Consider the following 57,671-nt stretch of genomic DNA (forward strand, 5'->3'; position numbering starts at 1 on the left):
GATCTACACTCGAAAATGTAGCACTTGCCGGACCTTTTATTACTTCTATCCGTTCCAGGTTATTGGTTAAAGGCTGATTAAAATAATATTGGCGGGTACGCATGCCATTAATAATAGCACCTTCTTCGTTCTGGTTAATTCCCCTGATCGAAAATTGGTTGTAATAGCTGCTTTGCGATACACTGGTTACATTTTTAACTGCATCAGCCAGTACAGCCGCCTGTCTGTCGGCAATTAATTCTTTCGAAACCGAAGAAATAGCCTGTGGTATGTCCTTGTTCAAAGTAGCCGTTTTGGTGGCCGAAAACGAGTAGTTGCCATAGTACTTTTTGCCATTGGTGCCTACCACTTCAACGGTCTGCAATTCTTCGTTGGTGCTTTGCAGCACAATTGCATCCAGTTTTATATCACCAATGCCATTAACGGAGTAGATGCGATTAAAAGTGCTGTAGCCTATGGCACTAATGGTAATGGTGTAATTGGCTGTTTTAGGTAAAACAACCGAAAAATTACCGAGCGAATCGCTGCTTGTATTCAGTTGATCTTTCCCATTCTTAAATTTAATATTGGCTTTTTGGATAGCTTGGTTTTGAGCATCGATCACTTTTCCACTCACTTTGATCTGAGCAAAAGTGACCAGGCTGAATGTGCAGAAGAGCAATAGTAAACAGAGCACACGGAAAATAGAATGGCCTTTATATGTTGGGTACATGAAATGGATTTGTTTTTAAATAGTTTGTAAGTATAATTCCTGAAGATCGGCCGCAGTAATATCGCTGGCTTTAAGTGTATGGATCAATTCGCCTTGTTTCATAATGCCAATGTGCGAACCTACATTTACCGCATTAAAAATATCGTGCGTAGCCATCAGAATTGATTTGCCCTCGGCAGCCAATTGTTTAACCAGTTGGGTAAATTCTGCGGTGGCTTTTGGGTCTAATCCACTGGTAGGTTCGTCCATTAAAATGATTTTTGCATTTTTGGCTAAGGCAATTGCAATTCCTACTTTTTGACGCATGCCTTTACTAAAGCCCGATAAATGTTTATGGTGGGCAGCTTCCTGTAAACCACATTGCTTTAAAAAACCGATCAAGCTTGAAGTACCATAGTTAAACCCTGCCAGTTTAGAAAAGTAATCGAGGTTTTCGATGGCCGAAAGATTGCTGTAGAGCATAACCACCTCGGGAATGTAGGCCAGGTGTTTCCGCCGTTCGTCATCATGCGCGGAGATTTCTTCGTTGTCGATTAAGATTTTTCCGCTACTTGGCTCAATAAAACCTAAAAATAAATTAATGGTAGTGGTTTTTCCGGCACCGTTTTGGCCCAGCAGGCAAAATACTTCACCAGGGTTAACGGTTAAATTAAGCTGATTTAAGGCCCGGTAAGATTGATAATTTTTGGATAATGAAATGGCTTGAAGCATAATAAAATATTGGCGCATACCAAACAGGCATGTGCGTTAAACAGAGTGAATTTGAAGGTTATGAAAAGAAACTTCTTGTATGAAGATTAAGCCATTAGGCTTGGCGGGCCTTTATTGGCGCAGCATAAGATGTAAGCAACAGGATGCCTCATGAGGTAAACGCAAGGTTTAATCGTTGGTTTAACTATGGATAAAGCAAATGCAATAGGAGCAGGAAAATCGAAAAAGTGCGATCGGTGTTTCAGTACTTCGCACAATTTGCATTTTAGCTTCGCGGAACTTAATTGTTTAAGTGGATGCGCCTCACTACAGCTTTGCTTGCTGTAACCGGTTTTTTCGGCACCATGGTGATGCAGGCTTTCTATCAGTGTTGCATTAAGAAATACCGCCAATAGCAATACCGCCCATATACGGGCAAAAATTTCTTTGCGATATGTGTACACTGAATATTTCAATGCAACAAAGTTACATTTAAAAAATTATAAATCAAGTACTGTGTTGTTCTGTTATTGCTGAGTCGCTTAACTTTATGTCGTTTAATCGACTGTGGAATAAATATTATTTGTCCTTTGACTGCGCTGCCATTGTCAAAAATTGGCGTCATCTCGACTGGACCCGATAGCTATCGGGTGCAACGGAATGGAGAGATCTTTGAAGCAAATTATAGAAATGAAATTTAAAAGATTTCTCCTTCGAAGGAGTTCCTTTGGAACACTACGGTCGAAATGACGATCCTTCGAGACCGTTTATCTCCTTAAAATCCGCTGTCAATTATCTTGATTTATGCAATAAATTATCACTCAGGGTGACATTTCGATTGGGGAATCAGCGTATATATGTCAATCGTTTAATTGACTTTGGACTCCCGACTCCAGACTTCGGACTCCCAACTAACCCCAATAATTCTTACCTTTATTTCAAGCTATGGATCCTAAAGAAACACTAAAAGCGCATATTTTAAAAACGGCTAATTTAACCGACAAAGAGTTCGATTATTTATTTTCCCATTTCAAGTTACAGTCTTTTAAAAAGGGGCAGGCCATCATTAGCGAGGGAGATAAGGTAGATCACGAATATTTTGTGATCTCGGGCTGTTTAAAAGCTTTTTTTATCAACGATGAAATCAAGATGTATATCCTGCAGTTTGCGATGCCTACCTGGTGGACATCGGATTATGGTGCCCTGTACAACCACACCCGTGCAACCATAAGCGTAGATTGTCTTAGCGATGCAGAAGTATTATGTCTTTCTAACGATGACCGCGAAAAAATCTGCAGCGAAATCCATCAGGCTGAACATTTTTTCCGGTGGAGGACAAACAGGGGCTATCTGGCTTCGCAAAAAAGGCTGTTATCTTTTATGAATAACGATACCAAAGCCCGATACGAGGAACTTTTGGCCATGTACCCTCAATTGTATAATCTCGTGCCCAAACATTTAATTGCAGCCTATTTGGGTGTTTCCAGAGAAACCCTGAGCAGACTTTACAACGCACAAAAATAACGCTTGCAGAATGTGATGTACATCACCTAAGTCCTGTAAATTTCCTCCTTTACTTTGTGTTGTCAAATCACTAACGATTGATAAAACAAAGAAATGGAAACTACAAAATTTGAAATTGTAAGCGCTCAAAGCAACATCAACTGGACTGGTAAAAAAGTTACCGGCGCACATAACGGAAACATCACGATTAAATCGGGTTCACTAAGTTTAAACGATGATAAACTCATCAACGGAAACTTTATTATCGATACCACCTCTATCGTAATATTGGATGTTACTGACCCTGCAACCAATGCACAATTCGCCGGACATTTATTCTCTGAAGATTTTTTCGCAACCGATCAATTCCCTGAAGCCACATTTGTCATCACAGCTGTTGATCAAACCAATGAAGATAATACTGTAATTACTGGCGATTTAACCATTAAAGGCATTACACATGCGGTAATTTTTGCGGCAGATGTTGTGGTTAATGGCAATACCTTAACAGCTTCCGGTAAAATCTTTATCGACCGTACCAAGTACAACATGAAATTCAGATCGGGTAACTTTTTCACCAACCTTGGCGATAACCTGATCTACAATGAATTTGAGCTCGATGTAAAATTAACCGCATCATTAACTATTTAATCGAACAGCCATGCCATACGTAAAAATAGAAGTAACCCGCGAAGGTGTTACACGTGAACAGAAACAGACCTTAATTAGTGGAATAACCAGGCTGATTACCGAAGTATTGGATAAAGATCCAAAGCTTACCCATGTAGTAATTCAAGAAATCGAATTGGATGATTGGGGCTATGCAGGCGAACAGGTATCGGTATTGCGCGAAAAAGGGATAACAGCAAATAATAAATAATCATCAAAAACATGAAAACACTAACTGTCATTATAACAGGCGCATCAACAGGTATTGGTCGTGCAATTGCAGCTTTATTTTTAAAACAGGGTCACAATGTGGTGATCAACGCTGCAAATGAAAACAATTTAATCACTGCTTTCAATGAATTAGGATCGCACCACCAATTGGCGATGGTAGCTGGCGATATCAGCAATATAAACACAGGTAAACGATTGGTAGAAACTGCCATAGCGCGTTTTGGTGCTGTAGATGCGCTGGTAAATAATGCCGGTATTTTTGAAGCAAAACCTTTCTTAGAGGTAGATGAAGCGCACCTGGACAGATTTTTGAACATCAATTTAAAAGGCACATTTTTCACTACTCAGGCAGCCATCACGCAGATGTTGAAACAGGATGGTGGTGCCGTTATTAACATCGGAACGGTATTGGTAGATCATGCCATTGGTGGCTTTCCTGCTACAGCACCCATTTCAAGTAAAGGTGGCATCCATGCTTTAACCAAACAATTGGCTGCAGAGTTCGGCAAAAACAACATCCGGGTAAATGGCATCGCTCCTGGGATTATCAGAAGTCCGTTGCAGGCCAAAAATGGCATTAGTGATGCGGATGCATTTGCGGGTTTACATTTATTAAACCGTATTGGCGAAACACAGGATGTTGCTCAACTGGTCCTGTACCTGGCAGAAAGTAATTTTGTAACAGGCGAAATCATCAATTTAGACGGAGGTCATGTAGCAGGTCATCACATTGGCTAAGGATAAAAATTAAAACAAAAACCGGGTATGCAAAGGGAAATCATTAAGCCCGGGCATACCTTAAAAATTAAAACCATGAACAATTACACTGAAAACGCAAATGCAATAGCAGAGGTACTGTCATCTTATTTTAAGGGCGTTTTTAATGGAGATACCGCACTGCTCAGAAAAATATTTCATCCACAGTCTATATTGGCTGGTGATGTAAACGGCATTCCATATTTTAAAACACTTGATGAATATTTAGAAGGTGTAAGTAAGCGCAAAAGTCCGCAGGAGCTCAATGAAACATTCCGAATGGAAATATTATCGATAGAAATTATCAATTCTATTGCAATTGCCAAAGTTCATCTGCCTATTTTTGATTTTAATTATTACGACCTTTTATCATTAAGTCTAACCGATAGCGGGTGGGTGATTGTGAATAAACTTTTAACCAACGTAAAAATTTATTAAGATGTGGAACAGAACTAAAATAACCGAACTTTTAAAAATCGAATACCCGATTTTATTAGGCCCAATGGGCGGTGGATTTTCAACACCTGAGCTTTTAGCAGCCGTATCAAACGCTGGTGGTTTGGGCAGTATCGGCGCATATACCTTAAGTCCTGAAGAAATTATCGAAACCGATAAAATTGTAAGAACAAAAACAGCTAAACCTTACAACATCAACCTATTGGTGAAAGATGTAGATGAGCGTTTGCTTAATTATCCATCAGAGAAAATAGAGGGAATTAAACGATTATTCAAACCTTTTTTTGACGAATTGAGTATTCCCTTACCCGATCTTGATGCCAATATTCCTTCAAAATTTTTGAAACAGGTAGAAACGCTTTTCGAGCTGAAACCCGCAGTATTTAGTTTTATATTCGGTATACCTTCAAAAGAAATATTAAACGAAGCAAGAAAGCTAGGCATTAAAACGGTGGGTGCAGCAACCACATTAGATGAAGCTTTAGCACTCGAAGAAGCCCGGGTTGATGCCATTGTAGCAACAGGATTTGAAGCCGGCGGACATCGTCCTTCGTTTCTTAAACCGGCGGATGAATCGTTAACAGGAACTTTTGCATTGATCCAGCAGGTAAAAGCGAAAACAAAAATACCTATAATTGCTGCCGGTGGTATTGCCGATGCTAAAGGTATAAGGGCAGCATTAACGCTTGGCGCAGATGCAGTCCAGATCGGTACCGCCTTTTTAGTAACCGACGAATCTAATGCAACGCCTATGCACAAGGCAAAACTTTTCTCTGAAGAATCAAAAAATACAGTACTTTCTAAATCATTAACAGGGAGAATGGGCCGGATGATTGCTAACCGGATATCCGGTGCTATTCGTTATGAAACTGAGGTGTTGCCCTTTCCACTGCAAACCCGGTTAATGGGGCCGTTAAGAGCCGCTGCCATTGAACAGGGCAAAACAGATATGTACAATTTCTGGTCGGGACAAAATGCGGTAAACTTAAAATATACATCTGCAAAAGAATTAATGCAGGTGTTGATTAGGGAGATGCATTAGTTGATTGGTTCATTAGTCATTGGTCATTAGTTCATTGGTCATTGGTTCATTGATCATTGGTTAATTGGTCATTAGTTCATTGGAAACTGAGAACTGTAAACTGAGAACTGTTCCTTCCTTCATTTTCTTATTTTGTCTATTCAATAATGCAACATTTATGCTGCTTTACGAAAAATATGTAAATTGAGCCGTTATTTTTTTGCTTAGTATTGCAAAGATATTCCTTATACTAATGAAACCTGATGATTTACAACTATGGCCTGATAGTTTGCTTGTTAGCGATATGCAAAGCAATGATCGGTCTGCGTTCGAAAAAATTTACAACAGGTATTGGAGCAAGTTATATTTATCTGCCTATTATATTTTACGCAACAGGGAGGCCGCTGAAGATATTATACAAGAAATATTTGTGAGCCTTTGGTTAAAACGGGAGTATACCTCGGTTGATAATCTCAATAATTATCTGTTTACTTCAGTTCGTTTTCAGGTATTTAAAGCCATTAGAGATGGAAAATTACGCACCGATTTACTTCATGATACCGACCTTTTGGTGAGTCCGCATAATGCCGAAAATGCTTTTGCTGAAAAAGAGATTGCGCAACGTTTAGACAAGAGTATTGAGCTGCTGCCTCAAAAATGTAAAGAAATTTTTATCCTGAGCAGAAAAGAGCACCTTAGTGTAAAAGAAATTGCCGACCGGCTAAACCTTTCGCCAAAAACGGTAGAAAACCAGATTACCATTGCATTACGCCGCCTGCGTACCGATATGGGCGAATTCTTATTTTGGGCCATTTTATTACTGGCTGGCATTTGGGATAAATAAGTCTGCGCTTATTCTCCTATGCAAATTTCAATCTAATTGTTTACCGTTACTTAACTTTGTTTAATTTTAATTAGCTGTTACATAGTTTGTTATGTAAAATCTAAAATTTCTTTTGGGGGATATAATCCGTTTTAGGTACATACACCAAACCACAAGCAATTGAAAAAAGCAGAATTAACAAATTTAACAGAAAAATACATAGCCGGTACTGCCAGTGGAGAAGAACGTTTTAAGTTAGAATCCTGGTACAATAATCAATTGAACCAAAATACTTTGGCAGGAGAAAAACAGTTTGATGAAGAAGATCAGGTTGGCGAAAAGATTTTTAATAAGATTAATCAACAAATAGATCAGCAAGAGAAAAAACGACCGGGCAGGTATTTTTACCGTATAGCTGTTGCCGCCTCATTAATTGCCGTTTTAGGATTTGGTTGGTTTATTTTAAGTAAACGTGCCGATCTTAAAAAAATAAATAAATCAGCTAGCTTAATTAAGCCCGGAGGTAACAAAGCCTTTTTAACACTTGCCGATGGAACTAAAATTAATTTAGATCAGGCGTTAAATGGTACAATAGCCAGGCAGGAGGGAATTCAAATTACCAAAACAGCTGATGGGCAATTGATTTATACCATTTTAGAAAATAAATCAGCACCAGCTAAACCAGGTTTTAACACCATCAGTACACCAGCTGGCGGCCAGTATCAGGTTACCCTGCCCGATGGAACGAAAGTCTGGTTAAATGCATTATCATCATTAAAGTACCCAACCGCTTTTACAGCCAAATATAGAATGGTAGAACTTAGTGGTGAAGGTTATTTTGAAGTAGCTAAGAATAAAAACAAGCCTTTCAAACTTAAAACATCAAAACAGGAAATAAGCGTTTTGGGTACCCATTTTAATGTGAGTGCCTATGCAGATGATGCCGAAATTAAAACAACCCTTGTAGAAGGTGGGGTAGCCGTTAAAAACTTTAATCCGCAGGCCACAGGTTTGCTAAAACCAGGCCAGCAGGCTGTTTTTCAGGGTACAGGTTTCAAAGTGAGCAATGTTGATGTAGAAGAATATATCGCCTGGAAAAATGGCTTCTTTATGTTCAATAATGAAGGAATTAAAGAAGCGATGCAGAAATTGGCCAGGTGGTACGATGTTGATATTGAGTATGTTGGAGATTTTGATGGAATTTATTTCGGGGGATCTTTTTCTAAACACAACAACCTGCAGGAAACCTTAAAAATATTAGAGTCTACCGATAAGTTTAAATTTAAGATAGAAGGAAGGAGGATTAAAATTTTAAAATAATACTTTAAATTTTAATCTGAAAAACGGATTTCGAGTGCAATCGAAACCCGTTTAAAGCTTTAGATTAAAATTGTCCCAACAATAACCAAATAGTTAAAACAATTTAAATGTAATAGCAACTGCTATAGGCATTTAACTCAACCTAAAACCTAACAAATGTATGAAAATTTACGATTTTAATTTATATGGTACAAGCCGTATAAAGAATAAAATTCTGTTATCTATGAAGCTAACCATCTTATTGCTTTTTATAGCCATTTTACACGTTAATGCGGGCAGTTTTGCACAAAAAAATATAACGCTTAACGAGAAAAATGCCTCGTTACAAAAGGTGCTTAAAGCAATAAAAAATCAAAGTGGCTACAATGTATTTTTTATTCAGAGCGATTTAAAAAAGGCAAATACAGTAAGTATTGATGTAAAAGATATGCCCCTGGCCGAAGCTTTAAACCAATGTTTTAAAAATCAGCCCTTAACTTATTCTATCCAGGCCAATACCATTGTGGTTAAAGAGCGGCCTGCAAATATTGTCCCTGCCAATAAGCCAGAACAAAGCGCACCTGTAAACAAGGTTATCGATGTGATTGGTACTATTTTAGACGAGATAGGCAAGGGTATACCAGGCGCCAGTATTAAAATAAAAGGCAAAGAGCAGGGTACGATGAGTGATGAAAGCGGAAACTTTAAACTGACCGGTGTGGCCGATGATGCCATTTTGGTAATCTCTTATTTAGGTTATCAAACCAAAGAAATAAAAGCATCAGCAACAGTAAAAGTTACTTTGGTGCCGCAAAGCAACGACTTAAATGAGGTGGTAGTTGTGGCTTATGGTACGCAGAAAAAATCGAGTTTGACCGGAGCTATTGCCACCATTACCCCCAAACAATTAAAAGAGCGTCCTGTAACCTCGATACAAAATGCTTTACAGGGTATTTCGCCAGGATTAACCATTTTGCAACGCCCTGGCGATGTAAGTGCCAGTGCTACAAGTAATACAGGTGTAAACATTAGGGGAAGAAGCAGTTTAGCAGGTGCAGGTACTCCACTTTATATTATTGATGGTATTCCGGCCAGCTCGCAGGAATTTGCTTCATTAAATCCTAACGATATTTCGGGCATGTCGGTATTAAAAGATGCTTCATCTGCCGCTTTATATGGTTCGAGAGCTGCCAATGGTGTAATTATGGTAACCACCAAACGTGGTGGCGGAGATAAAGCAACCATCGAGTTTAATGCCAATTACGGCTGGCAATCGCCTACCCGTATTGCCAAATATTTAGGATCGGTAGATTATACCACACTTTATAACGAAGCCCTTACCAATGTTGGCCGTAATCCGATATATACCCCGGCACAGATAGAATTGTACAGAAACGGTTCCCAGCCAGATTTATATCCCAACACCGATTGGTATAAAGAGGTTTTAAGAGAAAGTGCACCGTTGGGCGATATAAATTTAAATATCAACTCACCCGGCAAAATTACCAATAGTTATTTGGGCTTAAGTTATTTAACCCAGGAATCGCTAATCCCAAATAAAGACCAGGACCGTTTCAGTGCAAAATTAAATACCGAAACCAAGGTTATCGAAAATATTTTAAAAGTTGGTACCAATATATCATTTATCAACCAGGCTTTCGATCGCCTGGGTAATTTATCCTGGACAGAATTAAACCGCTCTTTACCTACCACTGTTTTTCGCCAAAGCAATGGCCAATGGGGGTCAGTAAATAATGGTACAGTAGCCAGTAGCTCTATTCCTTATCGTAACCAGGCCCGTCTGGTTGCCGAAGCAGGAAAAGGAAGCGATAGAAATAACCTGTTACAAACTGCTGCAAATGCGACATTAACCCCATTAAAAGGTTTATCGATTAATGGATTGGTTTCGTTAAAGTTTACCAATAACAACAGTACTGCCTTTAGCAATACCATGACGCCGATTAATAATTTTTTAACTGGTAATCCAATTCCACTTCCGGCAGGAGTAGGCACACAGAACGATTTAAGAGAATACTGGGTAAAAAGAAAAGAACTGTTAATACAAGGTACGGCCGATTACGAACGGACTTTCGGTAAACATTATGGTAAGTTAACTTTGGGCGCATCCCAAGAAAGCAACGTGTTCCGTCAAGCATTTGTGGGGCGTAGAAATTTCCCTAATAATGATTTAAGTACAATTATCAATGGTTCTACCAATGGGGAAGATATCGTAGCAGATGCTGATGGTGTATTGGCTAACAATACTACTGCCGAAGAATGGGCTATGCGATCGATGTTTGGCCGTTTCAATTATACTTTTAATGAGAAATATTTATTAGAGTTAAATGCACGTATCGATTATTCTTCGCGTTTCCGTGAAGATGTACGTAGGGCCTTCTTCCCGTCGTTTTCAGCCGGATGGATAGTTTCTAAAGAAAACTTTATGAAAGATATCAGCTGGATCGATAATTTAAAAATCCGTGGTTCGTATGGTTCATTGGGTAATCAGGATGTAGTGGCCGTTGGTAACTATTTTAACCGCTTAAATTCTGGCTATCAATATAGTTTTGAAGGTACTGCACAAGGCGGAATCTGGCAAAAAGATGGCTCGTGGCCAACAACTACCTGGGAAAAGGTTTACATGACCGATTTTGGGGCCGATATGACCTTCTTTAAAGGTAAACTCGAAATCACTACCGATTACTATATCAAGGATACCAAAGATCTTTTATTGCGCAATACGGCACTGGCTACCTATCCGCTTACAGTGCCATTTACCAATTCGGCATCAACCCGTAATACAGGTTTCGAATTGGCCATTAATCACAACAATAAAATAGGTAGAGACTTAACTTTTAGCATTGGTGGTAACTTATCATTAATCAAAAGTAAAATCACAAAAATCGGTGCCGATGGTAATGATAACTTTCCTACGGGAGATCCAAGTTTTCCAGATAATTCGCAGATACAGCGTTTAGGCGAGTCAATAGGTTCCTTTTATGGTTATATTGCTGATGGTCTTTTTGTTAGTAATGCTGAAGTGGCTTCGCATGCTTTTCAGGATACACGTACAAGGGCTGGCGATATTAAATACAGAGATTTAAATGGAGATAATGTAATTAATGCAGCAGATCGTACCATTATTGGAAACAATGTACCTTTCATTAACTATGGCTTTAATTTAAGTGCAGCTTACAAAGGTTTCGATTTCAATATCCTTACTTATGGTGTGGCTAAAGTAAAAACCTATTTAGGGCAGGAAGCATCTACACCTTTCTTTAACGGAGCAAACGCAAAAGTACAGTTGTTAAACCGCTGGACTAAAGAAAACCCTGATCCGAATGCCGATTTCCCAAGAACATTATTAACGGCCGATGCTGGTCATAACATTGATAATTATTCTTCTTTCTGGTTGTTTAATGGTGCATATTTCAGGGTTAGGGGAATTACTTTGGGGTATACCTTACCACAGAACGTAATTAAAAAAATCGGACTGTCTAAACTAAGAATATACGGTACAGCCAATAACCCATTTACCATTATGGCCGATAAATGTTTGGGAGATTACGATCCTGAGTCTGCCTCGGGCCGCGGTGGCTACCCAGGGATTAAAACATGGTCGTTTGGTTTAAGTGCAGGATTATAAAATGATTAGAAAAATGAAAAAGATATATATAATTACAAGCGTACTATTATTAAGTGCAATTGTTTCTTGTAAGAAAGATTTTTTAGAGAGGCCACCATTAAACGTAGTATCTGAAACTACTTTTTGGAAAAATGCCAACGATGTTTACCTGGCAGTTAACGGTGTGTATAGCCAGTTGCCGGGCGATGATATGGTTTATGATGATGCAGCTGCAGATAATGCACATGCGCAATACCCATGGGAAAGTTCGGCCACAGATGTATCGTCTGGTAATGTAAACTCTACATTAGATGCGGGGTGGGGATTTACCGGAATCGGCCGGGCCAATTACTTTTTAGATAATGCTGATAAAGTAACCGCTATTGATAAAACATTGCTCGATCGATATAAAGCAGAAGTGCGTTTTATTAGGGCCAATGCCTATTTCTGGATGCTTTGTAAATTTGGCGATGTGCCTTTAATTACCAAAACAGTTACACTTGGAGAAGAAAATGTGCCGCGTACACCAAGGGTGCAAGTATTAAAATTTGTGGTAGATGAGTTAGATGCCATAGCCAAAATTTTACCACAAAGTTATGCTGGTGGCAAACCAAATGAAAAAGGCCGTATTACAAAAGGTGCCGCTCTCGCTTTAAAAGCACGTGCGCACCTGTACGAAGGGCAATGGCAGCTTGCAGCAGATGCCGCAGGCCAGGTAATGACATTGGGTTACGATCTATTCAAAGTAACAGCAGAAGATGCCTTAAGTGCTAAAGATGATTATAGTGTATGGGTAGATTTCACCAATGCCGATGATCAGAAAAAATTCCGTTTAGGCTTGCGTAGTTACGAAGCTTTATTCCAACAGGCAAACGAGGGCAACATAGAAGTTATTTTAGATAGACAGCGCATTCCACAACAGGATGCAAATTTCTTAAATACACTTTTACCATCTGGCGATCTTGGTGGATGGGGTTCTATAGCACCAACACAAGAACTGGTTAACAGTTACCCAAGTTATAAAACTGGCGATTTAATTACACCACCATCACCAGCACAAAGGGCAGCATGGTATAAAGCGAAAGATCCAGCCTTTAAAAACGAATATAAAAACAGAGATCCCCGTTTTTATGCCAGTATTTTATTTGATGGAAACCCATGGAATGCCATCGAAGATGATTATTCATTTAAGTGGACTGAAGGTGCAGGTAACACCGCCTTAACTGGTTACAGTGTGCGTAAAATGGTTGACCCTAAAATTTATAGAGATCAGATTGATAACCATGCAAATAATATTTTAATCCGTTATGCTGAGGTTTTATTAACCTATGCCGAAGCCAAAAATGAGTTAACAGGCCCTGATGCAACCGTATATGATGCCTTGGATAAAATCAGGACGCGTGCTGGTATGCCTGTAATAGACAGAACTAAATATGCCACGCAAGAAACCTTAAGGGCATTAATCAGAAATGAGAGACGCATTGAGCTGGCTATAGAAGGACAACGTTATATGGATATCAGAAGATGGAAAATTGCGCCACAAGTAATGAAACCGATATATAGTATTGCCGATGCCGCAAAACCGATCCAAGAAAGAACCTGGACTGATAAATTATACCTAATGCCAATCCCGCAGGCACAGATAGATCTCTCTAAAGGCGTTTTAAAGCAAAACAGCGGATATTAGCAAACACACAACACATAATGAATAAATAATGATTAAGAGGGGTGTCCAAAATATTTGGATACCCTCTTAAAATTAGATTTTATGGCACTAACAATAGATTTGAAAGGGAAAATAGCTTTGGTAACCGGTGTTACCTCTGGTATTGGGTTGGGGATTGCCAAAATGATGGCCAAAGCGGGCTGTACCGTGATAGGTTGTGCAGAACAAAGTGAAACGAGTGATGTTGCCCAACGGTTTTTAGCAGAAATGGAGTCTTTTGATGCACATACAGACTATTTTAAAGCTGATATGGTGGTAACTGAAGATATAGATGGTCTTGTATCAGATATTACCAGTGACTATGGGCGATTGGATATTTTGGTTTCTAACGCTGATCAGAATGTATTTACGCGTTTAGAAAATAGTACCGAAAAAGACTGGCAGTTTAATTTGGATTTAAACCTTTCTGCACATTGGCGTTTGGCCAAACGCTGCAAGTCGTTATTAGAGGGGAATAATGGGGTGATTATCGTAATGGCGCCCAACCATGCTTTTGCCGGTATCTCCGGCTGTGCGCCTTATAACATTGCCAAAACTGCATTGACGGGTTTAGTGAGGAGTTTGGCTATAGAATCGGGCCCCGGCATTAGAACAATAGTTATTGCGCCGGGCTTTATCGATCCGCCAGGTAAGCAGCAATGGTTTAATTCATTTATACGGACCGAAGAAGAAAGGCAGCGGACCATAGATCTTCATCCGGTAAAAAAACTGGGTACAGTAGAAGAAATAGGAGGCTGGTGTGTCTTTTTATCTAGCAAGTACGCCGGTTTTGCATCTGGAACTACCTATTTAATTGATGGTGGCCGAAATGCAGTATTGCGGGATAATTGAGACTTGAGACTTGAGACTTGAGACTTGAGACTTGAGACTTGAGAAAAAAGGGATACCAAGATAGGAGTAATTTTTTAACAATAAGATGGATATTTGGAAGCCAGATGTGCTTTGTAAAGCAGGTTTAATTTTAGTTAAAGGCTAACTGGCAACTGGACTTCTGACTCCCGACTAAAGACTTCGGACTAATTTCTACTTCACCCGCACATTTTCTCCTGCTAACCTAACCGTTTCGCTAATTCTTGTTGCTCTTGTTTCTGTTCTTTTGGCTTCTGATATCCATTTTAGGATAGCTTTTTTGGAAGAACGAGGGAATTTTTCCCAATGGGTTTGAGCCAGCTTATTTGATTCAAATTCTTTTTTTAAATCATCGGGTACAATCAGATTTTCCACATCGTTCAGGGCATCCCACATGCCATTGGCTTTAGCTGTTTCGATTGATTGTAATCCTGCGTTGCTCATCAATCCTTGGGCTATCATGTGTAATGCCTTATTCTTGTTAATTGCGCTCCAATTGCTTTTAGGTTTTCTTTTGGAGAAAAATTGATAACGGCTCTCTTCATCACGTTTCATCGTTAAACTATCAATCCAACCATAACAAAGGGCTTCATCAACGGCGTTGCTATGAGGTAAACTATTTGCTGATGCATCTTTTTTATAAATAATTAACCAAACAGATGCTTCTTTTTCATGGTTTTCGGCGAGCCACTGGCGCCAATCGGCCTGGGTTCTGGCATAAAAAGCTTTAACTCCGTTTTTTATTTCTTCCATAAAATGATAGAATCGTTTTTTTGATGCTTAATCTTATTAAGATATTAAATTTACCATTAATGTAATTGTTTTAATCGAGATTTATATTGGCTAATCAATCTTTAAGGAATATGCGTAGCGATTATCTACATTCAATGGTTACTGTTTTATATTTACAAGCTTTAAGTTTCTAATCGTTTTTGTTTTGTCGCTGGGATTAAGTCAGGGAGCTGCTTATTTGTTGAGGAAGATCCCTTTGGCAAAAATACAGGTAACTGTATAATGTCAAATTAAAATTCAATTACCGCATTTGATGAGGGCCTTCCTTGCCTTATTTTAAGCTGTTCCTTGTATTGCCAAGGGCTATTACCAAAGTTGTCCAGGCTTGAATATCGACCTGCCTGAAAAAAATTCTCAAACACATAAGGTAATCCTTCTGCATACAGGCGGCTATCTCGATCGGCTAAATGGAAATGGAGATGAGGACCCGTAGATTGTCCGGTAAAGCCCAATTGTGCAATTATGTCACCTTTTTTAACTTTCTCTCCTGGTTTAACCCGAATACTGTTTGGCTTTAAGTGTTCATAAAAAGCATACTGGCCATTAGCGATTTTTAGGGAAATATAATTGCCGCTGGCTTGTTCGGGTGCAGGGCTTTTGTGCTGCGAAACAGTTGCTGATTCTTTAAAATCATTGCGTACCGAAGATACAGTACCATCCGCTACGGCAATGATTAAATTCTGATAGCCAAACCAGTTTTGGATAGAATCTGTATTTTTCGAGGCATATTTCCCCATACTGTCTACACGGATAAAATCGATGGCAAAACGGCCAGGAAGAAATTGCTTTCCCTGTTCTGAGTAAAATACTCTTCTATGTCCTGAAGTCCATGCCGGATCATAAATGGCAGTCCATAAACCTGCTTGCAGTGGCTTGCCCAATACCGTTGGTTTAGTAACTGTTGGATGTAATGCTGTTATGATAAATGTTGTTGTGTAGCGTTTGGTTTGGTGGTGAATCCAAAACTCAAGTTTGTTTACTATAGTTTCGGCTTTTACTACCTGGGTTTCGAGCTCTATATAAATTAATCCAGAGCCGCCAGCAGGAATGATCAGATTTCTGTTTTCCCTATCGCTGCTTTTTGCATGGTCGGCAAGTTTTGGCCCACTTAGGTTAAGGTATGACTTGTTTTGTCCTGATATGTTTAACCTTTTTAGTTCAATGGTATCTGTGCCAGCATTTTTTAATTGAAGTTCATAATAGAGGAAAGAATTTGTTCCGATCTTGGTCCATGATGGATTTTGGTGAATAGATAATGATATTACTTCTTTATTTTGAGCAAAGAGGGGCTCAAAGAGCAGACCTAAACCAAGAAGAAAAGTGATCGTTAATAACTGTTTAATCATGTTTTTGAATTTTATCAACTCCAGAGTAATTATGGTTAATTTGTTCACTAGTCATTGGTTCATTTTTTTATGATCGTTTAATCGCCTTCAGACTCCTGGCTAATTCCTCGTCTTAACGCCTCCCAGCTCCAAACCCTCAGCTCCAAACTTATCTAATCACCTCATATATCAGCTGTACAACACCTGATGGAGCGCTTTTTGTTTCTTTTAATGTTAACCAAACCCGATTGGTAATTTCGCTGAACAGTAATTTTCCTTTGCCCAATATTACGGGATGTACTGCCAGTTGCAACTCATCAACCAGGCCGGTATTTAAAAAAGTCGATATTAATTTTGCACCACCATACAGCCATATGTTTTTGCCGGGAAGCTTTTTAATTTCGTTAACCTTTTGCACAATATCCGACTGGATAAAAACAGCAGCTGTATCATCGCTGCTTTTAGTATGCGAAAAAACATACTTTTTCTTGCTGTTTATATTTTCGGAGATCGATTTCATCAGATCATTTTCTTCTTCTCCGGGTTGGTAATTTCCCCAAAGGTCGTAGCTGATCCTTCCATAAAAAATAGAATCTATACCATCTAAAAAATCGTTAAAATTGGCATCGCCATCCATAATGCACCAATCAATTTCTCCATTAGGTCCTTCAATGTAGCCATCAAGCGTAACGGCAAGGTTTAGAATAATCTTTTTCATATTTCGAAATTATTTTATCCGTTCGATACTAAAAGCGCGATTTTCTTTATTAAAACCCACTTTAGGATAATAATCAAAAGCAGTAGGTACTGATAAGAGGATGAGCATGCATTGAGGGCCAATTTTTTCGCGTGTTATCGCAATCATTTCCTTGCCTATTCCCGAGCTTTTTAAATCTGTAAATACAGCCAGATCTGCGAGGTAAGCGCACCAGGCCCAATCGGTAATGGTTCTGCAAACACCAACAAGTTTATCCTCTTGCCAGGCCGTAACCAATAAATCTGCATTTTTTAACATCAATGCTATCCTTTCTGGTTCAGTAGGCCTTTTAAGTCCGGCCTGGACAAATAGTTCAATTACTTCTTCTGGCGTAGGCATAACACCTATCTCATAGGTAATATTCATATCAATAGGTTTTACTACTAAAATACAAAATATCACTTAATGGACTAATATAAAATCGGCTTTGAGATTAGATTTGACATTCATCACCATCAGTTAATTTTTCAACTTAACCTTAAGTTAACATATACGCTCTTACTTTGTTCAGCATTGCCTGATATAGATGCTTTTAACATGATCAAATCCTTTAGTGTTCTTGTGCTTTTTTTGCTTTTCATTTCGAATGCGATTGCCCAGGAAGAAAAATTCGAATCGATTATTGCGCTGAATCAAAAAGATCCGACTGCAGCCCTGGCTCAATTAAAGAAAATATACGCCAAATCTATCGATGACAATGATGAGCTTTTAGAAGGCAAATGTTTGCAGCAAATGGGCAAGGTTTGTTATACACAGGGGCATTTCAGTCAATCGTTAGAGTTCTTTTTAAAAGCCGATAAAATATTCAACAATGCCAGTCAATCGCTTTTATTGGCTGCCAACCTTAACGATGCGGGCGTGCTCTATTATTATATGAAGCAGAAAGACAAGGCCATGCACAGCTATAACAAAGCCATTAGTATTTATAAAAGATCGAATAACTTAACCGGACAGGCAACCGTTTTAGGCAATATTGGTCAGTTATACGAAAAAAGGCAACTTTACGACAGCGCATTTTACTATCAAAAACTGGCTTTAAAAATAAACGAACAGGTTAACGATAAAAGTGGGACGGCAAAAATACACGAAAACCTGGGTAGTATATATGAAGATCTGGAGCGTTACGATTCTGCTTATGTGCATTTCAAACAGTCGTTAAATTTATATCAGGAAGATCATAATGATCTGGGGAGTATTGAGGTAATTAATAATTTGGGCGATATCCTCCGTAAAACAGGGCGATATAAGGAAAGTATTGTGCAAACCGAAACTGCATTGAAACTGGCCGAAAAGATGGGCAATATTTATCAGTTAAGCTCTTGTTGCAGAGACTTGGGCAAGGCATACGAACTGTTGAACAATATGGACAGCGCCTATCACTATGTAAAACTTGGCTATAAATACACTATCGATCTGTATTCGGAAGACGGTGCCCGGCAGGTAGCGTTTTTGCAGGTGCTTTACGATATCAATAAAAAATCGGATGAGATTAATAAACTGAAAAACGACCGGAAGGTGAACAGGATCATTGCTTTTTCTGCCACAATTGTAGTTATATTATTGGTTGTTTTGGGATTTGTTGTTTTTAGCAGACAAAGGTTAAAGTTAAGAGATCAACAGATGCTGGCACGGCAGAAGGCCATAGAACATGATATGACCAGTCTGGCGCTCAAAAATCTTCAGCTCGAAGAGCAAAATCTGAAACAGTTGCTGGAGGTTAAAAGCAGAGAACTGTCTACCCATACCTTAAATCTGATTAAACACAACCAATTCCTTGAAAATCTTAGGAGCACCTTACAAGCGATGGTAAAAGAGGATAAGCGCGATCAGAAAAAACAGATGAACCAGATCCTCACGGAGATTAATCAAAGCTTTAATCACGAACGCAACTGGAAAGAATTTACGGTGGCTTTCGAACAGGTGCACCATCAATTTCTCGAAAGCCTGAAAAAATATAGCAATGAGCTTACTTCTGCCGATATGCGCTTGATTGCACTGTTAAAAATGAACCTCGATTCAGGTGATATTGCAACCTTGCTTGGTATATCTACCGATAGCTTAAGGGTATCGAGATACAGGTTAAGGAAAAAGCTAAATCTGGAGCAAGGCGATAATTTATCGGCATTTATCCAGGCTTTATAACCGTTACATCAGCTGTAATATATTACCTGTTTTTTTGATTTTTAAGGGCTTAACAATTTGTTAATGTAACGGTAATAAAAGCATAACGGCGTTTTGTGGTGTGTTTAATTTATTGATAATCATTGTGTTGTGTTTTTGTGTTGCCTTTTGATATATGCTTGTTGTAACGCTGTTGCCTTTATGTAACCTCAATAATTTCTTTGTGTAAAATGGTGTATACACCTTTGTCCCGTCGATAATAAAAAGACATTACCAAACACAATGAATAAACTATTACAAATTCTGTTTTTACTTCTTTTTTGTGCAGGCACAGCTAATGCCACAAAACTGAAAGGCCATGTTTACGATAAGCAAACTGGAGAGGCCATTGTAGGTGCAACAGTGGTTTTAGAAAACCCAAGACGCACAACCAATACCGGATTAGATGGTACTTTCGAATTTAAGGATGTAAAAGTAGGTGCTGCCAAAATTAGCGTAAGCTACATTACCTACAAAACCATCGAGAAAACCCTGGTGATATTGAAAGAGGATAACGATCACTTAAAGTTCTACATGGAGAGCGATTCGAAAAGCCTTGATGATATTACCATCAAGTCGAACGCAGTTAGTTCTACTGATCAGGGTGCAAGACGTTTAGAAAAAAATGCCCCACAGCTGATGAATATCGTATCAGGAAGGTCGATTGAGATTTCGCCAGATTTAACGGTGGCCAATGTGATGCAGCGTATTTCGGGTGTATCTATAGAGCGCAATAGCAATGGTGATGGGCAATATGCCATATTAAGGGGGATGGATAAACGCTACAACTATACTTTGGTAAATGGCGTGAAAATCCCAAGTCCGGACAATAAATACCGTTATGTTCCGCTTGATCTTTTTCCTTCTGATTTACTTGATCGTTTAGAGGTGTATAAAACGCTTACCCCAAATTTAGAGGGCGATGCCATTGGCGGTGCCATTAATATGGTGATGAAAAATGCGCCTGGCTTATTGCAGGTAAATGCCAATGTTTCTACAGGGTATAGCCAATTGTTTTTCGATCGTAAGTTTACCAGTTACAATGCTTCAGGTATTAATTATAAATCGCCTTACGAGATAAACGGGAAAAACTACAATGCCACTCAAAGCGATTTTACCAAGGGAACACTCGATTATAAATATAAAAACCCTGCACCTAATTTAATCGGAAGTTTATCCTTAAGTAAACGTTTTTTGGATAATAAACTCGGGGTGGTACTGGCAGGAAGTTATCAGAATACTTACCGTGGCAGCAACAGTACTTTTTACAATAATTCGGTTGTAGGCATCGATCCTTATGCCAAAATTACCAGTAAAAGTTACCGTGAGTATTCTGAACAGCAACAACGAACAGGCTTACATGGAAAAATTGATTATGTTTTTAATAAAGATCACCAGATCAGTTTGTACAATGTATACGTTAACCTAAAAAATCAGCAGGTTAGAGATGCTGTAACCACTACCTATAATGGGGTTTATAATCCAACAGCCGGGAATGCAGAATTGGTTTACGATACCCGTAGTCGCTTAACTGAGCAGCAGATTTACAATACTACGCTTCATGGCGATCATAAATTCTTTGATGATAAATTTAAAGTACAATGGTCGGCTGTTTATTCTTCAGCCAAAAACGATGTGCCCGATAATACCAGTATCAGTTTAAATGGGGTACAACAGAATTTTCAAAGCAAACGTACCAGTTTGGTTAATAGCAATCCGGTTACCCGCAGATGGGAACGTAATACCGATGAGGACTTAGCGGGCTACCTGGATCTGACCTACCAGGTTTTAGCTGGCGAGCATAAACTGGATGTTATGGCCGGAGGTTTATACCGTGATAAACAAAGAAGCAGTTTCTTTAACAACTACAATCTTGCCCCAAGTGCAGCCAATGCATTTGATCTTTATGGTGTGAATTTTCAGCATTATACCGATTTAAACCTCATAGTCAGTAATCCAACAGGGGCAGTGTCTAATTCACTAACCTACGATGCGAGTGAAAAAATAGCTGCTGGATATGGTATGTTTAAATACAACTCAGCTAAATTAGAAGTGATAGGAGGGCTTAGAGTAGAACATACCAACCAAGGCTATAACCTGCTTTTTCCTGCAGGCGAAGCTTTTCCGAAAGGAAATCAGATTTATACCGATCTGTTGCCTAGTTTAACTGCAAAATATTTCTTAAGCCAAAAAGCACAATTACATGCTTCTTATTACAAAGCCCTGAACCGCCCTGGTTTTTATGAAATTGTACCAGGAAAGGTGAAAAACGAAGAATTTATAGAGCGCGGTAATGTGAACCTGCAACGTGCCTTAGCCGATAACTTCGATTTACGCTACGAACTTTTTCCAGGCGCTTCAGAGCAATTGTTGGTTGGTGCTTTTTATAAACGGATTAAAAATCCTATTGAATATACCTTTCAGGCTGATGCCGTTCGTGGACAAGACACTTATTATACCCCAGGAAACTTTGGTACGGCCAATAATTATGGTGCAGAGGTAGATTATATCAAATATTTCAGCAAAATAGGCCTGAAGGCCAATTATACCTACACGCATTCGCGTATTAACACCACTAAAACCACTAGGGTTATCAATAGTACCACTGGAGATACGGAACCGGCTAATGTTAACCAGGAACGTCCGCTTTACGGTCAGTCGGCGCATATAGCCAACCTATCCTTGTTGTTTAAAGACACTAAAAAAGGTTGGGATCTTCAGCTTGCAGGTGCCTATACAGGACCACGCATCAACACGGTTTCGCAATTTTTAAATAACGATTTGTGGCAGGAAGGATTTGTACAGGTGGATGCATCTGCGGAGAAGCGTTTTAAAGGTGGGATCAGTGTTTTTGTAAAAGCCAATAACATCTTAAATACACCGACAAAACTATTTATAAAAGGTACAAACCCAGCAAATAACGATATCAAAGAAGATTTGGTTAAAAATGGAAAGACCTTGATCAGAAGTGATTATTATGGCCAGAACTACCTTGTTGGCTTTAGATACAAGTTTAATTAATAGAATTTAAAGATATAAAGACATGAAATCGAATCAGATTTTTAAATTGATGATCCTGACGGTGCTAGCCTTAACAGGATGCGAGAAAGCCAATATAGATGTAGATACCAGCGCTGTCGATGGTTCGGCAATTGGCGAGGTTTCCGGGGTTTGGGCGAAAGGCAGTACACAGGTAATTAAAGGTGATATTGTAATCCCGGAAGGGAAAACGCTAACGATTGAAGAAGGGGTAACGGTATTGATGGATACGGTTGCGAAACCAGAAATTATTATAAAAGGCAATTTGTATGCTTTAGGGACCACAGAGAACCCTATTAAATTTACCGTAAACGATTTTTACAAAACACCGTTAACTAAGTTTGGTAAACTCTGGGGCGGTATTTTGGCTGGCCCAACATGCGAGGAACTGGTGCTTGATCATGTAATTCTAGAATACGGCGGTGCTAAAACATCCGATGCTTCTACTTCAGTAAAAATGGGCCTGTATAAGGTTGCGGGCGAAAGTTTGCCAGCGCTTTGGTTTGCCAATGCCAGGGGCAGATTGGTAGTTCAAAATAGTACCATCAGAAATTTTCAGGAAGATTGTACTTATATTGAAGGTGGAAGAATAATTTTTGCCAACAATGTGTTTTATACTACGGGTGTAACAGGAGGAGAAGCCATGAACTTTAAATCGGGATGTTTGGCTGATATAGCCTATAATTTAGTTTATAGCACCAATACTAATGCCTTAAAATTATCTAATACTGGAGATAAAACGCCACAAACATATATTATTGCTTACAACAATACGATGGTGAATACAGGCTGGAGAAGGCCAACTGCGAAAGGCGGATCAATCTGGCTGGAAAGTACGGTGCGTGCCGATCTGTATAATAATCTTTTTGCCAATACACGTTTTGGTGTAAAAAGAGATCCAAAAAAGCCTGAAGATAACCGTTCTGCTTACAGCAATAACTGGTATTATGGTTTCGATCAGGCTACCGTAAATCAGTTTCAGCCATCTGGCGACATTGTGGGCGGTAAAAATGATGTAATTAGCAATGTTGCCGGAGCAAATGACCCTAAATTTGTGAATTATCCTTTAAATACAGCGGTTACCAATGCCGATTTTAATACCGCATGGGATTTTCACCTGCAGGGCAACTCACCAGCTTTGGGAAAGGGCATCACCAACTTTACCCGTCATCACCAGGCCGGAATTATAATGAAAAATGGTATCACCTATAGCTCACCTTCACCATCAACATTTGTTGGTGCATATGGAACTAAAATATAAAATGAAGCATAACAATATATTAAAACTTACCGCTTTTGCGGTTTTAAGCCTGGCCATTTCTTGCAATGGAGGTGTACAAAACGAAAATAGTACAGCAGTAAAACCCTTATATGTGTCCGATCCTGTCGATTTTGATACTGACGATCCTGCTATCTGGGTAAACCCGAACGATCCAGCTCAGTCTTTGGTAATCGGTACCGATAAAGATAGCAGTGGTGGCTTATACGTTTTCGATCTGAAAGGTAAAATCATCAAGTCGAAAACTGTAAAGGGTTTAAAGCGACCAGATAATGTTGATATTACCTATGGTTTGTTACTCGCTGGAAAAAAAACAGATATTGCCGTAACCACAGAACGTTATACGCATAAACTACGTATATTTTCCCTTCCCGATATGAAAGCAATCGATAATGGTGGGATTCCTGTTTTTGTTGGCGAAACAGAGGCAGAGTACCGCGATTTGATGGGGATTTCGATGTATACCGACCCAAGCGGAAAAATTTATGCAATTGTTGGTCGTAAAACGGGGCCTAAAAATGGAGGATATCTTTGGCAATACCTGTTAACCGATGATGGAAAAGGCAATGTTAAAGCAGATTTGGTGCGGAAATTCGGCCAGTATAGTGGCAAAAAGGAAATAGAAGCCATTGCTGTTGATAACGAACTGGGTTATGTTTATTATTGCGATGAGCAGGTAGGTGTACGCAAGTATTATGCCGATCCGGCCAAAGGGGATGAAGAATTGGCACTGTTTGGGCAGGGCGATTTTGCTGTCGACAATGAAGGAATCGCTATTTATAAAACTTCAGGTAATAAAGGATATATCTTGGTATCCGATCAGGGCGCTAAGCAGTTAAAAGTGTATGACCGGGTGGCTAAAGCCAACACTGCTCATCCACACCCATTGTTAACCACCATTAAATATTCAGCCAATCAAACCGATGGTGTTGATGTGGTTTCAGTTCCTTTAAACGCCGATTTTAAACACGGTTTGTTAGTGGCCATGAGTGATGATAAAACCTTTCATTTTTATAGATGGGAAGATCTAGCGGGTAAAAAACTGGATGTAAACAGGTAGCTTACGATGAATCGTCATCTCCGTAGTGTTCCAAAGGAACTCCTTTGGAGGAGAGATCTTTTGATATAGTCCAAAGATCTTTGCACTCCGCGTTGATCCGGAGATGACGCCCGTTTATTTAAACTGCAATATTATTCGATAATTTATACTCAGACGGGATAATTCCCGTCTGTTTTTTAAAAGTATAATTTTTCATTTTAATGTCCAGATAATGGTTGGTTTATAGAAAATTTTCCTGAAAAGCGTTGTTGTTGATCGGAAATTTCAGGCTTTCTATCCTTAAATCATTCCCGTTTGTATCGGTAAAAGTGACATATGGATAAAGCGGCCCTGGAGCAGTTTTTTTTTATCTTGAAGCTCGGTAATTTTAGATCGCAGACAATGAAGTCGGCCCTAAATCCAAATTACAATGCTTAAAACAACTAAAAAAATCCGTTTAACAATTGCAGGCTTAGCCCTAGTTTGTGGAGGTTTAACCCTTTCAAGTGCTTTTGCTTTCGTAGCTGCTCCAGCTGAATGTACTACCATCTGTGGACCAAACCCAGATTATGATTGCAAAATCTCCTACAGCGATGGTTCTTACATCTACTGTACATATTCGCACTCAAGACCAACAACACCTACCCCTGTTGTAGCAGATTAAGTTATTTGATTTCCGGCCCTATCCTTCGACCACTGTAGGAATGGGCCGGAATCTTATCCATTCATTTTTTTTGTGATCTGAGCTATGAAAATCAAAGATTTAGGAATAATAACAATTTTTTGCTGTTTGTTGGGCTTTCTTATGGCATGCCACAGTCCGGTGAGGCAATATGAGTTTACAACCGGCAAATTCAAAAAGGATACCGTGCTATCTGGAACGCCGGTGAAACAAGAAAATCTCAAAATGCCGATGGGCATCTGCGTATTTGCAGAAAAAAATCTCCTGTTGATTATCGATGTGCAGGATTCGATGCTGGTGAAAGCATACGACCTCAAAAGCCTTAAATTTATCAAGTCGTTCATTAAAAAAGGTCCCGGTCCTAATCAGCAGTTAGATTGCCACAAGGTCCAATATAGTGCCGATTTTAAACATATTTATGCTGTAGACAGGATCAAGCAAAAGATCTATGCTTATAATGCCGACGATATTTCGGCACCGGGAGCGGCAGTGTTCCCAGAAAGTGATATTATGCTGGAACACCATCAGATATATAACCCTTCGGTACTTGCCGATGGCAGTATTGTAGATTACAGCAGCTATAAAGCCGATGAAAAATCTTCGGTATTCAGTTTCTACAACAGTTATGGCAATTTGCTATATAAAAAAGGAGATTTTCCTAAAATTAAGACCGCTTACGGCCCTCAGGAGCAGAATGCAGCTTTTTTGGGCTGGTTTACGCCGTTTAAAAACGGAAATAATATCATTTTGGCCTACCTTAATACCGATGTACTTGATCTATACAATAACCAAGGGGTATTATTGAAGCGTGTGCAAGGGCCTGATTACTTTGAACCAGCTGTAAAATCGGTAAAACATTTTAATGGCACCATGGTGATACCCGATGAAAAAGCATTTCATGCCTATTCAAGCGCAAGGGCTAAAGATAATGAGGTTTACGTACTGTACGAGGGCAAAGAGGTGCTGGAACAGGGCGGATACCACAAAAAACTGCTGTTCAACTTCAATAGCAATCTGGAGCCAGAAAGCCTGTTCCTGCTTGATCAGCCTATTTTTGCTTTCGACATTGATTGGAGCCGCAAAGAGCTTTATGGCCTTACTCACCAATATAAAGACAAAAACTTAATCAGAATAAAATTACCATGAAAATTAAACTACTAAACGCCATACTTTTGATAGGGCTAATGCTTTCGGGATGTGCCGATCACAATCAGTATATGGATGAACTTACCTATAAACAGTTAACCAAAATCGGCCACTCCGATGATATTTTACTGGTTTACTATTTTGATGGCGATTGCTCAATGTGCCTGGCAAAGGTAAAAGCCATCGAAAAATATACTTCGGCTGCCAAATCAGGGTTGAGTCCTGTTTTTATCGCGAAAACCATGAACCCGCAAGTAATGCATTTCAACCTTGCCCAGCTTAATGTGAAAAGTGCTGTATATCAGGAGCGCCACAACGAATTCGAAAAAGCAATTGTATTCAATAAAATAACGAAAATAAACCCTAAAAGGGTAGTAACGGAATTTAACGAGGCAGAGATTGCCCAATAATATTTAATGAAAAGAAAGATGAAGAAACATGGACTATATATGTTATTGGCAGTATTACTCATTGGTCAACAACAGGTTTCGATGGCGCAAAAACTGCCAAACACACAAAATAAAGGCGTAATCCTGCCTGCAGCTTTCAAAATTGATGGACTTGCCGAAGAATGGGGTAATAATTTTCAGGCTTACAACAAAAACACCAATATATATACCACAATGGCCAACAATGATCAGTTTCTGTACCTGGTTGTTCAGGCTGCCGAGCCTATTATCATCAAAAAAATTATTGGTGGCGGTATCAGTTTTACTGTATGTGCAGCAGGTAAAAGATCTGATCCCAATCCTTTTGCGGTAACTTATCCAATGGTCGACAATAGCTATCAAACATCCATTTACAGCACCGTAAACCTGCTCCGGGGAAATGCTGGTAAGTCCGATTCTCTGGTTGAGGCTGCCAACAGCAAAATTGCCAAAGAGTCGAAAACAATTAAAATCAGAGGTTTTAGAACTATTGGTGATTCGATTATTTCGATCTATAACAAAAACGGGATCAAAGCTGCCAGCCGTGTTAGCGATAAAGGAACTTTAACCTGTGAGTTTTTGATACCACTAAAACTCCTCCACATCTCAGGTGCAAATAAGCAGACCATTGCCTACAACATCATGTTAAACAGTCCAACCGTACTCCAATCTACCAGTACCAAAAAGGGAAAGCTCACCGCTGTTGCCATATCCATACCAAGGTCTTTGTCCAATAACGAAAGTGATTCGAACGTGATCCAGTACCCCACTGATTATTGGGGTGAATATACGTTTAAGAATTAGGGGGTAGAATTGCTCGTACTGCGGATTTCCATATTGTTCTTTATCATCAGCGGCATCTTAAACCCGCTGTTTGCCCGGCAGGGCAAAAATACTGCCGTGAACGGAAAAGAGATCCACGATATCAGCGGTATTGTGCAGGATAGCCTGGGTAAACCGGTAATTGGGGCAACTGTAAAGATCAGGTACGGGAAAGATTCATTGGTTACGCACACCGATGAGGATGGCGTTTTCTATTTCGAAAATTTCGGGAGCGCCACTTTTACCATAACCGTAAGCGGCATCGGTTTTTCGGATGTGGTACGGAGGTATCTGAACAATTACCTCAAGAAAACCATTGTGTTAGATCCCATTGTTCTCAAGCAGTCGGTAATGGAACTTGCCGAAGTTAAAGTAAATGGAACGCCATCCATAAAATATAAAGTGGATACGGTTGAGTACCGGGCCGCCGACTATACCGTACCGCCCGCGGCTAGGCTGGATGAACTCCTTAAAAAAATGGAGGGCATGGAGGTGGGGAAAGACGGTACGCTCGTTTATCAGGGGCAGGAGGTAAGTCAGGCAAAACTGAACGGGAAAGCATTTGCGGGTGGTGAGGTTAAGCAGGCTATCCAAACCTTGCCCGCGTCTATTGTAGAAAAGATCCAAATTATAGACGACTATGGCGATTTTGCAGCTAAAACCGGTATTAAAGACGGTGCTGCAAAAAAGACGCTCAATATTACCACAAAGCCCGAAAGATCCATCGGGACCTTTTCATATATCAAAGCGCAGGCGGGCAATAACGATCGCTATGCCAATGAGTTAACGCTCGATAATCTCAATGCCAATAGGGTGATCCATATTGGGGGGGATCTTTCTAAAACCGTAAATGGAATAGCCAGCGCCGACCCCATCAGTAGCTCGCTCAATGGCGATCAGTTTAGGCCGGCGAGCCAGGGCAATACTGCCATGGCCACGCCTGCTATCTCTTACGCAAACGAGTGGAACGGGGCTTTATCACTTGTAGCCAGTTATAGCTACAACTATTTGAGCAATGATGCCGTGGTCAAAAGTTATGGCGATAATTTCTACTCTAGGGGGCTGTCGTCTTTCTCCTCAGAAAATGTGAACGATAACCTACTCCGGGCGCACGAATTTAAATTTCAGATGGATATCAACCCCAGTAAAGCCAATTTTTTTCAATTCACAGTGGCATTTGTCCATCATAGCGCCGAACGGCAGGATAGTGCTTTAACAAATGCCTTAAACGATTTTAATACAGGTTTTGAATATCAGCGTTCACAGTTGAATAATTTTCTGGCCAATCCATCTACTGATTATAACTTCAGTACAACTTATTTACATCTTTTTTCCAAACCCAAAAGGATATTTTCTTCACAGTTCTCTTATTCACACGAAAGAAACCGGTCTGATCTGGAAGCTAAAACACGTTATAGCTATTATCAGGATGCTTCGTTCCTGAATTTAGTAAATGATTCGCTCACCAATCTTTTAACGGTTAAAAGTGATAGGCTAAACCTATATAAGGCAAACTTGGTGTACACTGAACCTTTAAGTGAGTTTGGCAGGTTGGAGCTTGGCGCGGTGCTGAAACTTTCGAACCATATAAACAGTGCTATATCAGAAACACAGGGAAACATACCGGGCGGAAATGCCTTGCCTTACACAAACGATTTTAGGTTTAATTTTACAGATACCAAGCTGAGTTTGGTTTACCGTTACGGGAACAACAAAAGCGATCTCAGCCTTGGGGTAGCCCTAATGCCTAGCCTGCTCAGCACCCTGGAGGGGCAAAAAAATCACAATGCGCAGTTCAGGATTGTTCCTGTAATTAAATATTCAAGATCATGGTCAATGGTAGAGCGCTTTCAGTTCAGTTATACCGCTTATAATAGCGAACCCAATGCCCAACAGCTACAGCCCTTTACCGACCGATCGGATCCGAACAACCTGGTTTTAGGAAACCCGATGCTCAAAACGGCATTTACGCATTTCTTCAATACCAACTACAGCCGTTATTTTCCCAATCAGAAAATCAATGTTTCGGGCGGGATAGATTTTAGGTTGTACAAGGATCGGGTGGTGGCAGATTTAGGTCAGTTTACTTCCGAATTGGCAAATGGGATAACCAAAACTACTACATTGACCAGTTTTGCCAATAAAAACGGCAGTTATCAGGCCATAGGCAGGTATGGGTTATCTAAACAGCTAAATAATAGGGCTTTTGCTTTAAGTTTCAATGGTAATGTGGTAATCAACAGTATGATTGCATTGAGCAACGGCAGCGATTACCGGGTTTCTACAAAACAGTTTAATGAACGCTTTTCGGCACGCATTGCCATCAATAACAGTTTCGAACTTAATCCATATCTGGGCCACCGCTTGATCAGTTCGGGTTATTCGTTGGCCGATGTTGCGCCAGATCATACTTCCATAGCCCAATTGGCTTTAGATGGCAAACTTTCTTTTGCCAAAAACTTCCTTTGCTCTTTTGAAATAAATAAAAATTTTGTGAAAGGCTTAAGCGGGAATGTTTCTAACCCTTTGATCATCAATGCAGGCATTGAAAAGTCTTTCTTTAAACAGCGATCGCTTACCTTAACTTTCAACTGTTTTGATCTGCTGCAGCAGAACAACCTGATCCAGCAGGTAATTACGCCTCAGAGCAATATTTCTACGCTGTCAAACCCTTTCAGCAGGTATTTTTTGCTGGGTTTAAGGCTCAATCTTCAAAAATGGAGCGGTACGCCGCAACGTAATGGTGAGCCGATGAAACGTAGGGGCGATGGCAGTTTTATCAACTGATCGTTACCGAACCCACTTAAAGTCTTTAATACCGATCAACATAATTTACAGTTGCCCTGAAAGATTTCGAACAGTTGCAGGATATTGTACAGGTTTTTGTTTGATGCGTATTTCGAGCGTATAACGTTCCTGGTTGTCTGTATTGATCTTGATTGTTGCATCATTGCCATACGCATATTGCATGCGCTTGATGATATTGTTCAAGCCAGAGTGCGCCCCACCGCTAGGCCTGGTTTGGGAGATGCGGTTTGATGTGTTGATTACCAGTTCATTGTCTTCTAAAGTGACCGAAATCTTTGCGGGGTCTTTTGGATTGCGGAGGTCGCCATGTTTAAACATATTTTCAACTACAGTGATCATTAACAGCGAGATGATGGACAGTTCCAGTACATCTTCATCATAGTAGAAATGGATACTCAGCGAATGATCGGCACGTAGCTGATGCAGGTTGATGAGATTCTCTATCTGTGCCACTTCTCTTTTAACCAGCGTTTCATTTTCATCCGGATTTACTTCAACCGCATAACGCATGATCTCCGAAAGCGAACTGATGGCTTCTGCTGCCGTAGGGGCTGTGGGCCTTGAATTGTGATAAATAAAATCAAGTGTGTTGAAAAGGAAATGCGGGTTGATTTGGGCACGGAGGTAGGCACCTTCGGTCCTTGCTATCTGTATCAGGTTTTTTAATTGGTCTTTCTCCAGGTTATCGCTCTTTTTCCGCTCGGTGAGGTAATTCTTAAGAAAGTAATAACCGGTTGAGAAAACTATAAAATAACAGCCCCTAAAAATAGTGCTGATACAAAACTGGTAGTTGAAAGCAACAGACGTTGAACCCAACACTGAAGTATATTGCAGCAACAACCAGTGGGCGGCAAATATGAGCAATGTATAGCTGCCAATCTCTACCAAAAACAATAACGGAAGTACAATAATGCTGATCCGCCTGCGCAGAAGCCCAATGCGCATCGTAAATTCTGCATGGAAATAAAACAGGCCGATATTGATCAGGTAATTGATCAGGTACCTCACCGGATGACCAAAATGATTGAGATAAAGCCCCACCATCACGATCTCATAAAACAGGAATACCAACCACCCGTAAAAGTGGTATTTGTACTTTTTAACGAATTTTAACAGCCTGTTTTTTGTGGTATTCGGGTCGTCTGTATGTTCAAACATGTCGTCGGTATAAAATTTTAGCAAATGCGCGGCAAACAATGGAATTTTCAGAAAAAAAAACATGAAAAACGTTCCAAAGATCACCAAAAAAACAATTTTTTATTTCAGGGCAAAAAGCATGTCGCTAGGTTTTAACACCACCCAGACCGATCAAACTACGGTGACCATCACCATGACCAATACTGGGCAGTTCTGATCAGTTTACCTTTCCCGATATGTGATGTTTAATGTCCGATCCCTGATGTACTCCATCACCTGCTCGCGATAGAATTTTCCTATGGTGAGCAGGCTTCCATCGGTCATATAGATAGAGTTACCCTCTATCTTAGCAATATATTTCTGGGAGATCAGAAAGGACCTGTGTATCTGGATAAAATCTGGATAGCCCTCCAATATATTGCGCATTTCGGTAAGGCTGATGTAGGTCACAACCTGTTCGTTCAGTGTTTGGATACGGACGTAGTTCTGCAGGCTTTCGATGTAGATGATATCATCATAACGGATACGGATCAGGTTGTTGCGCTCTTTTTTACTGCGGACGAAAAAATAACCATCGTTACGTTCGATGTTATGTTCCTGTATCACCTGCGTTTTAGGGAACAGCCTATTTACGGCATCGGCAAATCTGGCAATGCTGTAAGGCTTCAATAAGAAATCGTGGGCATGTACTTCGAAAGCATCCAGTGCATAAACACCATGAGAAGTTGTAAAGATAAGCTTTTGGGCATATTGTGATATGGATTTTGCAAGCTCAATGCCATTGATCATGGGCATGTCAACATCCATAAACATGATATCGATCGTCTTTAAAGTGGGAACTTCAACAAGCGCTTCCAGGGGATTGGTGAATATCTTAACAAGCTCAAGCTGCGGCATTGCATTAATGTAGGATTTGAGCCCATTAATGGAGTTTGTGTCATCGTCAATGATGATGCATCTGAGTTTCATAGCGTTAAATAGTGTTTTGTTTTGTTTGGAGACTCCAAAATATTAAAAAAAGAAATGTTATCAAAATTTTTAACATTTGTGTAGGAGTCAACTTACAATTTTAAGTAAGAAGAGCTTTATAGTTTTAGCTAAATATAATTTAAAAATTGGTAATCGATTTGTTTACAGCATAGTTGGGATTCGCCAAAAAAAAAGACTAGCCTATCTGTATGGCAAGTCTCTTTAGTCTGCTCTCCGCAATGACCTAATTGTTTAGGTAATATTATATATAGGTATCGGGGCTGCATTTTTCTCACTTTTTTGCGTACCGAAACATGGAGCGAAAGCATCGTTACGCTGCCAGCCATTGTTTTCAAATGTTTAGGTAGTTTTCTCATAATTCGTTAATAATTGATTAGGGATTAAATATTTGGTTAATGATTATTTGGATGGGATGTCGCTGGATTGCAGATAGTATTAGTAGATAATAAATATAATGTGTAGTATTAATTATGCAAATCAAAATTTAATGGAATTTCCTGTTTTAAGTCCAGATAGGGTATGAACGATTTTTTGCTGATCAGTAAATAACACCATTAATGGTTGATGTTTTTAAATCCAATGGTTGGGAATGGGGAGGAGATTGGGTAAGTTTTAAAGATCAGCGGCACTTACAGATCGACTATGGCTATACATGGCAACAGTTGCAGACCAAAATGAGCCTTGGCGAGCAAAAGAATAGCTATGTAATTCCGGACAGAGAGCCAGTTACCGTATCTAACCTTTATGGTACCTACATCTGCATTAAATTTTAGAACAGGGCCCTCAACTAACTTTGAAAAGATTGAAAAAATACCAGTGATCCAAAAAGGTGAGTATGTTGCAGAAATTTCGCGCAATGGAGAATAGAGTTTGGTTACCTACCAAGAATTACAGGGCTACGTTAACAATAAATATCTTTCAAAGTAATTGATTCGTTTCTAATAGTTTGTGAATCAATGGTTAAATTTCAGGTTTCCCGCAGATTGCGCAAAAGACGCAGATTTTGTTTTTAACTACAGAATGTACAGAGCGCAACACGTAATTAATATCTGTGCGCATCCTTTTTATCTGTGGTTAATTCTCTTTCTGATGGTCGGTGGTTTACCTGCCATATATCGCTTAAACCGCAATATTATTCGATAATTTATACTCAGATGGCGTAATTCCCGTCTGTTTTTTAAAATATTTGCCAAAAAAAGAGGAGTTGCTAAAGCGTAGTTCCATGGCAACCTCCGAGATATTCATAACGTGGCTGGTTAATAATAGTTTCGCCTCCCTGATCACCATTTCATCAATAACTTCTCCCGCTGTTCTATCGGTTACCTGTTTAACAACCTGCGATAAATGCCTTGGCGTAATGCGTAAACAGTTAGCATAATAAATTACACGTTTTTCCTTCTTAAAGTTTTCTGATACCAACGATAAAAACCGATTGGTGAGTTCTGTCTTGCTATCATGAGCAAAAGGTATTGGATCTTTCTGTTTATTCTTTAACAAAAAGAGGTCGTACAGTAGTTCCAGGAAGCTATTGTGCACAATATTTTTAATCTGCGGGGTATCTTTAGGTACATTCAGCTTTTTGTGCAGGGCAAGCATATCATAGTAAATGAATGTATATTCTTCCTTTGATAATGAAAATTTATGAGTAGGATCGTTCTGGAACATTCTGTAAGCTTCTCCGCTATTAAAGAATATCCCCTTGGTTTTTAAATAATTTTTGTTAAAATGGATGCTGATGAAAGAAACGTCACTGTTATCCTTAATCTCATAAACGGCATGTGGAAAAATGAGTAGAATATCTCTTTGGTTTAATACATGCTCTACAAAATTTATTCGAAGGTTCATTTTTCCTTTTGTGATCAGAATTAAAGCATAACTCGATACGCGGAAAGGTTCCGAACTGCAATAATGCGGATCACTACTGTGATGGATTTTTGCCATTAATCCATCATTTAAAGAAAGTGCTTCCTCATGGTTTTTTTCTGAAAAAGTTTTATTGAGTAACTCTTGTTGCATAAAATCGATCAGCGTTTTTTAATAATTTCTTAACAGATTCGATCATCTTTTGCACTACAATTTTAGCCACCCTTTTACGGATAGTTTTTCGCCCTTTTATCTGTCGGATTTTGTACTGGCAAATGTAATGTTCGAGATCAATTTTGCAAGAATAATTTTTTAAAATGACTAATTTCTGATTAATTTTCAATCTTTTGATTAATAAATATTAAATTTTAATTGACTTGAAAACAGTAATTTATGTTATTTGTTGTGCTGTTTTTTATATTTTTTATCGTTTTACTATTTTATAATAAAAGTCAGAATGTCAATTGGTCAATTCATCTGAATGTCACATTTTGCCGATCCAACTTTTTGACCAATATATCCCACATTTGAACCTTTTTTTGGCTTCAATTCCGCGTTAAAATTGTGTTATCAAATCGTTTGGTTAATACGGCCTTAATCTACATAGTGGATTTTAATCTCTACAAGTAGCATTCAGGTGCAGGCCAAATTTTCAGAACAGGGTTTTAAAAACTGAAGAATATAAGTGTTTCAGCATGCGTAAAAAATTACAAGATAGAATTGCCTCTTTTAAGGATGCGGCGGTGATAAAAGAAAAGGGATTATATCCTTATTTCAGGTCGATAGAATCAGGCCAGGATACCGAGGTGGTTATAAATGGAAAAAAGGTACTCATGTTTGGTTCAAATTCCTATTTAGGGTTAACCAATCATCCTAAAATAAAAGAAGCCGCAAAAGCAGCCATCGAAAAGTATGGAACTGGCTGCGCAGGATCGCGGTTTTTGAACGGTTCGCTCGATATTCACCTCGAATTGGAAAACCGTTTGGCCGAATATGTGGGCAAAGAGGCTGCAGTACTTTTTAGTACTGGTTTTCAGGTCAACTTAGGGGTAATATCCTGTTTATTAGATCGTAATGATTATCTGTTGCTTGATGAGTACGATCATGCCTCAATTATTGATGGAAGCCGTTTGGCCTTTTCGCGCACAATTAAATATGCGCATAACGATATGCAGGATCTGCGCCGAAAACTAAGCAGATTACCTGAAGATGCCGCTAAACTGATTGTTTCTGATGGTATTTTCAGCATGGAAGGCGATTTAGTTAATCTTCCTGAAATGGTAGAGATTGCCAACGAATTTGGCGCCAATATCATGATGGATGATGCACATAGTCTTGGTGTAATCGGTTTTAATGGCTCCGGTACAGCATCACATTTTAACCTTACTGAAGAGGTAGACCTCATTATGGGTACTTTTAGTAAATCGCTGGCCTCTTTAGGTGGTTTTATTGCTGGTAGTGCCGAAACCATCGAGTATATCAAGCACCGTGCCCGCTCACTGATGTTCAGTGCAAGTATGCCACCTTCTGCTGTGGCAAGCGTAATTGCTGCATTGGATATCATCGAATCTGAGCCTGAAAGGATTGATAAACTCTGGGCCAATACAGAATATGCGAAGAAACTTTTGCTTGAGGCTGGTTTCGATATTGGGCACAGCAATAGTCCGATTATTCCCATTTATATTCGCGATAATACCAAAACCTTTATGATTACGAATATCCTGCAGCAAAACGGGGTATTTGTAAACCCAGTTGTTTCGCCCGCAGTACCTTCCGATTCGTCTTTGATCAGGTTTTCTTTAATGGCCACGCATACTTTCGATCAGATCGAATCAGCCATAAGCAAACTAAGTGCTGCTTTTAAAGCTGTTAACGTAGAATTAGTAGGAAGCCAATCATGAGAGAACTGGTAAAGGTTTCTGGTAAAAAGGCATTGGCTGCTTTTGTGGATTTTCCTCATGAATTATATGCTGGCGATGTAAATTACGTGCCCGAACTTTTTATTGCCCAGCGCGATCTGCTTACCCCAGGCAAACATCCTTTTTACGAACATTCGGAAATACAGCTTTTTTTGCTGTACGACGAAGGTAAAGTAGTTGGGCGCATTGCAGCAATTAACAATAGAAACCACAATAAGGTTTACGGCGGACATGACGGTTTCTTTGGTTTTTTCGATTGTATAAACGATGTGAAGGCTGCCTTGCAACTTTTAAATGGAGCACAGAATTGGTTATCGGAAAGAGGGCTGACAAAAGTTTTAGGTCCGGTAAATTTTTCGACCAATGAAGTATGCGGATTACTGATTGAAGGTTTTGACGGGCCACCTGTAGCCATGATGCCATATAATGCACCATATTATCTGTCGCTTTTGGAACAAACTGGTTTTCAGAAAAATGTCGATTTAAGGGCCTACCGCTACACCGCGGGCAATTATAGCGAAAGATCGGTTAAACTGCTGGATAGGATAGAAGAACGGTTACTCCGTAACGACATCGTGCTGCGTAAAATCAACATGAAAAAATTCAAGGAGGAGTGTAACGCCGTGAGGGAGGTATACAACAAAGCATGGGATAAAAACCTTGGTTTTGTACCGATGACGGATAAAGAATTCGACTATACGGCAAATGACTTAAAACTGATCCTCGACCCTGAGTTTTGTATCCTGGCCGAGCAGCATGGCAAGATTGTAGGTTTTGCATTGGCCATTCCCGATATCAATCAGATCCTGATCAAAATTAAACGCGGTAGGTTGTTCCCAACAGGTTTAATCAAGCTTTTGACCAATAAAAAGAAAATTGATGGCATCCGTATTTTGTTGCTTGGTGTGGTAGATGGCTACCGTAAAATGGGGATTGAAGCTTGCCTTTACGGTCGTATCATCAAACATTTCAAGGCTAAAAACATGAAATATGCAGAGGCCAGCTGGACTTTAGATCATAACGATCTGATCAATAAACCTATTGAAGATATTGGTGGAAAACTATATCGTAAATACAGGATTTTGGAGAAAGCGATATGAAAAAGCGGGTGTTGATTACAGGAGCGACAGGATTTGTAGGGTACCACCTGATTAAATCTGCTTTGGCGAATGATCTTGAAGTGTATGCGAATGTACGGCAATCGGCCACTGCAACACATCTTAAAGATTTTCCGATCAACTATGTTGACCTTGATCTTTCTTCTATATACCTGTTGAAGGAAAATATAGAGGAAAAAAGATACGACTACATCGTGCATGCGGCTGCGGTAACCAAGGCCAAAAAACGCGATGATTACAATCAGGTAAATGCTATTTATACCCGGAACCTGGCTTTGGCGGCTTCTAAATCAATACATAGAATAAAGAAATTTGTATTTATCAGCAGTTTGGCTGCGTTGGGGCCTTTAAATCAAAAGAATGAAAAACTGACTGATATGGGGGCATCAAATCCGGTAACCAATTATGGGATCAGCAAAGCACTCGCTGAGACGTACTTGGCTCAGATTCCGAATCTGCCCTTAATCACCTTTAGGCCCACAGCAGTATATGGCCCACGTGAGAAAGACATTTTTATATTAATTAAAACGATTAAAGCAGGGCTGGAGCTGTATATCGGCAAACAGGAACAGGAACTGAGCTTTGTGTATGCCACCGATTTGGCTAATATCATTATAAAAGCACTTGCATCTGATGTAGTTGGCAAAAGTTATAACATTTCTGATGGGGCAGTTTATAACCGCTCTGCACTAGCTTCCCATGTGCGTAAGGCTTTAAACAAAAAAACATTGACCGTGAATGTACCTGTACAGATGATCAAGAGCCTTGCCTGGTCGATGGAACGGTTGTATGGCATGTTTAATAAGATTCCGGCCCTAAATGTAGATAAGATAAAAGAACTCACCGCCCTCAATTGGGGCTGCGACATTAAAAATATTCAGAACGACTTTGGTTTTGTGCCCCAATTCGGGCTCGAACAAGGGCTTAACGAAACCATAAACTGGTACCGTAAAAACAATTGGTTATAAGATTTTAAATAAAATAGAATGAAACAACAAGTAAAAGCAGCTGAAGGCAAGCTGGGAATATTAATGCCTGGATTAGGCGCTGTAGCAACAACCATGATTGCCGGAGTTGCTGCAATTAAAAAAGGGATATCAAAACCTATCGGTTCGTTAACACAAATGGGCACAATCCGTTTGGGAAAAAGAACAGAAAAAAGAGAACCAAAAATTAAAGATTTTGTGCCTCTGGCTGGTCTTGAAGACTTAGTTTTCGGTGGCTGGGATGTTTATGAAGATAATGTTTACGAAGCGGCGATGAATGCCCGCGTATTAGACGCTAACCTGTTGCGCGATGTACGTGAGGAATTACAGGCCATTAAACCAATGCGCGCTGCTTTCGATAGAAATTATGTAAAAAACCTGGATGGTAAATATGTAAAAGATCTCGATAACCGTTACGAACTGGCTTTAGCCGTGATGGAAGATATTAAAAACTTCAAAGCAGAAAACAATTGCGATCGTATTGTACTGGTTTGGTGTGGTTCTACAGAGATTTATTTCGAGCCATCAGAAGTGCACGAATCACTGGCTGCTTTTGAGCAGGGTTTAAGAGATAACGATTTGCGTATTGCGCCAAGTATGATCTATGCCTATGCTGCATTAAAATTAGGAATTCCTTTCGCTAACGGAGCGCCAAACTTAACGGTTGATATTCCTGCCTTAATCGAACTGGCTAAAGAAACCGATACCCCAATTGCTGGTAAAGATTTTAAAACTGGTCAAACTTTAATGAAAACCATTTTGGCGCCTGGTTTGGCGGCACGATCGTTAGGTGTAAACGGTTGGTTTTCTGATAACATTTTAGGTAACCGCGATGGTTTGGTGTTAGATGATCCTGATAACTTTAAAACCAAAGAAGTATCTAAACTGGGTGTATTAGAAGATATCTTTAAACCAGAGGTTAACCCTGATTTGTATGGCGATATGTACCACAAAATCAGGATCAACTATTATCCGCCTCACGGTGATAACAAAGAAAGCTGGGATAACATCGATATTTTCGGTTGGTTGGGTTATAAAATGCAGATCAAGATCAATTTCCTTTGCCGCGATTCGATTTTAGCCGCACCAATTGTATTAGACCTTGCTTTGTTTATCGATTTGGCTAAACGTGCAAACCTATCGGGCATTCAGGAATGGTTATCATTCTACCTGAAATCGCCACAAACGATTCCAGGTGTACCTGCAGAAAACGATATTTTTAAACAGTTGATGAAACTTCAGAATACCTTACGTTACATCATGGGCGAAGAATTGATCACCCATTTAGGTCAGGATTACGAAGAAGAACTGATAGAAACGGTATAGTGTTTATCCACAAATTTCTTTCAACGGCTCTGGGAATCGGGTATATCGGCAAGGGCGCAGGTACTTATGCTGCTATAGCAACCTGCATCTGCTGGCATCTTTTCCAGAGCCCTTATACCAACCCTTATTTATGGCCGATACTTTTCACTATGCTCATCGTGATGTTGGGGGTGATGAGTGCCGATCGGGTGGAAGAGATTTGGGGAAAAGACCACGGTAGGGTGGTGATTGATGAAGTGGCCGGAATGTGTATTACCCTGTTATTTGTGCCTTTAAAATGGCAATATACGCTTATCGGGCTGATTCTTTTTAGGTTTTTCGATATCCTCAAGCCGCTTTACATCCGCAAACTCGAAGAATTGCCAGGTGGTTGGGGTGTAATGGCCGATGATGTGCTGGCCGGGATTTATGCAAATGTTATACTGCAACTGGTTGTTGTTTTAGAACTGTTTTAACCATGATGTTCACTTATCTAAAAGCACAGGCATCATCCTTAGTGGCCTCGGCAATAGATTTCAGTGTCACCATTATTGCCGTAAACCTTTTTGGCTGGTGGTATCTGGCGGCAAGTATTACAGGTACGGTTACAGGTGGAGCAGTTAATTTTTATGTGAACCGGAAATGGGTTTTCGAAAGTGAATCTACAGCCATTAAATGGCAGATATTGAAATATATTTTGGTATGGGTAGGCAATCTGATTATCGTAACCGCAGGTGTGTTTATCCTCACCTATTTTTTTAATCTCAATTATGTTCTCGCTAAAGTGCTTAGTTCAGTTTTAACAGGGGTAAGCTACAATTATATCATGCAAAAGCAGTTTATTTTTTCAAGTTAAATGAAACCGATCTATTCATTTTTTCTCCTCGTGGTGCTCAGTTTTATTTTGCAGGTAAAAGCTTTTGGCCAGAGAACAGTCGTATCTGGCATAGTGCGCGATGCGGTTACCAAGGAAACGCTACCCAATGTTTCTGTTTTCTTTAAGGATACCAAGATAGGCATACAGACTGATGTAAACGGAAAGTACACATTGGTTTCTCCCGATCCTCAAAATGAGATCAGTTTTAATTATGTGGGCTATCGGGCAGTTTTTAAAAATATTATGCCATCTGCAACGCAGGAGCTTGATATTGCCCTGGTTCCTGATTCGAGAGCCTTGGACGAAGTGATCATTGTGGGTGGAAAAAAGGTAAAATACCGCAATAAAGATAATCCGGCTGTAGAATTGATCCGCCAGGTAATTGCGCATAAAGATGAAAACCGGATTAAGAGTTACAATACAGTGTCTTTTAGGCAATATGAGAAGATGTTGTTCTCGTTGAGCAATGTTTCGGATAAGTTTAAAAGCAAAAGGATGTTCAGAAATTATCAGTTTTTATTTCAGGAGCAGGATTCGACCTTAATTGGTGGAAAAAATCTCCTGCCTGTATACATTCAGGAACAATTATCCAACCATTACCTCAGTAAAGATCCTGAAAAAAATAAAACGGTTGTTATTGCCGAGAAACAGGTAAACTTCGATAGCAGGTATATCGATAATAAAGGAATGAAAACTTATTTCGACAGGATGTACCAGGATATCGATATCTATAAAAATAACATTTCGGTGATCAGTAATGAGTTTTTAAGTCCGATTTCGGATGGAGCCCCTGCTTTTTATAAGTTTTTTATTACTGATACGTTAAAAAATCAAAAACCTCAGGTTATTGAACTTTCTTTTACCCCCCGAAATACAAACGATATGTTGTTCGAAGGAAAGATTTATGTAACGAACGATAGCCATTACGCCGTTACGGGTGCTTCATTTGGGGTAAATAAAAACATTAACCTCAATTTTGTACGTGCGTTAAAAATCGATCTCGATTTCGAAGCCAACAACAAAGGTAAATACAGCTTAAGCAAAAGCAATCTATTAGCCGATTTCGGTATAGGCAAAACCAAAGGCATAGGTTTTACCGGCGAGCGTACCGTTACCTATAAGAATTACCAATTTGATACGGTTCTGCCCGATACTATTTTTCAAGGGAAAAGTACTGTGGTGTTGGGCGATGCAGCAAAAAAAGACGATAAATTCTGGGAGCAAAACAGACTGGATACCATTTCGAAGAACCAGCTGAAGATTTATGGCAATATAGATACCCTGCAAAACCTGCCATCTTTTAAAAGGACCATGAAAATCGTTACGCTTTTATTTGCAGGTTACCAGAATCTCGGTCCTTACGAAATTGGTCCGGTAAATACATTTTACAGCTTTAACAATGTAGAAGGCTTAAGGCTGCGGGTAGGCGGCCGAACAACGCCCGAGCTTAGTAAACGTTATTATTTCGAAAATTATTTAGCCTACGGTATTAAAGATGAGAAATGGAAGTTTTTCCTTTCCGGAACTTATTCGCTGAATAATAAATCGATCTACGAATTTCCTCAAAACTACATTAGGGCCAGTTTTCAGCGCGATACTAAAATACCTGGACAAGAACTCCAGTTTGTGCAGGAGGATAATTTCCTCCTCTCGTTTAAAAGAGGAGTAAACGATATGTTGCTCTATAACGATTTTTACCGCCTGGATTATGTTAAAGAATTCGAAAACCACTTTTCTTACAACCTTGGCTTTAAAAAGTGGAGCCAAACACCTGCCGGTGGACTCAATTACCTAAACGGAGCAAATCAGTCTGTTAACCGGTTAAGTACCAGTGAAATTTCCTTGCAACTAAGGTACGCGCCGAACGAAAAGTTTTATCAGGGAAAAATATACCGTGTACCCATTGCCGATCGCTATCCGGTATTTAATTTACGTTATACCGCAGGTTTGAAAGGCGTTTTCGGTGGCGAATACAATTACCATAACTTAATGGGAAGCATCGATAAACGTTTTTATTTATCGCAGTTAGGTTATAGCGATGTAACTTTCGAAGGCGGTTATATTGCCGGAAAAGTACCCTTCCCTTTATTGGCTATACATCGTGCCAACCAAACTTACGCCTATCAGCTTAACTCTTACAACCTGATGAACTTCCTTGAGTTTGTGAGCGACCATTATGTGAGCATCAATATCGACCACAATTTTAACGGTTTCTTTTTTAATAAAGTACCTTTAATTAAGCGGTTAAAATTAAGGGAAGTGGTTTCGTTTAAGGCATTATATGGTGGGTTGAGGAATGAAAACAATCCAAATCTCCAATCGGGATTATACCGGTTCCCGGTTTATGAAAATGGCGCACAAAGGACTTATGCTTTGGGTAACGAACCCTACATGGAAGGCAGTGTTGGTGTAGGCAATATCTTTAAATTATTGAGGGTTGATCTTGTAAGGCGTTTCAATTACCTCAATAATCCGGAAGTTTCGGAGTGGGGAATAAGGGCAAGGGTAAAATTTGATTTTTAAGAAAAAAGCTATGGAAACTAAATTAAGGGACAGCCTGCAACAGGGCATATATAAAGTGATTAACCCTTTTGTAAAGGGACTGATTAAAATTGGCTTAACACCTAATGCGGTAACCACCATAGGCTTGATCCTGAATATTGGTGTGGCGGTTATTTTTGTACTCGGTGCCGAAAAATCGAATCGTGGCGATATGTCATACATCGGTTGGGGTGGAGCATTGGTGCTTTTTGCAGGTCTGTTCGATATGCTCGATGGTCAGGTGGCGCGATTGGGAAACATGAGCTCGAAGTTTGGGGCCTTGTACGATTCGGTACTCGACCGTTATAGTGAAATGATCATGTTTTTAGGGATCTGTTATTACCTGGTTGCGCATCATTATTTTTTAAGTTCCTTGTTTGCGTTTATCGCATTAATCGGCTCGATGATGGTGAGTTATACCCGTGCGAGAGCCGAGGGATTAGGTGTGGAGTGTAAAGGTGGTTTAATGCAAAGGCCGGAAAGGGTAGTAACCATTGGCGTTTTTGCTATAGCCTGCGGTATTGCTGGTCATTTTATTGGTGGCGATTACAAAGTTTATGTACCAGGCATTTCATTTCATGTTTTCGAAACGATGTCGATTTTTACCATGCCCATTACCCTAATGGCGGTATTGACCAATATTACGGCTGTTAAAAGGTTACAGGAAGCCAAAAAAGGGCTCGAAGCGCAAGAGTTTAATGAGCGAAAAGGAAATAACAAGGCCGCATTAATTGCTGGTTTGGTATTAGTTGGAAGTTTAACCGGAGTACTTTCCTTTAATGCAAATGCGCAGGGATCAGATCCTTCTCCAATTACTTTTCCAACGCCAAAAGATATCAATAATCAGCTGTTTTATTTACAGCGCGATCCGAATACAAATACCATTATCTGCCAGTTAAATGTAGATAAACATGGCGAAGTAAATAAAGAACAGCCTGTAAATGTTTTTTGGATGCGCTACGGAGATAAAGGCGAAAAGAAAGAGCTGAGTTATATCCAGCGGAAATTTGCATATGGCATTATCAGCAAAAATCTGGGTAACGGTCAGTTCGAATTGCGGTTTACCTCGCATAAAAAACTGCCGATGTACCTGAATAAATCTGGCGCAGATAAAAAATATCATGTTTTTGCTACCATTAATAATAAAAAAATGCAGTTAGAACGGATTTTCCTTCGGATTGAGGGAGGTACCTTTTGGTTTCCGAATGTGAAATATGTAGAGATAAAAGGTTTTGATGCTTCAGAGCCTTCAAAAGTGTTAGTTGAAAGGATTAAGGTTTAGCGGAGGGCGTAATGCGGGTGGCGTTGATTGTCATTCTGAGTGCAACGAAGAATCTTTTGATATGGGGTTGGGTGGCTGTGTGTTATAGATTAGAGATTCTTCACTACGTTCAGAATAATAGTGATTTGTCAGTCTGAGTGGAGTCATCTCTACAAGTCATTTCGAGCGAAGTGAAACGGAGCCGAGAACCACGAAGTGCTCAGCGCAGCTAAATCTATATTCAAAGGTCTCTCCATTCCGCTTCGCTTCATCCGATAGCTATCGGACCGAGATGACGAACCAAGGAGGAGCCGAAGACCTTTATTGGGTCGTCATTCCCAACCCGATAGCTATCGGGTTGATTGGGGATCGTAATGCGATAAGCTTTAAGATTCCCGCCTGCGCGGGAATGACGATCGATTATATGATTTGTCAGTCTGAGCGGAGTCGAAGACCCTACGTTGAGAATGATAAATTGTTTAAGGAAAAGATCCTGAAACAAGTTCAGGATGACGATTAAACGTGAGAGTAGTCGAAGACCAGTTAAAAATATTACCAATGAAAAAGAATTTTGTTTCAAATTCGACCGCATCCATCAGGATGTTTAAAAACGACTTTTTAGAAAGCTTATCAAAAGTTAGGTTTTATGTGCCTTTGATTGTTTATGTTCCAGTGATTGCTTTTCTTTTTTGGAAAGCGCTTTGGGAAATCGAAATGCCCGTTTTAAATTTTGCAGGCTGGTTTTTGTTAGGCCTGGCCATTTGGACCATTACCGAATACATCCTGCACCGCTACGTGTTTCATTTCGAGCCAGATGCAGAATGGGGCAAGAAAATCCATTTTATTTTTCATGGGGTACACCACGATTATCCCAATGATGCCAAAAGATTGGTAATGCCCCCCTCAGCAAGTATCCCTATGGCTTTGGGTTTTTACTTTCTTTTCGATTGGTTATTGCCTGATACAGTGGTTTATCCATTTTTTTCCGGTTTTATGATCGGCTATCTTTTTTATGATATGGTACATTATGCGCTTCATCATGCCAATTTTAAAAGCGGTTTCTGGAAACAGTTAAAACAGCACCATATGCTTCACCATTATTCCGATTCGACCAAGGGTTATGGGGTAAGCTGGACTTTTTGGGATCATATTTTTAGATCTAATTTTGATAAAAAATAACATGCAGCAAGAGGTATTGCTTAAAAACAGTTTTTATAATCTTCGGAATATTTATCTAACAGTTGCTATATCTGTTGGATATCTATTGTTATCAGTACTACTGGTCGGCTTTAAAACCGACCAGCTGGTGCTGATTTTTATTTTTAACGCTTTGTTTTATATCTCGAAGGGAACCAGGCAGTTTATCCTCGGCTTTTCAATCTTTATCGTCTATTGGATACTGTTTGATTACATGAAAGCCTTTCCGAATTATCTTTTTAATACGGTACATATTGAAGATTTATATGACCTGGAAAAAAATACTTTCGGCATTAACTACCATGGCTTAATACTTACACCTAACGAGTATTGGAAAATAAACAGTACTGCATTTTTAGATGTATTAACAGGGTTTTTCTACCTGATGTGGGTACCTGTTCCGCTGGCCTTCGCTACTTATCTTTTTTTTAAGAATAAGGAACAGTTTGTTCGGTTCTCGCTCACCTTTGTCTGGGTAAATTTATTGGGCTTTGTGGTTTACTATGCTTTCCCGGCGGCACCGCCATGGTATGTGCAGGAACATGGCTTCGGATTTATCGCGAAAACTGCCGGCAATACTGCCGGATTGGCCCGGTTTGATCATTATTTTAACATTACGCTCTTTCATGGCATATACAGCAAAGGTTCTAATGTATTTGCAGCTATGCCATCGCTGCACTCATCATATCCTGTTATTGTTGTTTATTACGGTTTAAAAAACCGTTTGGGGAAAATTAATATTTTCTTTTTTACTGTAATGCTGGGTATCTGGTTTTCTGCCGTATATACCAGTCATCATTATACGCTTGATGTCCTGGCTGGAATAAGCTGCGCCATATTGGGTATTATTTCTTTTAATTATTTAATGCGCAACACAGGTTTGAAGCACTTTGGAAAAAAACTGATCAACGCCATTAGTAATTAAACAACCAGCATTGATCAGGTACGATGTTTCAGTATATGATGTTATGCTGAAAGGTTAAGTGGTGTTTGGCTGTTACGCATGGTTAAAGCCTGACAGTTGCTTTTTGCTTTCGCAAGCAGGTAAAATTCTACAGTAGCGATAAGGATAAGTGTATAGCCAAAAAGTTCGAGCGATTCTTCTGACACATTCTTCACATCACGGATATATTGATTTTCCATAACGGCCATCCAAAACACTTTTCTACCATATAAACGCGCGAAAATATAAGTAGTTAAAATTCCAGATAATAGTATCCCAAAGGAAAATTTGTTTACAAAACCGTTTAGGTTAGAAAAAAAGAGTCCTTTATTTCTGTATATAATAATAATTGCAAGAAAAAGTAAAGCAAAAGCGCCGGTTTGCCACGCCCCATCATAAACATGTTCATCAAGAAAAGCGTCTTGCTCTCTGATGAGAGACGCCATTGTGAAGCTAAATAAGGCAAAAGCAAGTGGGAATGATGATTTATGTTTAAATGAAATATAAAGGTAAGTAAGGGCACTTAATAATAGCAGCAAGCTCTGCACATATTCTACAATTGATTGTTCACTGAATTTATTACTTCCTGCTTCATGCTGCACATTCCACTTCAGAAATTCAGACAATAAAACCATTATTGAACCATAAATAAGAAATCGGATAATAGCAGTTTTTAAACCGCTTGGGCTTGATGAGATAGTGGGACTGACCATTTTTTATTGAATTTGCATTTGTCATCAGCTAGAAAAATCAATAAACATGATTCTGCCGATAAGTTAGACTACAAATTTCGCTCAAGAACCATTGCTAAAAAAGGTCTATAAGTCCTAAAAATTGGTTAAAAAGTACGAATATTTCAAAATTTAAAAATATAGTTTTTTGTTTATGTTATTCAATTTAGATAAGGGCCATAAGTAATTAAAAAAGCCCAATAGTTGATCTTAAACGACCGGCTATTGGGAATGTTATATGTTTATGCAGTACTGTGTATTTTAAATACAAACTGTTATATTTAACTGAAACAAAAGTAAATATGGATTCGAACATTGTTACCCTTAGCGTTATCAATTATATTAACGATTATGATTATTACGATTCGCTCACAGATTTAAATAGCGATACAAACTCAAAATCTTTTACTAAACTGAGCGAAATCAGGGAAAGAAATAAACGTCATATTTCAGAGCTTTTTCCGAATGTGAAATTTCGCGATAACAAAAACCAGCTACTTGCAGTAGGTAGTTTTAAGCATGCAGTTAAAGCGAAGATCGAAACATTATCGAAGAAAGAAATAGAAGATTATCTCGAAACATTTAAAAAAGATGCCAAAAAAATAGCCAGGCTTTATAGAAAGATCAGGAAATAACTGCGAGATTTTCTTGGTACTAAAGTGATAAACCTGGTTTGGTATTGAACAGGTTATTTTATATTAACATTAGCGCTGTATTTTTGGTTATCTATAGGGTTAGTATAAGTTTTCAATTTTTGTGTCATGACAGCAGCAATCGATTCAATCGGCAACGGCCATTTTCAAGGTGTATGCCCATGTGGTAAGGGTGATAAATCGGATCTGGAAAGAATTCCACGGACATTTATGATGAAAACCCTGTTATTCTGGTTGCCTATGAAACGGTATAGGTGTTACCGTTGCATGCGTAACCGCTGGGTGCTTGGAAGAAAATCACATCAAATCAGCCATTAAAATCTATTCATGTAACACCAGGATTGCTTTTACCGATTTGTTTAGTACCTGATTAACCGTACTACTGGTAAATAACCGGTAAATAATATTGTGGTGATGTTTAACTAAACAAAGTATATCGGTATGGTTGCTTTTAATGAAATCCATAATACCGTTTGGCGCACTACTGTCCATAATGTAGTTAAATTCTATTTTTGTATCAGGAAGTAATTCTCTGATCCTTTTTTCTCCGGTTTGGATATGTACCTCATCCGATTTTTCAGCAACATAAAGTACCTGCATTTTTCTTGTACCCGAAGCTTTTAAGAGTTCGCTCAGTGCTGTAATATCTTTAGGTGATAAAACGGTTTCATAGTCGGTGGCCAGCGTAATAATGGGAAAGTTTGTAAAACTGCTTTCTAAAGGGACAATTAGCGTTGGGATTCTCATTTTGGTAACCACCATACTGGCATTGCTACCCACAATACCACTAATGCCTGTTGCTCCGGTAATGCCCATTACCAAAAGTTCTACGGGATTTTTTTCTGTATGATTGGTAATTACTGCCCTTAAAAAACCAACATCGCAGGTGGTTTCCAATTTAACATCGGTATAGTTTTCTTTTGCCTTAATGTTTCCGGCCCATTCTTTTAAGGCAGCCCTTTTATTTTCATAATAAGATTCGATAAAAATGGCATTATAAGTACTGTTGTTTATTCCTTCGGTAGGGTGGATGGCATGGATGGCCACAACCTCCATTTTTAGTGTTTTTGCCATAGCTAAGGCGTAAGCCAGGGCGTTTCCTGCACTTCTCGAAAAATCTGTTGCTACAAGTATCTGTTTCATTTTTGAAAAATAATAGGATGATTTGAATAGGGTTAGATAAACAAATGAAAAAGCATAAATAACAAGATGGCTAAAACAATCGATACTGGCAAAGTAAGGATCCAGGCTAAGCCAATATTTTTTAAGGTGTTATTGTTTAAATTTTCTTTTCCGCCAGAGGCCACCATGGCACCGGCTATCCCGCTTGATAATACATGTGTTGTACTTACCGGTAAGCCGAAGGCTGTGCTTAAACCGATGGTAGATGCGGCTACAATTTCGGAAGTTGCACCCTGAGCATAATTTAAATGTTCGTTTCCAATCTTTTCGCCAATGGTAACCACTATCCGTTTCCAGCCAATCATGGTGCCAAGCCCTAGTGAAATGGAAATTAACAGTACAACCCATAGAGGTGCAAACTCAACCACTTTAGCTAATTCAGTAGTGTTATCAGCCAGGAACTGATCGTCGGTTTTGTTAATGATGAGTGTTTTATCCGTTCTTACTATTTTTACCGAAGCAATTACGTCTTCTATCTGCTTTCGGAAAAGATAAGTATTTTTTTTATCTGTTTCATTTTTTAGCGACAGGTGGAATTTAGCCTTGTCTATTTTAGTTACCAGGGTGGTAATATCCAATCTTTTGCCCTGATTAAGTGCTGCTGTTTTTTGAAGCACCTGTTCGGTCTGGTTCAGTTGGGAAAGTATTTTATCATTTGGGATATGGTGATTTACCGCAAATTTTGCAGGCAAAAAAGCAATCAGGATCAACATGAGTAAGCCAACACCTTTTTGTCCGTCGTTACTGCCATGAAAAAAGCTAACTAAGGTACAAGTAGTGATGAGTAAACCCCTGATGAGTAAAGGAGGACGGTCGTTTTCACCATGCGGGATGTGGAAAAGCGCATGGTACTTCACAATATGTTTTAAAAAGTACATGAGTAAAACGGCCAGGCCAAAGCCGATAATGGGCGATAAAATTAATGATAAGCCAATTTCTTCGGCCTTGCCCCAGTTTACGCCTTTGCCTCCATAATACCAGGTAAATGCCAAACCAGCACCAATCATAGCACCGATCATGGTGTGCGAACTCGAACAGGGAATGCCCAAATACCAGGTGCCCAGATTCCATGCAATAGAGGCCAGTAAAACAGCCAGTACCATTGCTGCCCCAACGCCAATAGGAAGATTCATTAAGGCATCCAAGGGTACGAGTTTTAAAATACCCATGGCTACGGCTATCCCACCGGTAAATACCCCCATGAAATTCCAAAAGCCCGACCAGGGAATAGCGATAACAGGTTTAAGTGCCTTGGTATAAATCACTGTAGCTACTGCATTGGCCGTATCGTGAAACCCGTTAACAAATTCGAAACCAACTACGGCAAGCAAGCAGATTATAAAAATGATGACAAGAGGTGTACTTAAATCGGTGTTTCCCAGAAAGGGAATGATGTTGCAGAACGACGGCATAAGATCAGTTTGGATATCCATAGCAGATAACGGTATCTGCGCTATTCAAATAAATGAATAAGTAGCTGATTTAAATCGTGTTGTAGGTTAAATGATTGTTATCAATGTGTTAATGCGCAAATTGTAGTAAAAGAAAAAGGCTGTTGTGGTATAAGGTACGTTGTTTGTTCCACTTCAAAAATATCAAAGCTGTAGATGTAACCTGGTCCAGGTAAGGGCGGTAGTTCAATGGCATTAAATGAGCCATCTTTTGAGAGGTAAGTCTAAGTTCAGTTGGCATTTTTGTTCCGGCATTTGCGGGGGATGAAAGTTTAGTATAAACTATAAATTCGCCATTGGTTTGTATCTGATTTATTAATGAATACTTAACATCTAATTAATCAAAAAATAAACTCGGGACTCTAGTTTTGCTGGAAATAGAATCATCCATTTTTTATGGAATATCCCTCACTTTCAGATCGACAATTACTAGAAGAATGTTCGCGCGACAACCTGAAAGCGTTTAATGTTTTATTTGACAGGTATTTTAACAAGCTTTTTAAATATGCGCTTGGTTATGTAAGCGATGAATGTTTTGCAGAAGAGGCAATGATGGACTTGATGATGTGGCTGTGGGAGAAAAGGCACACACTCGAAGTACAGGGAGAGTTTAAACATTATATTTTTAGGGCGGCGAAAAACGCAACCATTAAAGCGATCAGAAAAAAGGCCATCGAAACGGCTTCAATAGAAAGTATAGAAAATCACATCTGTTTTACCAGTAACACCGCCGATTATGCAATTTTAGCAAGTGAACTAGAGCAGAACTATCAGGATAAGCTTAATCTTTTAAGTCCTCAGCGCAAAATTGTTTTCCAAATGAGCAGGGAAGAAGAGCTGAGCCATGCCGAAATTGCCAATAATCTCGATATTTCGATCAACACGGTGAAAAACCATCTCAAATTTTCGTTGAACCATTTCCGTAAAAGCTTGCTGAGATATAGAGATGCTGCATTAATTGTTAGCCTTCTACTGCTTTGGCATTAAGCTAATCCCTCCTTTTATTGCTTCTATTAATCTTTTTTTTAAAATTAATTTATTTGATTATCAGTTGCTTATGTGTTTTTTTTGGAGGTGCATTAGCCCCTTAGCGCTTTTTTTGTCCCTTGTTAGCTGAAGGCGATTAATATGCGCCGAGCCAAACAAACATGACCAAGTTGGTTGATCAATTACTTCTAGAAAAATTCCTTAAAGGTGAATGTTCTGCACAAGAAGAGCAAATGGTGCGCTTATTCTTAAAACAGCCAGAATCTGAAATCTTATTAAGCAAAATCCTCTCCTCCAATCAGGCCAAAGATTGGGCGCTATTTGAAGCAGAGGATGTTCCGCATATTAAACAACAATATTGGAACAATTCAATCAACCAAAGAATTACGGACAAACAAGAGGAGCAAGAGTTAAAGGCGAAAAAGCGCTTCAATTTTAAATACGCAGCCATCTGGACCACGCTGGTAATCACTACACTAAGTGTTTACCTGATCATGCATTTTAGTAAACCCGATCAACAGGTATTGGCTTTTATTGAGCATAGTAACCCAAATGGTCAGCGGTCTAAAATAATTTTATCCGATAGCAGTGTAGTGTACCTTGGTGCCGGCAGCCGCTTAAAATACCCGGAAACATTTTCAGCAGCTAAAAGAGAAATTAGCCTGTATGGAGAAGCTTTTTTTGAGGTAACAAAAAATCCCAAAAAACCTTTCATTATCCATACCGGAAAGGTTAGCACCCAGGTTCTTGGCACCTCTTTCAAAATAGAGGCATTTAACAATAAAGCCCTAATGGTAGAGGTAGCAACCGGAAAAGTAAGGGTAAACAGAATAAAGGGAAATAGGACCGAATCATTGGCAATCCTTACACCCGGACAACGGGTGGTTTATTTCCGTGGCAAAGCCAATACCGGAGGTGTCGACATTGCTGATGTTACTGGTTTTAAATCATCGCAGCTGGCCTTCCATAATTCAACCCTTTTAGAAATCTGTGAAACACTTGAGCGCTGGTATAATGTTAAAATCATTTTCAAAAAACGGCAAAAATCGATGGAACGGATGACACTAACTATGGATGCAACTGTATCGATAAATAAGCTGTTAAATGTACTTTCTGCTGCAGGAAAATTCCAATATAATATTAAAAATAACGAAATAACTATCCGTTAACATTCAAAAAAATAGGAAAGGAAATCAATGGATTAAAAATAACAAACTTCCCCATCCATAGGGCGGGGAAGCAGTCTTTATCGCATTATAATCGCTTGCTTTTCGACGACAGAGCGATTAAATGAAGAAAAAAATCAACAATTATTCCGGTTTATAACCGGGCAAACTATTAATATACAAATTTATGCAAAAAGGATTACATCCTACAATTAAGTTTATGATGAGGTGTTCATTTATGCTTTTAATCGCACAGTTTACCTTTATCGGCGTGCTTTTGGCCGGGAGCGTTCACAGCCAGAACCTCGATCAGGTAATCGATATCAATTTAGATCATTCAACTGTTAAAGCAAGTTTGTTAAGCATTCAGGAAAAAAGTGGTGTTAAGTTTGTGCTGCCAGAGCGGTTGCTTAGGGGGGTGAAAACCGAAATTACGTTGGGCCAGCAAACTAAAACGGTAAAGTACCTGATTGAAAGAGTACTTGTCGAAACCAATCTCGAATATAAAATAGTAGAGGGTTATGTGGTAATTGCTCAAAAACCAGTTCCTCAGCAGCCAGGGAATATTTCTGGTCGTATTGTCGACGAAAAAGGTGGTCCACTACCTGGCGCTACCTTAAAAGTGCTCGAAACCGGACAAACCATTCAAACTGATCCTAATGGTAATTACACCCTTTCGTTAAAACCTGGTAACTATACCATTGAAATTTCCTATATCTCTTTCCTAACGCAAAGAATGACAGGGGTAACCGTAAAAGAAGGTAAAACTACAGCCTTAAGTTTTTCGATGAAACCTGCAGATAATCAGCTTTCGGAAGTGGTTGTGAGTTATGGAAAACAAAGGTTAAAAGATGTGACCGGATCTATAGCTACTATTGATGCTACTCAGCTTCAGGATATGCCTGTTGGTCAGTTCGCCCAGCAGCTGCAAGGAAAAATTGCCGGTGTACAGATAGCGCAAACCAGCGGGCAGCCTGGGCGTGGAATGGGGTTTATTATCCGCGGCGCGGCTTCATTTTATTCCAGTAACCAACCCTTATTCGTAATCGATGGTACCCCTATAACAGGGAGTATCAATAACATTAATCCAGCAGAAATTGAAAGCTTTAGCTTTTTAAAAGATGCATCCGCAACTGCACTTTATGGATCGAGGGCAGCGAATGGTGTGGTGCTCATTACCACCAAACACGCAAAACCAGGCGATTCGAAGATAGATTTTTCAACTTATTACGGCATCCAGAAGATTCCAACTGGGAAATTGCCTAAAATGATGACGGCAAGGGAATTTGCAACATTTATGAAAGAGCGTGGGGAAGATGGATTAAAATATGAACCGGGTTATACCATCGCTGCAGATTACCATGCCGCTTATGATAATCCCGAACAATACGGTGAAGGAACCAACTGGTTCGATCTGCTAACCCGTTCGGCACCTATCCAGAGTTACGATCTAACGGTTCAATCGGCACGAGAACATTCCTCGTCAACGGTCATTGCCGGATACCAGGAACAACAGGGCGTAGTAATCAATAACGGAACCAGGTTATTTTCCCTAAGATTCAATCAGGATTTTACTTCGGCCAATAATAAACTTAAAGTTGGTTTTAATCTGGCCCCAAGTTATAGAATGGACCATAACAATAGGTTAAATAGCGATGGTGTTGGTGGTTATTTTGAACGTTTTTTCGAAGCCAGCCCACTAATTTCGCCTTATAATCCAGATGGTACCTATATCAGAAATGTGGCCTCTCCGGGTATGGTTGCTTACATCAATCCACTGGCCACTTATGAACTTACCAACGATGATTATAATACTACCCGCATTTTAGGTAATGGTTATCTGAATTACGAATTTTTACCTGGCCTTATTGTAAAAACGAATCTGGGCGTAGATAAAGGGGCCGAGATGCGTAAATATTTCCAGGCAGGATTGGTTACAGGAACGCAGGGACAAACCACGGGAACAAGTTCGTCGGTTGATAACGGTTCGTGGACTGCAGAAGGAAACCTTACCTACAACAAAACCTTTGCAAAAGATCATAGTATTGATGCGCTTGTAGGATACTCGGCGCAACAATTTAGTACCTACAGCAATACCTTAACCGGACTAGGCTTTGCGAGTGATGATATTGAGTATTTAGGTGCGGCTACCAGTGTAACCGGTAGTAGTGGTGCTGGTTCTTACACTTTGCTTTCGGCAATTGCGAGAATTAATTACGCTTATAAGGGCAGGTATCTTTTATCAGCTGCGGTAAGACGTGATGGCTCATCTAAATTCGGCATTAACAAACAATGGGGAAGTTTTCCTTCGGTATCTGCCGGATGGATTGTAACTGATGAAGGCTTTATGAAAAACGTAAAAGGTATCGATTTCTTAAAACTTCGTGCAAGTTATGGCATTACCGGAAATAACTTTTTCGCAGGTAACTACGATTCGCAGGCCACCATAGGTACTTATTATTACAACTTCAATAACATAATTACACAAGGCCAAACCATTAACCGCCTGCCTAACCAGGAGTTAAGGTGGGAGCGTAACAAACAGCTCGATTTAGGTCTTGAATTGGGTATTCTGAACAACAGGATTAATTTTACCTACGATTATTACCGAAAGTTAACTGATGGATTGATTCAACAACGTGCCATCCCAACCTCTTCAGGCTTTTCTCAGATTATATTTAATGTGGGCGAACTTAAAATGTGGGGACATGAATTTTCGGTCAGCTCAAAAAACCTGGTCGGTAACTTTAAATGGAATACCAACTTAAGTCTTTCATTCGACCGCAACCTGATTACCAATTTGGTTGATCCTGGTTTTATCAGAAGAAATGTTACTGTAAGTTCAGATTATTTCCGTCAGCAGGTTGGTCATCATTTAGGAGAGTTTTACGGATTTGTTTTCGAAGGTTTATACAAAGATGCTGCAGATCTGGCTAATTCGGCTAAGTATTTAAGTACCCCTGCAAAACCTAATGGCAATTCAGATATCGGCACCATCAAGGTTAAAGATATTAATGGCGATGGCGTAATTGACGATGTGAACGACCGTACTTTTATTGGCGATCCAACACCAACCTTTACCGGTGGTATGGTGAATAATTTTAAATACAAAAACTTCGATCTGACTGTTGATATGACTTTTTCGGTAGGTGGTAAAATTTTAAATGCCGCCAAATGGGCCTATCAAACCAACATGGATGGTTCGAGGATTTTGCTGGCAGCAGCAGCAGACCGTTGGCGATCGGTAGAAAATCCGGGATCAGGCATTTACCCGAGAACCAAATCTGGAACTACTGGTATTGGCCGTAACGTGAATACACAATGGATTGAGGACGGATCTTATTTGGCTGCCAAAAATATTTCACTGGGTTATACCATACCTGTAAAAAACCTCATGTTGAAAAATCTTCGCGTTTTTGCCTCCGTGCAGCAAGCCTTCGTTATCACCGGTTATTCGGGAATGAACCCCGAAACAAATGTGGGCGGATCAGACCCAACTTTGGGTGTTGGGGTAGATGAAAATGCCTATCCAATTCCAAGAACCTTTTCTTTAGGGATCTCAACCACATTCAGGTAACCATTTAAGTTAAAAAAATGAAAAAGATATATATAGCCATTATACTGTTAACCATTGGTATCAGTTCATGCAAAAAGGATTTTATTGCACTTAATCCCGAAGATTCTTATACTGATGGAGTATTCTATAAAACCGAACAGCAATTCCGTTCTGCTGTGGTAGCTGCTTATGCACCGCTAAGAGATGTTTTAATAAACGACTATTTTACCTCTGAAATGCATTCAGATAATACGGTGTACCAGCCTATTCCTGGAAATAGGGGAACGGCCTATGTAGAGCGTGAGAATATTTCTGATTTTACCAACACCTCTACCAATGCTTATGTTTCGGCAACCTGGCAACACAGTTATACAGGTATTTCACGTTGCAATATCATTATCGAAAGATTAAAAACTTCCGATCTTGCCGATGCCGTAAAAGCCAATTTGGATGGACAGGCCAAGTTTTTAAGGGCGCTTAATTATTTCAAACTGGTTCGCTTATATGGTGGGGTACCACTTTCGATAGCCGAAGTTAAAACAGCAGAAGATGCGTTTAAACCTAGAGCTACTGAAACTGAAGTTTATGCCCAGATTATTGCTGATGCTAAAGATGCCATCAATGAGCTTTCAGCACCAGCTAAATTTCCGCAAACTGGCGAAGCAACAAAAGGTTCGGCCACGATGTTATTGGCTAATGTTTATGCTGTTCAAAAAAAATGGGCAGAGGCCGAAACCCAATTGAATAGTCTGTTAACCATGGGGTACGACCTCAATGCGAATTATGCAGATACCTTTTTACCTGCCAATAAAAACGGAAAGGAATCGATTTTCGAAATCCAGTTTTTAGGCGGTACCATCACAGGTTCTACACCTAATGCACTTTCATTCCACTTTCTGCCCAGAAGTAAGGATACCAGATTGCTCACCGGGATTGCGATCGATAATACAGGTACAGGAGGATGGAATACCCCGAGCAGCGATCTGATTGCCGATTTTGAAGCCAATGATAAACGTCTTGATGCCGCCATTGGTATTGCCGAAGGTACTTACGATGCCAGCAGTTATTTTGTTTACTCGGCAGTTAAAAGTATTGTTAATTATACTCCGGCTGCAGGCAAGGTTGGTGTACCATACATTAAAAAATACCTGCACTCGCCACTTGCAGCAAC

General features: G+C 39.5%; 50 protein-coding genes (1 of these 50 running past the window's edge). 37 read left to right on the forward strand and 13 right to left on the reverse strand.

The genetic code is table 11. The annotated features are described in order from the left end of the window. The 3 genes from ASU31_RS18195 to ASU31_RS18205 form a co-directional block, all read right to left on the reverse strand. The coding region (locus ASU31_RS18195) for a carboxypeptidase-like regulatory domain-containing protein (RefSeq protein WP_157258093.1) at window positions 1-712 on the reverse strand (712 nt) is incomplete at its 3' end. Between the two features lie 15 nt (window positions 713-727). Next, on the reverse strand, window positions 728-1,423 hold the full coding sequence (locus tag ASU31_RS18200; RefSeq protein WP_057933709.1) for an ABC transporter ATP-binding protein: 696 nt from the start codon (window positions 1,421-1,423) through the stop codon (window positions 728-730). Window positions 1,424-1,509: 86 nt separating this feature from the next. Next, window positions 1,510-1,878: a hypothetical protein gene (locus ASU31_RS18205; protein WP_057933710.1), complete on the reverse strand. Its 369-nt coding sequence runs from the start codon at window positions 1,876-1,878 to the stop codon at window positions 1,510-1,512. 469 nt (window positions 1,879-2,347) lie between these two features. On the opposite strand from ASU31_RS18205, the gene ASU31_RS18210 reads away from it, so the two are divergent. The 11 genes from ASU31_RS18210 to ASU31_RS18260 all read left to right on the forward strand — a co-directional run bounded on the left by ASU31_RS18210 (window position 2,348) and on the right by ASU31_RS18260 (window position 14,342). Continuing rightward, window positions 2,348-2,926, forward strand: coding sequence for a Crp/Fnr family transcriptional regulator (locus ASU31_RS18210; RefSeq protein ID WP_057933711.1), 579 nt, complete (start codon window positions 2,348-2,350; stop codon window positions 2,924-2,926). Window positions 2,927-3,019: 93 nt separating this feature from the next. Beyond that, a complete protein-coding gene (locus ASU31_RS18215; RefSeq protein WP_057933712.1) occupies window positions 3,020-3,556 on the forward strand; it encodes a YceI family protein in 537 nt (178 codons plus the stop codon). Window positions 3,557-3,566: 10 nt separating this feature from the next. After that, the gene (locus ASU31_RS18220) at window positions 3,567-3,785 is read left to right on the forward strand and encodes a tautomerase family protein (protein ID WP_057933713.1); all 219 of its coding nucleotides are present in this window, start codon (window positions 3,567-3,569) and stop codon (window positions 3,783-3,785) included. An 11-nt stretch (window positions 3,786-3,796) separates the two neighbouring features. After that, window positions 3,797-4,543, forward strand: a complete 747-nt coding sequence (locus ASU31_RS18225; RefSeq protein ID WP_057933714.1) for an SDR family NAD(P)-dependent oxidoreductase — start codon at window positions 3,797-3,799, stop codon at window positions 4,541-4,543. A gap of 27 nt (window positions 4,544-4,570) precedes the next feature. Next, window positions 4,571-4,999, forward strand: coding sequence for a nuclear transport factor 2 family protein (locus ASU31_RS18230; RefSeq protein ID WP_209435017.1), 429 nt, complete (start codon window positions 4,571-4,573; stop codon window positions 4,997-4,999). 1 nt (window position 5,000) lies between these two features. Beyond that, entirely contained in the window at window positions 5,001-6,059 is a 1,059-nt protein-coding gene (locus tag ASU31_RS18235; RefSeq protein WP_057933715.1) for an NAD(P)H-dependent flavin oxidoreductase, read from the forward strand. Between the two features lie 232 nt (window positions 6,060-6,291). Then, a complete protein-coding gene (locus tag ASU31_RS18240) occupies window positions 6,292-6,882 on the forward strand; it encodes an RNA polymerase sigma factor (protein WP_057933716.1) in 591 nt (196 codons plus the stop codon). A gap of 159 nt (window positions 6,883-7,041) precedes the next feature. Further along, window positions 7,042-8,181: a FecR family protein gene (locus tag ASU31_RS18245; RefSeq protein ID WP_057933717.1), complete on the forward strand. Its 1,140-nt coding sequence runs from the start codon at window positions 7,042-7,044 to the stop codon at window positions 8,179-8,181. A 223-nt stretch (window positions 8,182-8,404) separates the two neighbouring features. Next, a complete protein-coding gene (locus ASU31_RS18250; protein ID WP_167346201.1) occupies window positions 8,405-11,806 on the forward strand; it encodes a TonB-dependent receptor in 3,402 nt (1,133 codons plus the stop codon). Between the two features lie 13 nt (window positions 11,807-11,819). Beyond that, window positions 11,820-13,472, forward strand: a complete 1,653-nt coding sequence (locus ASU31_RS18255; protein ID WP_167346202.1) for a RagB/SusD family nutrient uptake outer membrane protein — start codon at window positions 11,820-11,822, stop codon at window positions 13,470-13,472. An 81-nt stretch (window positions 13,473-13,553) separates the two neighbouring features. Further along, entirely contained in the window at window positions 13,554-14,342 is a 789-nt protein-coding gene (locus ASU31_RS18260; protein ID WP_057933720.1) for an SDR family NAD(P)-dependent oxidoreductase, read from the forward strand. Between the two features lie 192 nt (window positions 14,343-14,534). Here the strand turns inward: ASU31_RS18260 and ASU31_RS18265 are convergent, their stop codons facing one another. The 4 genes from ASU31_RS18265 to ASU31_RS18280 all read right to left on the reverse strand — a co-directional run bounded on the left by ASU31_RS18265 (window position 14,535) and on the right by ASU31_RS18280 (window position 17,600). Continuing rightward, window positions 14,535-15,113, reverse strand: a complete 579-nt coding sequence (locus tag ASU31_RS18265; RefSeq protein WP_057933721.1) for a YdeI/OmpD-associated family protein — start codon at window positions 15,111-15,113, stop codon at window positions 14,535-14,537. 269 nt (window positions 15,114-15,382) lie between these two features. Continuing rightward, window positions 15,383-16,498 carry a M23 family metallopeptidase gene (locus ASU31_RS18270; protein ID WP_057933722.1) on the reverse strand — a complete coding sequence of 372 codons (1,116 nt, stop codon included), beginning with the start codon at window positions 16,496-16,498 and terminating at the stop codon, window positions 15,383-15,385. Window positions 16,499-16,646: 148 nt separating this feature from the next. Next, a complete protein-coding gene (locus ASU31_RS18275; RefSeq protein ID WP_057933723.1) occupies window positions 16,647-17,195 on the reverse strand; it encodes a dihydrofolate reductase family protein in 549 nt (182 codons plus the stop codon). Between the two features lie 9 nt (window positions 17,196-17,204). Continuing rightward, complete coding sequence (locus tag ASU31_RS18280) at window positions 17,205-17,600, reverse strand: GNAT family N-acetyltransferase (RefSeq protein WP_057933724.1); 396 nt, start codon at window positions 17,598-17,600, stop codon at window positions 17,205-17,207. Window positions 17,601-17,771: 171 nt separating this feature from the next. Here ASU31_RS18280 and ASU31_RS18285 point away from each other — a divergent pair, with 171 nt between their 5' ends. The 9 genes from ASU31_RS18285 to ASU31_RS18320 all read left to right on the forward strand — a co-directional run bounded on the left by ASU31_RS18285 (window position 17,772) and on the right by ASU31_RS18320 (window position 30,616). After that, window positions 17,772-19,376, forward strand: coding sequence for a tetratricopeptide repeat protein (locus ASU31_RS18285; protein WP_057933725.1), 1,605 nt, complete (start codon window positions 17,772-17,774; stop codon window positions 19,374-19,376). 261 nt (window positions 19,377-19,637) lie between these two features. Then, window positions 19,638-22,415 (forward strand): TonB-dependent receptor, encoded by a 2,778-nt coding sequence (locus tag ASU31_RS18290; protein WP_057933726.1) that lies wholly within the window; start codon window positions 19,638-19,640, stop codon window positions 22,413-22,415. A gap of 22 nt (window positions 22,416-22,437) precedes the next feature. Continuing rightward, complete coding sequence (locus ASU31_RS18295; protein WP_057933727.1) at window positions 22,438-23,694, forward strand: hypothetical protein; 1,257 nt, start codon at window positions 22,438-22,440, stop codon at window positions 23,692-23,694. A 1-nt stretch (window position 23,695) separates the two neighbouring features. Next, window positions 23,696-24,772, forward strand: coding sequence for a phytase (locus tag ASU31_RS18300; RefSeq protein ID WP_057933761.1), 1,077 nt, complete (start codon window positions 23,696-23,698; stop codon window positions 24,770-24,772). 409 nt (window positions 24,773-25,181) lie between these two features. Next, window positions 25,182-25,415: a hypothetical protein gene (locus ASU31_RS27570; RefSeq protein WP_157258098.1), complete on the forward strand. Its 234-nt coding sequence runs from the start codon at window positions 25,182-25,184 to the stop codon at window positions 25,413-25,415. 141 nt (window positions 25,416-25,556) lie between these two features. Beyond that, on the forward strand, window positions 25,557-26,579 hold the full coding sequence (locus ASU31_RS18305; protein ID WP_167346203.1) for a BF3164 family lipoprotein: 1,023 nt from the start codon (window positions 25,557-25,559) through the stop codon (window positions 26,577-26,579). Further along, entirely contained in the window at window positions 26,576-26,989 is a 414-nt protein-coding gene (locus ASU31_RS18310; protein ID WP_157258101.1) for a hypothetical protein, read from the forward strand. Before ASU31_RS18305 ends, ASU31_RS18310 begins: the two co-directional genes overlap by 4 nt. Before the next feature lie 6 nt (window positions 26,990-26,995). Further along, the gene (locus ASU31_RS18315) at window positions 26,996-27,811 is read left to right on the forward strand and encodes a hypothetical protein (protein WP_157258104.1); all 816 of its coding nucleotides are present in this window, start codon (window positions 26,996-26,998) and stop codon (window positions 27,809-27,811) included. Window positions 27,812-27,820: 9 nt separating this feature from the next. Then, on the forward strand, window positions 27,821-30,616 hold the full coding sequence (locus tag ASU31_RS18320) for a TonB-dependent receptor (protein ID WP_083505421.1): 2,796 nt from the start codon (window positions 27,821-27,823) through the stop codon (window positions 30,614-30,616). 45 nt (window positions 30,617-30,661) lie between these two features. Here the strand turns inward: ASU31_RS18320 and ASU31_RS18325 are convergent, their stop codons facing one another. Next, window positions 30,662-31,795: a sensor histidine kinase gene (locus tag ASU31_RS18325; RefSeq protein ID WP_167346204.1), complete on the reverse strand. Its 1,134-nt coding sequence runs from the start codon at window positions 31,793-31,795 to the stop codon at window positions 30,662-30,664. A gap of 61 nt (window positions 31,796-31,856) precedes the next feature. Here ASU31_RS18325 and ASU31_RS28005 point away from each other — a divergent pair, with 61 nt between their 5' ends. Beyond that, the gene (locus ASU31_RS28005; RefSeq protein WP_280739862.1) at window positions 31,857-31,991 is read left to right on the forward strand and encodes a hypothetical protein; all 135 of its coding nucleotides are present in this window, start codon (window positions 31,857-31,859) and stop codon (window positions 31,989-31,991) included. Window positions 31,992-31,996: 5 nt separating this feature from the next. On the opposite strand, the gene ASU31_RS18330 is transcribed toward ASU31_RS28005, so the two are convergent. Continuing rightward, a complete protein-coding gene (locus tag ASU31_RS18330) occupies window positions 31,997-32,743 on the reverse strand; it encodes a LytR/AlgR family response regulator transcription factor (RefSeq protein ID WP_057933733.1) in 747 nt (248 codons plus the stop codon). A gap of 578 nt (window positions 32,744-33,321) precedes the next feature. Here ASU31_RS18330 and ASU31_RS18335 point away from each other — a divergent pair. Then, on the forward strand, window positions 33,322-33,537 hold the full coding sequence (locus tag ASU31_RS18335) for a M15 family metallopeptidase (RefSeq protein WP_057933734.1): 216 nt from the start codon (window positions 33,322-33,324) through the stop codon (window positions 33,535-33,537). A gap of 346 nt (window positions 33,538-33,883) precedes the next feature. On the opposite strand, the gene ASU31_RS18340 is transcribed toward ASU31_RS18335, so the two are convergent. Continuing rightward, entirely contained in the window at window positions 33,884-34,780 is an 897-nt protein-coding gene (locus ASU31_RS18340; RefSeq protein WP_057933735.1) for a helix-turn-helix domain-containing protein, read from the reverse strand. Window positions 34,781-35,322: 542 nt separating this feature from the next. On the opposite strand from ASU31_RS18340, the gene spt reads away from it, so the two are divergent. The 10 genes from spt (at window position 35,323) to ASU31_RS18400 (ending at window position 46,756) form a co-directional block, all read left to right on the forward strand. After that, window positions 35,323-36,528: a serine palmitoyltransferase gene (spt, locus tag ASU31_RS18350; protein WP_057933737.1), complete on the forward strand. Its 1,206-nt coding sequence runs from the start codon at window positions 35,323-35,325 to the stop codon at window positions 36,526-36,528. Next, entirely contained in the window at window positions 36,525-37,646 is a 1,122-nt protein-coding gene (locus ASU31_RS18355) for a hypothetical protein (RefSeq protein ID WP_057933738.1), read from the forward strand. The genes spt and ASU31_RS18355 overlap by 4 nt, the downstream gene beginning before the upstream one ends. After that, on the forward strand, window positions 37,643-38,632 hold the full coding sequence (locus tag ASU31_RS18360) for an NAD-dependent epimerase/dehydratase family protein (RefSeq protein WP_057933739.1): 990 nt from the start codon (window positions 37,643-37,645) through the stop codon (window positions 38,630-38,632). Before ASU31_RS18355 ends, ASU31_RS18360 begins: the two co-directional genes overlap by 4 nt. An 18-nt stretch (window positions 38,633-38,650) precedes the next feature. After that, on the forward strand, window positions 38,651-39,976 hold the full coding sequence (locus ASU31_RS18365) for an inositol-3-phosphate synthase (RefSeq protein ID WP_057933740.1): 1,326 nt from the start codon (window positions 38,651-38,653) through the stop codon (window positions 39,974-39,976). After that, the gene (locus ASU31_RS18370) at window positions 39,976-40,431 is read left to right on the forward strand and encodes a phosphatidylglycerophosphatase A family protein (protein ID WP_245224561.1); all 456 of its coding nucleotides are present in this window, start codon (window positions 39,976-39,978) and stop codon (window positions 40,429-40,431) included. The genes ASU31_RS18365 and ASU31_RS18370 overlap by 1 nt, the downstream gene beginning before the upstream one ends. Window positions 40,432-40,433: 2 nt before the next feature. After that, on the forward strand, window positions 40,434-40,811 hold the full coding sequence (locus ASU31_RS18375; protein WP_057933742.1) for a GtrA family protein: 378 nt from the start codon (window positions 40,434-40,436) through the stop codon (window positions 40,809-40,811). Continuing rightward, window positions 40,812-43,355 (forward strand): DUF5686 and carboxypeptidase-like regulatory domain-containing protein, encoded by a 2,544-nt coding sequence (locus ASU31_RS18380; protein WP_057933743.1) that lies wholly within the window; start codon window positions 40,812-40,814, stop codon window positions 43,353-43,355. A 10-nt stretch (window positions 43,356-43,365) separates the two neighbouring features. Beyond that, complete coding sequence (locus tag ASU31_RS18385; protein ID WP_057933744.1) at window positions 43,366-44,655, forward strand: DUF4833 domain-containing protein; 1,290 nt, start codon at window positions 43,366-43,368, stop codon at window positions 44,653-44,655. A gap of 537 nt (window positions 44,656-45,192) precedes the next feature. After that, window positions 45,193-45,813: a sterol desaturase family protein gene (locus ASU31_RS18395; RefSeq protein ID WP_057933746.1), complete on the forward strand. Its 621-nt coding sequence runs from the start codon at window positions 45,193-45,195 to the stop codon at window positions 45,811-45,813. A gap of 1 nt (window position 45,814) precedes the next feature. Beyond that, on the forward strand, window positions 45,815-46,756 hold the full coding sequence (locus ASU31_RS18400; protein WP_057933747.1) for a phosphatase PAP2 family protein: 942 nt from the start codon (window positions 45,815-45,817) through the stop codon (window positions 46,754-46,756). Window positions 46,757-46,797: 41 nt separating this feature from the next. Here ASU31_RS18400 and ASU31_RS18405 read toward each other — a convergent pair whose 3' ends face one another. Next, the gene (locus ASU31_RS18405; RefSeq protein ID WP_057933748.1) at window positions 46,798-47,487 is read right to left on the reverse strand and encodes a hypothetical protein; all 690 of its coding nucleotides are present in this window, start codon (window positions 47,485-47,487) and stop codon (window positions 46,798-46,800) included. Between the two features lie 320 nt (window positions 47,488-47,807). Between ASU31_RS18405 and ASU31_RS18410 the strand changes: the two genes are divergently transcribed. Then, window positions 47,808-48,140 carry a hypothetical protein gene (locus tag ASU31_RS18410; RefSeq protein ID WP_057933749.1) on the forward strand — a complete coding sequence of 111 codons (333 nt, stop codon included), beginning with the start codon at window positions 47,808-47,810 and terminating at the stop codon, window positions 48,138-48,140. A 339-nt stretch (window positions 48,141-48,479) separates the two neighbouring features. Here the strand turns inward: ASU31_RS18410 and ASU31_RS18420 are convergent, their stop codons facing one another. Then, window positions 48,480-49,301: a universal stress protein gene (locus ASU31_RS18420; RefSeq protein WP_057933751.1), complete on the reverse strand. Its 822-nt coding sequence runs from the start codon at window positions 49,299-49,301 to the stop codon at window positions 48,480-48,482. Between the two features lie 32 nt (window positions 49,302-49,333). Then, on the reverse strand, window positions 49,334-50,752 hold the full coding sequence (locus tag ASU31_RS18425; RefSeq protein WP_057933762.1) for an inorganic phosphate transporter: 1,419 nt from the start codon (window positions 50,750-50,752) through the stop codon (window positions 49,334-49,336). A gap of 435 nt (window positions 50,753-51,187) precedes the next feature. Here ASU31_RS18425 and ASU31_RS18430 point away from each other — a divergent pair, with 435 nt between their 5' ends. The 4 genes from ASU31_RS18430 to ASU31_RS18445 all read left to right on the forward strand — a co-directional run. Beyond that, a complete protein-coding gene (locus ASU31_RS18430) occupies window positions 51,188-51,778 on the forward strand; it encodes an RNA polymerase sigma-70 factor (protein WP_057933752.1) in 591 nt (196 codons plus the stop codon). A gap of 161 nt (window positions 51,779-51,939) precedes the next feature. Beyond that, window positions 51,940-52,947: a FecR family protein gene (locus tag ASU31_RS18435; protein WP_057933753.1), complete on the forward strand. Its 1,008-nt coding sequence runs from the start codon at window positions 51,940-51,942 to the stop codon at window positions 52,945-52,947. Window positions 52,948-53,131: 184 nt separating this feature from the next. Continuing rightward, window positions 53,132-56,521, forward strand: coding sequence for a SusC/RagA family TonB-linked outer membrane protein (locus ASU31_RS18440; RefSeq protein WP_057933754.1), 3,390 nt, complete (start codon window positions 53,132-53,134; stop codon window positions 56,519-56,521). Window positions 56,522-56,538: 17 nt separating this feature from the next. Next, on the forward strand, window positions 56,539-57,671 hold the 5' portion of the coding sequence (locus ASU31_RS18445; protein ID WP_057933755.1) for a RagB/SusD family nutrient uptake outer membrane protein. Its footprint extends 412 nt past the window's final position; only the first 1,133 of its 1,545 coding nucleotides appear in the window; the start codon lies at window positions 56,539-56,541; the stop codon falls past the right edge of the window.

The sequence above is a fragment of the Pedobacter ginsenosidimutans genome (assembly GCF_001442625.1).
Classification (GTDB): Bacteria; Bacteroidota; Bacteroidia; order Sphingobacteriales; family Sphingobacteriaceae; genus Pedobacter; species Pedobacter ginsenosidimutans.

Bases quoted from the DNA above. Each gene is read 5' to 3' on its own strand.
- ASU31_RS18380 (WP_057933743.1), top strand. From the start codon at position 40,812: ATGAAACCGATCTATTCATTTTTTCTCCTCGTGGTGCTCAGTTTTATT.
- ASU31_RS18285 (WP_057933725.1), top strand. From the start codon at position 17,772: ATGATCAAATCCTTTAGTGTTCTTGTGCTTTTTTTGCTTTTCATTTCG.
- ASU31_RS18360 (WP_057933739.1), top strand. From the start codon at position 37,643: ATGAAAAAGCGGGTGTTGATTACAGGAGCGACAGGATTTGTAGGGTAC.
- ASU31_RS18210 (WP_057933711.1), top strand. From the start codon at position 2,348: ATGGATCCTAAAGAAACACTAAAAGCGCATATTTTAAAAACGGCTAAT.
- ASU31_RS18385 (WP_057933744.1), top strand. From the start codon at position 43,366: ATGGAAACTAAATTAAGGGACAGCCTGCAACAGGGCATATATAAAGTG.
- ASU31_RS18315 (WP_157258104.1), top strand. From the start codon at position 26,996: ATGAAAAGAAAGATGAAGAAACATGGACTATATATGTTATTGGCAGTA.
- ASU31_RS18435 (WP_057933753.1), top strand. From the start codon at position 51,940: ATGACCAAGTTGGTTGATCAATTACTTCTAGAAAAATTCCTTAAAGGT.
- ASU31_RS18330 (WP_057933733.1), bottom strand. From the start codon at position 32,743: ATGAAACTCAGATGCATCATCATTGACGATGACACAAACTCCATTAAT.
- ASU31_RS18215 (WP_057933712.1), top strand. From the start codon at position 3,020: ATGGAAACTACAAAATTTGAAATTGTAAGCGCTCAAAGCAACATCAAC.
- ASU31_RS18230 (WP_209435017.1), top strand. From the start codon at position 4,571: ATGCAAAGGGAAATCATTAAGCCCGGGCATACCTTAAAAATTAAAACC.
- ASU31_RS18410 (WP_057933749.1), top strand. From the start codon at position 47,808: ATGGATTCGAACATTGTTACCCTTAGCGTTATCAATTATATTAACGAT.
- ASU31_RS18430 (WP_057933752.1), top strand. From the start codon at position 51,188: ATGGAATATCCCTCACTTTCAGATCGACAATTACTAGAAGAATGTTCG.
- ASU31_RS18295 (WP_057933727.1), top strand. From the start codon at position 22,438: ATGAAATCGAATCAGATTTTTAAATTGATGATCCTGACGGTGCTAGCC.
- ASU31_RS18365 (WP_057933740.1), top strand. From the start codon at position 38,651: ATGAAACAACAAGTAAAAGCAGCTGAAGGCAAGCTGGGAATATTAATG.
- ASU31_RS18255 (WP_167346202.1), top strand. From the start codon at position 11,820: ATGAAAAAGATATATATAATTACAAGCGTACTATTATTAAGTGCAATT.
- ASU31_RS18325 (WP_167346204.1), bottom strand. From the start codon at position 31,795: ATGTTTGAACATACAGACGACCCGAATACCACAAAAAACAGGCTGTTA.
- ASU31_RS18400 (WP_057933747.1), top strand. From the start codon at position 45,815: ATGCAGCAAGAGGTATTGCTTAAAAACAGTTTTTATAATCTTCGGAAT.
- ASU31_RS18395 (WP_057933746.1), top strand. From the start codon at position 45,193: ATGAAAAAGAATTTTGTTTCAAATTCGACCGCATCCATCAGGATGTTT.
- ASU31_RS18425 (WP_057933762.1), bottom strand. From the start codon at position 50,752: ATGCCGTCGTTCTGCAACATCATTCCCTTTCTGGGAAACACCGATTTA.
- ASU31_RS18340 (WP_057933735.1), bottom strand. From the start codon at position 34,780: ATGCAACAAGAGTTACTCAATAAAACTTTTTCAGAAAAAAACCATGAG.
- ASU31_RS27570 (WP_157258098.1), top strand. From the start codon at position 25,182: ATGCTTAAAACAACTAAAAAAATCCGTTTAACAATTGCAGGCTTAGCC.
- ASU31_RS18290 (WP_057933726.1), top strand. From the start codon at position 19,638: ATGAATAAACTATTACAAATTCTGTTTTTACTTCTTTTTTGTGCAGGC.
- ASU31_RS18375 (WP_057933742.1), top strand. From the start codon at position 40,434: ATGATGTTCACTTATCTAAAAGCACAGGCATCATCCTTAGTGGCCTCG.
- ASU31_RS18405 (WP_057933748.1), bottom strand. From the start codon at position 47,487: ATGGTCAGTCCCACTATCTCATCAAGCCCAAGCGGTTTAAAAACTGCT.
- ASU31_RS18265 (WP_057933721.1), bottom strand. From the start codon at position 15,113: ATGGAAGAAATAAAAAACGGAGTTAAAGCTTTTTATGCCAGAACCCAG.
- ASU31_RS28005 (WP_280739862.1), top strand. From the start codon at position 31,857: ATGAAAAACGTTCCAAAGATCACCAAAAAAACAATTTTTTATTTCAGG.
- ASU31_RS18200 (WP_057933709.1), bottom strand. From the start codon at position 1,423: ATGCTTCAAGCCATTTCATTATCCAAAAATTATCAATCTTACCGGGCC.
- ASU31_RS18260 (WP_057933720.1), top strand. From the start codon at position 13,554: ATGGCACTAACAATAGATTTGAAAGGGAAAATAGCTTTGGTAACCGGT.
- spt (WP_057933737.1), top strand. From the start codon at position 35,323: ATGCGTAAAAAATTACAAGATAGAATTGCCTCTTTTAAGGATGCGGCG.
- ASU31_RS18280 (WP_057933724.1), bottom strand. From the start codon at position 17,600: ATGAATATTACCTATGAGATAGGTGTTATGCCTACGCCAGAAGAAGTA.
- ASU31_RS18235 (WP_057933715.1), top strand. From the start codon at position 5,001: ATGTGGAACAGAACTAAAATAACCGAACTTTTAAAAATCGAATACCCG.
- ASU31_RS18270 (WP_057933722.1), bottom strand. From the start codon at position 16,498: ATGATTAAACAGTTATTAACGATCACTTTTCTTCTTGGTTTAGGTCTG.
- ASU31_RS18335 (WP_057933734.1), top strand. From the start codon at position 33,322: ATGGTTGATGTTTTTAAATCCAATGGTTGGGAATGGGGAGGAGATTGG.
- ASU31_RS18355 (WP_057933738.1), top strand. From the start codon at position 36,525: ATGAGAGAACTGGTAAAGGTTTCTGGTAAAAAGGCATTGGCTGCTTTT.
- ASU31_RS18420 (WP_057933751.1), bottom strand. From the start codon at position 49,301: ATGAAACAGATACTTGTAGCAACAGATTTTTCGAGAAGTGCAGGAAAC.
- ASU31_RS18220 (WP_057933713.1), top strand. From the start codon at position 3,567: ATGCCATACGTAAAAATAGAAGTAACCCGCGAAGGTGTTACACGTGAA.
- ASU31_RS18310 (WP_157258101.1), top strand. From the start codon at position 26,576: ATGAAAATTAAACTACTAAACGCCATACTTTTGATAGGGCTAATGCTT.
- ASU31_RS18225 (WP_057933714.1), top strand. From the start codon at position 3,797: ATGAAAACACTAACTGTCATTATAACAGGCGCATCAACAGGTATTGGT.
- ASU31_RS18305 (WP_167346203.1), top strand. From the start codon at position 25,557: ATGGCATGCCACAGTCCGGTGAGGCAATATGAGTTTACAACCGGCAAA.
- ASU31_RS18250 (WP_167346201.1), top strand. From the start codon at position 8,405: ATGAAGCTAACCATCTTATTGCTTTTTATAGCCATTTTACACGTTAAT.
- ASU31_RS18275 (WP_057933723.1), bottom strand. From the start codon at position 17,195: ATGAAAAAGATTATTCTAAACCTTGCCGTTACGCTTGATGGCTACATT.
- ASU31_RS18300 (WP_057933761.1), top strand. From the start codon at position 23,696: ATGAAGCATAACAATATATTAAAACTTACCGCTTTTGCGGTTTTAAGC.
- ASU31_RS18440 (WP_057933754.1), top strand. From the start codon at position 53,132: ATGCAAAAAGGATTACATCCTACAATTAAGTTTATGATGAGGTGTTCA.
- ASU31_RS18240 (WP_057933716.1), top strand. From the start codon at position 6,292: ATGAAACCTGATGATTTACAACTATGGCCTGATAGTTTGCTTGTTAGC.